Origin of the sequence: Roseimaritima multifibrata (assembly GCF_007741495.1) — a bacterium.
GTDB lineage: Bacteria > Planctomycetota > Planctomycetia > Pirellulales > Pirellulaceae > Roseimaritima > Roseimaritima multifibrata.
The window spans coordinates 4,210,015-4,267,685 of sequence record NZ_CP036262.1; the positions used below are offsets into that span (position 1 = coordinate 4,210,015).

Annotated in this window: 46 protein-coding genes (1 of these 46 running past the window's edge); 20 read left to right on the plus strand and 26 right to left on the minus strand. The window is 53.3% G+C overall.

Annotated features, from left to right (window positions below; translation table 11 throughout):
• Together FF011L_RS15115 and FF011L_RS15120 are read right to left on the minus strand one after the other, a co-directional pair.
• Positions 1-1,719: the 5' portion of a DUF1592 domain-containing protein gene (locus tag FF011L_RS15115; RefSeq protein ID WP_145352484.1), read on the minus strand. 837 nt of this gene lie to the left of the window's left edge; only the first 1,719 of its 2,556 coding nucleotides appear in the window; its start codon is at positions 1,717-1,719; the stop codon falls past the left edge of the window.
• A gap of 11 nt (positions 1,720-1,730) precedes the next feature.
• On the minus strand, positions 1,731-3,014 hold the full coding sequence (locus tag FF011L_RS15120; RefSeq protein WP_145352485.1) for a DUF1552 domain-containing protein: 1,284 nt from the start codon (positions 3,012-3,014) through the stop codon (positions 1,731-1,733).
• A gap of 314 nt (positions 3,015-3,328) precedes the next feature.
• On the opposite strand from FF011L_RS15120, the gene FF011L_RS15125 reads away from it, so the two are divergent.
• From FF011L_RS15125 to FF011L_RS15140, 4 genes are all read left to right on the plus strand, one after another.
• Positions 3,329-4,072, plus strand: coding sequence for a TMEM175 family protein (locus FF011L_RS15125; RefSeq protein ID WP_145352486.1), 744 nt, complete (start codon positions 3,329-3,331; stop codon positions 4,070-4,072).
• A gap of 62 nt (positions 4,073-4,134) precedes the next feature.
• Complete coding sequence (gene glgX / locus FF011L_RS15130; RefSeq protein WP_145352487.1) at positions 4,135-6,279, plus strand: glycogen debranching protein GlgX; 2,145 nt, start codon at positions 4,135-4,137, stop codon at positions 6,277-6,279.
• A gap of 66 nt (positions 6,280-6,345) precedes the next feature.
• Positions 6,346-8,499 carry an AGE family epimerase/isomerase gene (locus tag FF011L_RS15135; protein WP_145352488.1) on the plus strand — a complete coding sequence of 718 codons (2,154 nt, stop codon included), beginning with the start codon at positions 6,346-6,348 and terminating at the stop codon, positions 8,497-8,499.
• Between the two features lie 96 nt (positions 8,500-8,595).
• The gene (locus FF011L_RS15140; RefSeq protein WP_218932651.1) at positions 8,596-9,213 is read left to right on the plus strand and encodes a DJ-1/PfpI family protein; all 618 of its coding nucleotides are present in this window, start codon (positions 8,596-8,598) and stop codon (positions 9,211-9,213) included.
• Positions 9,214-9,681: 468 nt separating this feature from the next.
• Here the strand turns inward: FF011L_RS15140 and FF011L_RS15145 are convergent, their stop codons facing one another.
• From FF011L_RS15145 to FF011L_RS15160, 4 genes are read right to left on the minus strand one after another with little or no spacing between them, the layout of a single operon-like run.
• Positions 9,682-11,070 (minus strand): DUF1501 domain-containing protein, encoded by a 1,389-nt coding sequence (locus tag FF011L_RS15145; protein WP_145352489.1) that lies wholly within the window; start codon positions 11,068-11,070, stop codon positions 9,682-9,684.
• A gap of 25 nt (positions 11,071-11,095) precedes the next feature.
• Positions 11,096-13,975 (minus strand): PSD1 and planctomycete cytochrome C domain-containing protein, encoded by a 2,880-nt coding sequence (locus FF011L_RS15150; RefSeq protein ID WP_145352490.1) that lies wholly within the window; start codon positions 13,973-13,975, stop codon positions 11,096-11,098.
• Complete coding sequence (locus FF011L_RS15155) at positions 13,965-15,605, minus strand: FecR domain-containing protein (RefSeq protein WP_145352491.1); 1,641 nt, start codon at positions 15,603-15,605, stop codon at positions 13,965-13,967. Before FF011L_RS15155 ends, FF011L_RS15150 begins: the two co-directional genes overlap by 11 nt.
• Entirely contained in the window at positions 15,602-16,162 is a 561-nt protein-coding gene (locus tag FF011L_RS15160; RefSeq protein WP_145352492.1) for a sigma-70 family RNA polymerase sigma factor, read from the minus strand. The genes FF011L_RS15155 and FF011L_RS15160 overlap by 4 nt, the downstream gene beginning before the upstream one ends.
• Positions 16,163-16,962: 800 nt before the next feature.
• On the opposite strand from FF011L_RS15160, the gene FF011L_RS15165 reads away from it, so the two are divergent.
• The gene (locus tag FF011L_RS15165; protein ID WP_145352493.1) at positions 16,963-18,300 is read left to right on the plus strand and encodes an acetylxylan esterase; all 1,338 of its coding nucleotides are present in this window, start codon (positions 16,963-16,965) and stop codon (positions 18,298-18,300) included.
• A gap of 57 nt (positions 18,301-18,357) precedes the next feature.
• On the opposite strand, the gene FF011L_RS15170 is transcribed toward FF011L_RS15165, so the two are convergent.
• Both FF011L_RS15170 and FF011L_RS15175 read right to left on the minus strand, forming a co-directional pair.
• Entirely contained in the window at positions 18,358-19,632 is a 1,275-nt protein-coding gene (locus tag FF011L_RS15170; protein WP_145352494.1) for a metallophosphoesterase family protein, read from the minus strand.
• Positions 19,633-19,835: 203 nt separating this feature from the next.
• Complete coding sequence (locus FF011L_RS15175) at positions 19,836-22,793, minus strand: hypothetical protein (protein WP_145352495.1); 2,958 nt, start codon at positions 22,791-22,793, stop codon at positions 19,836-19,838.
• Between the two features lie 298 nt (positions 22,794-23,091).
• Here FF011L_RS15175 and FF011L_RS15180 point away from each other — a divergent pair, with 298 nt between their 5' ends.
• Positions 23,092-24,339 (plus strand): sialate O-acetylesterase, encoded by a 1,248-nt coding sequence (locus FF011L_RS15180; RefSeq protein WP_218932653.1) that lies wholly within the window; start codon positions 23,092-23,094, stop codon positions 24,337-24,339.
• Between the two features lie 28 nt (positions 24,340-24,367).
• Here FF011L_RS15180 and FF011L_RS15185 read toward each other — a convergent pair whose 3' ends face one another.
• Complete coding sequence (locus tag FF011L_RS15185; protein WP_145352496.1) at positions 24,368-25,306, minus strand: DUF6528 family protein; 939 nt, start codon at positions 25,304-25,306, stop codon at positions 24,368-24,370.
• Positions 25,307-25,616: 310 nt separating this feature from the next.
• On the opposite strand from FF011L_RS15185, the gene FF011L_RS15190 reads away from it, so the two are divergent.
• Entirely contained in the window at positions 25,617-26,348 is a 732-nt protein-coding gene (locus FF011L_RS15190; RefSeq protein WP_145352497.1) for a hypothetical protein, read from the plus strand.
• A 122-nt stretch (positions 26,349-26,470) separates the two neighbouring features.
• On the opposite strand, the gene FF011L_RS15195 is transcribed toward FF011L_RS15190, so the two are convergent.
• Together FF011L_RS15195 and FF011L_RS15200 are read right to left on the minus strand one after the other, a co-directional pair.
• Positions 26,471-27,631, minus strand: a complete 1,161-nt coding sequence (locus tag FF011L_RS15195; protein WP_145352498.1) for an AI-2E family transporter — start codon at positions 27,629-27,631, stop codon at positions 26,471-26,473.
• Positions 27,622-27,801, minus strand: a complete 180-nt coding sequence (locus tag FF011L_RS15200) for a hypothetical protein (protein ID WP_145352499.1) — start codon at positions 27,799-27,801, stop codon at positions 27,622-27,624. Before FF011L_RS15200 ends, FF011L_RS15195 begins: the two co-directional genes overlap by 10 nt.
• Positions 27,802-28,231: 430 nt before the next feature.
• Here FF011L_RS15200 and FF011L_RS15205 point away from each other — a divergent pair, with 430 nt between their 5' ends.
• On the plus strand, positions 28,232-28,480 hold the full coding sequence (locus FF011L_RS15205; protein ID WP_145352500.1) for a hypothetical protein: 249 nt from the start codon (positions 28,232-28,234) through the stop codon (positions 28,478-28,480).
• Here the strand turns inward: FF011L_RS15205 and FF011L_RS15210 are convergent.
• On the minus strand, positions 28,477-28,662 hold the full coding sequence (locus FF011L_RS15210) for a hypothetical protein (RefSeq protein ID WP_145352501.1): 186 nt from the start codon (positions 28,660-28,662) through the stop codon (positions 28,477-28,479). The genes FF011L_RS15205 and FF011L_RS15210 overlap by 4 nt on opposite strands.
• Here FF011L_RS15210 and FF011L_RS15215 point away from each other — a divergent pair.
• The 7 genes from FF011L_RS15215 to FF011L_RS15245 all read left to right on the plus strand — a co-directional run bounded on the left by FF011L_RS15215 (position 28,661) and on the right by FF011L_RS15245 (position 39,266).
• The gene (locus FF011L_RS15215) at positions 28,661-29,704 is read left to right on the plus strand and encodes an AI-2E family transporter (RefSeq protein WP_246109429.1); all 1,044 of its coding nucleotides are present in this window, start codon (positions 28,661-28,663) and stop codon (positions 29,702-29,704) included. The genes FF011L_RS15210 and FF011L_RS15215 overlap by 2 nt on opposite strands.
• A gap of 402 nt (positions 29,705-30,106) precedes the next feature.
• A complete protein-coding gene (locus tag FF011L_RS15220) occupies positions 30,107-30,286 on the plus strand; it encodes a hypothetical protein (protein WP_145352502.1) in 180 nt (59 codons plus the stop codon).
• A 101-nt stretch (positions 30,287-30,387) separates the two neighbouring features.
• A complete protein-coding gene (locus FF011L_RS15225) occupies positions 30,388-30,609 on the plus strand; it encodes a hypothetical protein (RefSeq protein WP_145352503.1) in 222 nt (73 codons plus the stop codon).
• A gap of 955 nt (positions 30,610-31,564) precedes the next feature.
• Positions 31,565-32,899, plus strand: coding sequence for an efflux RND transporter periplasmic adaptor subunit (locus FF011L_RS15230; protein ID WP_218932654.1), 1,335 nt, complete (start codon positions 31,565-31,567; stop codon positions 32,897-32,899).
• A gap of 74 nt (positions 32,900-32,973) precedes the next feature.
• Positions 32,974-36,360, plus strand: coding sequence for an efflux RND transporter permease subunit (locus FF011L_RS15235; RefSeq protein ID WP_145352505.1), 3,387 nt, complete (start codon positions 32,974-32,976; stop codon positions 36,358-36,360).
• A 79-nt stretch (positions 36,361-36,439) separates the two neighbouring features.
• Positions 36,440-37,009 (plus strand): ECF-type sigma factor, encoded by a 570-nt coding sequence (locus FF011L_RS15240; RefSeq protein ID WP_145352506.1) that lies wholly within the window; start codon positions 36,440-36,442, stop codon positions 37,007-37,009.
• Positions 37,010-37,025: 16 nt separating this feature from the next.
• Positions 37,026-39,266, plus strand: a complete 2,241-nt coding sequence (locus FF011L_RS15245; protein WP_145352507.1) for a serine/threonine protein kinase — start codon at positions 37,026-37,028, stop codon at positions 39,264-39,266.
• A 105-nt stretch (positions 39,267-39,371) separates the two neighbouring features.
• Here FF011L_RS15245 and FF011L_RS15250 read toward each other — a convergent pair whose 3' ends face one another.
• The gene (locus FF011L_RS15250) at positions 39,372-40,487 is read right to left on the minus strand and encodes a hypothetical protein (RefSeq protein WP_218932655.1); all 1,116 of its coding nucleotides are present in this window, start codon (positions 40,485-40,487) and stop codon (positions 39,372-39,374) included.
• 357 nt (positions 40,488-40,844) lie between these two features.
• Here FF011L_RS15250 and FF011L_RS15255 point away from each other — a divergent pair, with 357 nt between their 5' ends.
• The gene (locus FF011L_RS15255; protein WP_145352508.1) at positions 40,845-41,582 is read left to right on the plus strand and encodes a class I SAM-dependent methyltransferase; all 738 of its coding nucleotides are present in this window, start codon (positions 40,845-40,847) and stop codon (positions 41,580-41,582) included.
• A gap of 276 nt (positions 41,583-41,858) precedes the next feature.
• Complete coding sequence (locus tag FF011L_RS15260) at positions 41,859-42,893, plus strand: peptidyl-alpha-hydroxyglycine alpha-amidating lyase family protein (RefSeq protein ID WP_145352509.1); 1,035 nt, start codon at positions 41,859-41,861, stop codon at positions 42,891-42,893.
• Between the two features lie 1,091 nt (positions 42,894-43,984).
• Here FF011L_RS15260 and FF011L_RS15270 read toward each other — a convergent pair.
• The 4 genes from FF011L_RS15270 to FF011L_RS15285 all read right to left on the minus strand — a co-directional run bounded on the left by FF011L_RS15270 (position 43,985) and on the right by FF011L_RS15285 (position 46,172).
• A complete protein-coding gene (locus FF011L_RS15270) occupies positions 43,985-44,248 on the minus strand; it encodes an anti-sigma factor family protein (RefSeq protein ID WP_145352510.1) in 264 nt (87 codons plus the stop codon).
• Between the two features lie 15 nt (positions 44,249-44,263).
• The gene (locus FF011L_RS15275) at positions 44,264-44,833 is read right to left on the minus strand and encodes a sigma-70 family RNA polymerase sigma factor (protein WP_145352511.1); all 570 of its coding nucleotides are present in this window, start codon (positions 44,831-44,833) and stop codon (positions 44,264-44,266) included.
• A gap of 281 nt (positions 44,834-45,114) precedes the next feature.
• Positions 45,115-45,552: a thiol-disulfide oxidoreductase DCC family protein gene (locus FF011L_RS15280; protein ID WP_145352512.1), complete on the minus strand. Its 438-nt coding sequence runs from the start codon at positions 45,550-45,552 to the stop codon at positions 45,115-45,117.
• Positions 45,549-46,172, minus strand: coding sequence for an SOUL family heme-binding protein (locus FF011L_RS15285; protein ID WP_145352513.1), 624 nt, complete (start codon positions 46,170-46,172; stop codon positions 45,549-45,551). The genes FF011L_RS15280 and FF011L_RS15285 overlap by 4 nt, the downstream gene beginning before the upstream one ends.
• A gap of 388 nt (positions 46,173-46,560) precedes the next feature.
• Between FF011L_RS15285 and FF011L_RS15290 the strand changes: the two genes are divergently transcribed.
• Positions 46,561-47,064 (plus strand): GNAT family N-acetyltransferase, encoded by a 504-nt coding sequence (locus tag FF011L_RS15290; protein ID WP_246109430.1) that lies wholly within the window; start codon positions 46,561-46,563, stop codon positions 47,062-47,064.
• Positions 47,065-47,117: 53 nt separating this feature from the next.
• The gene (locus FF011L_RS15295) at positions 47,118-47,306 is read left to right on the plus strand and encodes a hypothetical protein (protein ID WP_145352514.1); all 189 of its coding nucleotides are present in this window, start codon (positions 47,118-47,120) and stop codon (positions 47,304-47,306) included.
• 13 nt (positions 47,307-47,319) lie between these two features.
• On the opposite strand, the gene FF011L_RS15300 is transcribed toward FF011L_RS15295, so the two are convergent.
• On the minus strand, positions 47,320-47,700 hold the full coding sequence (locus tag FF011L_RS15300) for a winged helix-turn-helix transcriptional regulator (protein ID WP_145352515.1): 381 nt from the start codon (positions 47,698-47,700) through the stop codon (positions 47,320-47,322).
• A 166-nt stretch (positions 47,701-47,866) separates the two neighbouring features.
• On the opposite strand from FF011L_RS15300, the gene FF011L_RS15305 reads away from it, so the two are divergent.
• On the plus strand, positions 47,867-48,883 hold the full coding sequence (locus FF011L_RS15305) for a zinc-binding alcohol dehydrogenase family protein (protein ID WP_145352516.1): 1,017 nt from the start codon (positions 47,867-47,869) through the stop codon (positions 48,881-48,883).
• A gap of 675 nt (positions 48,884-49,558) precedes the next feature.
• On the opposite strand, the gene FF011L_RS15310 is transcribed toward FF011L_RS15305, so the two are convergent.
• From FF011L_RS15310 to FF011L_RS15345, 8 genes are all read right to left on the minus strand, one after another.
• Complete coding sequence (locus FF011L_RS15310; protein WP_145352517.1) at positions 49,559-49,891, minus strand: zinc ribbon domain-containing protein YjdM; 333 nt, start codon at positions 49,889-49,891, stop codon at positions 49,559-49,561.
• Between the two features lie 206 nt (positions 49,892-50,097).
• Positions 50,098-50,889, minus strand: a complete 792-nt coding sequence (locus tag FF011L_RS15315; protein ID WP_145352518.1) for a tRNA-binding protein — start codon at positions 50,887-50,889, stop codon at positions 50,098-50,100.
• Between the two features lie 80 nt (positions 50,890-50,969).
• Positions 50,970-51,857 (minus strand): DMT family transporter, encoded by an 888-nt coding sequence (locus FF011L_RS15320; RefSeq protein WP_246109431.1) that lies wholly within the window; start codon positions 51,855-51,857, stop codon positions 50,970-50,972.
• Between the two features lie 587 nt (positions 51,858-52,444).
• Positions 52,445-53,485, minus strand: coding sequence for a hypothetical protein (locus FF011L_RS15325; protein WP_145352519.1), 1,041 nt, complete (start codon positions 53,483-53,485; stop codon positions 52,445-52,447).
• Between the two features lie 518 nt (positions 53,486-54,003).
• On the minus strand, positions 54,004-54,810 hold the full coding sequence (locus FF011L_RS15330; protein ID WP_218932656.1) for a haloacid dehalogenase type II: 807 nt from the start codon (positions 54,808-54,810) through the stop codon (positions 54,004-54,006).
• A gap of 65 nt (positions 54,811-54,875) precedes the next feature.
• Positions 54,876-55,625, minus strand: coding sequence for an SDR family oxidoreductase (locus FF011L_RS15335; protein WP_145352520.1), 750 nt, complete (start codon positions 55,623-55,625; stop codon positions 54,876-54,878).
• Between the two features lie 150 nt (positions 55,626-55,775).
• Positions 55,776-56,345 carry a carboxymuconolactone decarboxylase family protein gene (locus tag FF011L_RS15340; RefSeq protein WP_145352521.1) on the minus strand — a complete coding sequence of 190 codons (570 nt, stop codon included), beginning with the start codon at positions 56,343-56,345 and terminating at the stop codon, positions 55,776-55,778.
• Between the two features lie 221 nt (positions 56,346-56,566).
• Positions 56,567-57,148, minus strand: coding sequence for a TetR/AcrR family transcriptional regulator (locus FF011L_RS15345; RefSeq protein ID WP_145352522.1), 582 nt, complete (start codon positions 57,146-57,148; stop codon positions 56,567-56,569).
• Positions 57,149-57,671: the final 523 nt, after the last annotated feature.

Below are 57,671 nucleotides of genomic sequence, written 5' to 3' on the forward strand. Positions count from 1 at the left end.
AAGCTCACGCAAGTTCAGCCAACTATCGAGAAAACTATTAACAAACTCGTTCGACCGCTCGTCGCGGACCATCCGCAAAACCTGTTTTTTCAATTCAGCAGGGTCAGCCAAATCGCCCGTCGCAGCAACGGCATAAAGTTCGTCATCCGGCGGTGCGGACCAAAGTGCATACGAAAGCCGCGAGGCAAGATCATAGGGGTGAAGCTGAGTGTCATCCTCAGGCGTGATTTCACTCAGGTACAAGAATGCAGGGGAACAGAGGATCATCTTGATCGTATCGAGGGCCGCCTGCCGAGAGGTTGCCTCTTCGGAAAGCCGCTTCTTGTAAAGCACCTCAATCCGGCTTCGATCGGCATCATCCAAGGGGCGACGGTAGGCTTTCTGAGCGAAAGCGTACAGCTGGTCCAAAGCATGATCGCTTTGAAAACCATCCTTTCCAAAAACCGCGACCTCTTCCTTGCCTCGTTGAGGCTCTTGGATCGGACCGTCAATTTTGATTTCACCGATCTTGATGTGCGGCAGTTCTCCCTCACGAAGAATATGAGTCCGGCGGACACCGCTTGCCGCTTTCTTATCTTTAAATTCGTCTTTGTATTTCTTATTCACCTCAATCACCGAGGCCCGTGATTCGTAGGGACCATTGGGAAAGATGAATCGAGGTGTCTGCCCCTTGTCCAACCACACCCGAAAACTTAACCATTCTGGTTCATCGTCGGGAACGATTGCGGTCCCAAGAATCGGCTCGATCGCTTGCGGGTAATGGATATGTCCCTTGGTCGCATCGCCAGGCACAACGGCAAGTTGAAAGGGCTCCGAAAAGTCGATTCGGAAAATCTTGGAATCGTAGTGGGTATCGCGATGCATCGCCTGCGCGTGCACCTTGATGTCATACAGTCCCGATTCCGGTACGCCTTCCAAGAAGTCTTCGATGTGCCCGTAGCCCCCTTGCCGAGTATCCGTATTCGGTTGCTCGTACAGGGCGAGGTACTCGTACTTAAAGAAACTCCGGTGAGCCCCAGAGAGTTCTTCATACTGCAAGAAGTGGTCCGTGAAGTGCCAAGACTTCGGTTTCATGGCCGATTTACCAAGCCGCAGCTCCACCAACCGTGAAGCGGCTTGGAAATACTGATCAAGCAAGAATCCGGAAGTGACCAGGGCACCGCCGATATTGTCCATGTGTTCGCTGGTGTTCTCTTTCGGAAAATCGGCCGTCAGCCCAAGCGTGTCGACTCGGCGGCCGAACAGGGTGGCCAGCGTATTTTCGTATTCGCGATTCGACAGCCGGCGAATCACGGTCCGAGCCCCGGAACTTTGGATTTTGCTTCGCGCATCGGCGATACCTTCGCGGAGCGTTTCCAGTAACGCCAGTCGCTGCTCGTCGGTCGGTTGCTCCGCATCTTCGGGAGGCATTTGCCGGAGCGTCATTTGATTGACAATTTCCCTAGCGGAAATCAGCTGCGGCTCGGTGGAAAGCGGTAACGCAAACGTTTCGAATTCCCGTTCGCCATCGGCCGTCGCAGTGTCATGACACTGCAAACAATACTTACCAAGGAAATCCGCAACCGCAGCTTCCGGTTTTGCGGCGTTCTCTTTGGCAGCGGCAGTCGCATCACTTGGTTCTGGCTTATCTGCCCAGACCGAGCCTGAAACCGGCAAACAAACCGAAGCGACCAAAGCGATCCGAACGACCGTCGTTCGGAACGCGACACAAAGATCCATGAAATTCCTACTCACGAAAAGGTACCGGTACTGGTCCCGAACGCCTCTTTTTCGACTCCCATTCGCTGGGCAATGTCAAGGTAAAGGTTGCACAACGGAACCTTGCCCAGGCCACTGGAAGCGGCCTTCTTAAATGTCCCACCACCGTAGCCACCACCGGCTAATAGGATTGGCAGGTCCGTGTTGGTGTGAGAGTTAGCACTTCCCATCCCGCTACCAAACAGAACCGCAGTCGATTCCAGCAACGATTGCTCGCCATCCTGAATCTGAGCAAGTCTGGTAAGGAATTTCCCGTACTGTTCCAGTTGATACGTTTCCAGCGTAAGCAGGTGAGCGATAACCTTTTCGTCGTTCCCATGATGCGAAAGACCGTGATAGGCTTTATCGATCCCCAAATGCTGAGGCAAGAAACTGCCCCCAATTTCGAGGGTGGCAACTCGAGTCGAATCGGTTTGCAGGGCCAATGCGATCAGCTCGTACAACATCGGCAGATCCTCGACCGTATTCTGGTCGGCAGGTCGATCGAACGGAGCTTCGGGCTTGGGGTGATCCGCCCAGCGTTGGCGGAATTTCAGACGTTTTTCCACGTCACGAATCGAGCTGAAGTACTCGTCCAGTTTCCCCTTGTCTTCCTGATTGACTCGCTTCGAGAGTGTCCCCGCCTCTTCCAGCACGGAATCAAGGATCGAAGCCTGTAGCGCGTTCGCTTTCTTTTTCTCAACGCGTTGTTCTTTGGACTCGGTGACAAACAGTCGTTCAAAGAGTTCGGCGGGACCGGTGATCGGTGGGACACGAATTCCCGACTTCGTCCAAGAAAGCTGGCAGCCACCGTGGATTCCACCTTCGGATCCGACCGTCAGCGAAGGGAAACGCGTTTGCTCACCGATCTCGTCGGCAATGAACTGATCGATCGTCACATTCCCATCGGCACGGTTTTTCGACTCGTGATGCAGCAGACCGGACAGAAAGGTATGGACGGCAAAATGGCCACCTCGAAGTCCATGATCCAGGCCGCGATAGACCGTAATCTGATCGCGATTATCTGCCAGCGGTTTCAGCAAGGTCGTCTCTTCGAAGCCTTTTCCCTCGGTTTCAGGGAAAAAATGCTTTTGCTGGAATCCCAACAGGTTGCCGATTGCAACAAATCGACGAGCACCGACTCCGGCTCCACTTGTCTTGGCCACCGCCAATTCACCATTAGCGGCCGCAGCAGCCATCGAAGGGAGGGCAGGAAGCGCTAGGGCCCCGGTGAGGGACCGCAATACAAATCGGCGACGATCAAAGTTTTTGCTCATACCACCATTCTAGCCAAAAAGGTTGTCACAGAAAGCGAGTTCGGTCCCCAATATAAGGGGAAACGGCCTTTCGAAAGAGCCCAACCCTCTAGATCGACGCGAAAAAACGAAAGTCACTCCCCCCATCAGGCACAAGACTCTCAGCTTCAAACTCCTCGGAAAACGCACCGTCAGGGGCGGGTTGTAGTGAACATAAAGATTCTAGTTAGCCCGTACGCCGCCTCGTCCCGTTTTTTCCTAGTCGATTGACCGTTCACGGTTTTCGACGACCTAACAGTTAAGGTCCGAAAAGAACTAAGGAACGAGAAATTGCAATGCATAGTCATCTGATTCAGAAAGATCGCCTTGCCGCGTTAAGCGACGGAGTGATCGCCGTGATGATTACTTTGATGTTCCTCGGATTCGAGGGGACGTATCAAGAAATCCGTGATGCCAAATCGTCTGCGGAAATCTGGGCGTTGATCGGACAACAGATGCCTCAGTTCCTCTCCTACTGCCTTAGCTTCATCTTCATCGGTGGCTACTGGCTAAAACAACATCTGATTTTTCTTCACATCGGTCATGTCGACCGAGTGTTCATCGGATTGAATTTTTTGTTTTTGATGTGTATTTCCATGGTACCCATTGCAACCGATTGGCTGGTGGAATCAGCCAATCATGAATTCAATGCGATCTTCGTCTTCTATGCCCTCTGGTACACGGTCTGCAGCCTCGCGCTGGCGGCCTCTTGGGCGTGGGCAACGACAGGCCGCCGCTTAGCGACGCCTCATCTTCGAACCGAAACGGTCCGTTCCATCTATTTCCAAATCGCCGCAAGCATCGCAGCTTGTCTGTTTGGTGTCGCAGTCTCTTACGTCGACATCCGACTGGGCATGATCGCGTTGACCGTCACAGCACTGGCGATGCTTTGTCCTCTCCGATCAGACGGTCACTGGCTTCAAGCGGACAAAGAGCTGACCGAACACGTCGCACGCCCCCCCAAAGCGTCTCGGGAACCCTTCCATGCTCGCCCCGTGACGCCGTCATTGGAAATTCCTGAAGAAGCTTTTGCTACGTAAATAAATCGGCCGAGCCACCATCCCATCCCAATCCACTTTTATCACCCTAGCGGATACATCTCATGCAACTCCCCAGCACCACTCATTCGGCCGTTACACCCGCCTTCGCACTGGGACCATCCTCCACTCCGGATCCGGTTGCATTTAAAGTCGAAGCGGGCAGTCCCCATCCACTTGGCCCCACGATTGACGACCTGGGAGTCAACTTCTCAATCTACAGTGAGCACGCGACCTCGGTCGAACTGCTTCTCTTCCGAAATCATGACGACCGTCAACCCTGCCAAATCATCCAGCTTGATCCGGCCGTCAACAAAAGCTTTCACCTTTGGCATGCCTACGTTTGCGGACTGAAACCAGGTTTCTTTTATGCCTATCGAGTCGATGGCCCCCAAGAAGTTCACAATGGGCACCGTTTTCAACCTAGCAAGGTGCTGATCGATCCGTACGCACGCGGCATTTCAAAAGCGGTTTGGAATCGCGGAGACGCTTGTGGCGACAAAGACAATCTTGAAACCAGTCTTCGCTGTGCCATCGTGCACGACAACTATGACTGGGAAGATGACAAACCGTTGAATCAACCAACGGAAGAACTGGTGATCTATGAAATGCACGTAGGAGGCTTCACCAAAAGCGATTCCTCCGGAGTCGCCTATCCCGGCACCTTCCGGGGCGTGATCGAAAAGATCCCCTATTTACAAGAGCTAGGTATCAACGCCGTCGAACTACTTCCCGTCTTTGAATATGACGATGTCGAAGTCCTGCGGACAGTCGATGGGTCCCCCAAGACCAACTATTGGGGCTATAGCACGATGGCCTTTTTCGCACCGCATTCAAGCTACTGCGAAAGTCCCAGCACAGGGCAGCATGTCCACGAGTTCTGCGACATGGTCAAAGCCCTTCACAAAGCGGGCATCAGCGTGATCCTGGACGTGGTGTTCAATCACACCGACGAAGGCAACCACATGGGACCGACCTATTCCTTCAAAGGAATCGACAATTCAACCTATTACCATTTGGTCCCCGGTCAAGAACAGTACTACAACGATTTCTCCGGCTGCGGGAACACGCTTCGCTGCAACCATCCGGTTGGAGAAAAATTCATCGTGGACTGCCTGGAATACTGGGTTGAAACCATGCACGTCGATGGCTTTCGTTTCGACGAAGCCTCCGTCTTGACTCGCGGAGAAGGCGGAGTACCGCTTGAGAAACCACCGCTGATTTGGAATGTCGAACTGTCTGACAAACTTTCTCAAACGAAAATGATCGCCGAAGCATGGGACGCGGCCGGACTGTATCAAGTCGGCTATTTCCCAGGAGAGCGTTGGGCGGAATGGAACGGAAAATTCCGTGATGACGTTCGCGACTTTGTAAAAGGCGAACCCGGACAACTGGGCTCGATTGCCAAGCGGCTAGCTGGCAGTGCCGACCTCTATCAAAGCCGGTCCCATGAACCGGTCAACAGCGTGAACTTCATTAACTGTCACGATGGCTTCACGATGAACGATTTGGTCAGCTACAACGGAAAGCACAATGGCGCCAACGGAGAAGGCAATCGCGACGGAGTCAACGACAACGCCAGCTGGAACTGTGGGTGGGAAGGCGCCACCACGGACGCGGCGGTCGAACAACTACGTGAACGCCAGATTAAGAACTTTGCCACTATCCTAATGGTCTCGCAGGGCGTACCGATGTTCGTCGCCGGAGACGAACATCGACGTACCCAAAAAGGGAATAACAACGCCTACTGCCAGGACAACGAATTGAACTGGGTCGACTGGAACCTTCTGGATCAAGAACAATCGATGTTCCGGTTCTGGAAGCGGGTGATCGCATTCCGGAAACAACATCAATCGCTCCACCGCGCCCGCTATTTCACGGGTGACGTAAACCAGCGTGGGATCGCGGACATCGCATGGCATGGTCCCGAAATCAATCAACCGGGCTGGCACGATCCGTGTGGCCGGGCTCTCGCCCTAACGCTGGGAGGTTTTGATGCCGAAGACGACCTTCATATCATGCTGAACATGCACTGGGAAGAACTTGCCTTCGAACTGCCTTGCGTCGCCGGGCGGACTTGGCGCCAGGCCATCAATACCGCGTTGCCTTCGCCTGAGGACATCTGCGAATACGGCAAAGAAGTCTCGATTGCAAACGAAAAAACATTCCATGTTTCCGGCAGAAGCATCGCCGTACTGGTTTCCAAATAGCCGTTCATTCTTCCTTATCCCATCGAAAACAAGCATTTACAAAACTCCTATCCAGAGCAATTTCAAATGACCAAATCTACCTTCACTTTCTCGGACCTTATCGCCGGTTACGTTACCAACGTCGGCAGCGACTCCAACAGTTTTGGACTTCGCACCAGCGATGGTCGTGAATTTCTTGTCAAGCTGACTCCAACGGTTTTTGCCGAGTTCATTCGCAACCTTGGCGAAGGATACCGAGACGCCTCGGCAAGCCTGGAAAGTTTGTTGACAGAAGGTCAATTCCTGTTCATCTATGGCGTCTTCTACCCGGAAGGCGAGGGGACTCCACAAATCGAAGCTAAACACATTGTGTTTGCAGGCGAATCGACCGAAGACTACCGATTTGAAGAGCAGGACTGGTGGATCAATCAGGTTCGCCAATTGGCCGACTACTACTTGGATCACGAATTTGGCGACGGGCCAATCGATTACGAAGAATATCGCACCAACCTGGACATCAGTGGCGACAAATCAAGCTCGGGCCGCCAGGAAACCGACACGATTTCACGCCTAGTATACGGGTTCGCTTCGGCCTATTTGATGACCGGCGAAGACCGCTATCTAGAAGCCGCTGAAAAAGGGACGACTTACCTGCGTGAAAACCTTCGCTTCAAGGATCACGACAATGACGTCACCTACTGGTACCACGCCGTTGACGTCAAAGAAGATGGAAGCAAACACAAAATCTTGGCCTCTGAGTTTGGTGACGATTACCACGCGGTCCCATGTTACGAACAGATCTATGCCCTCGCAGGCCCCGTCCAGACCTATCGGATCACCGGTGAAAAGCAGATTCTGGACGATGCCGAAGCAACCATCCGCACCTTCGATAAGTACTTTAAGGACTCCTCGGAAAAAGGCGGGTACTACTCGCACATCGATCCCGTCAGCCTAAGTGCCCACGATGCGTCGCTGGGGAAAAATCAAGCGAAGAAGAATTGGAACTCCGTGGGCGACCACGCTCCGGCTTACTTGATCAACCTGTTCTTGGCCAGCGGCAAAAAGGAGTACGCCGACTTCCTTGAATACAACTTTGATTTGATCGCAGAACACTTCCAAGACTACGACAACAGCCCCTTCGTCCAAGAACGTTTCTTTGACGACTGGTCGAAAGACCAAACCTGGGGATGGCAACAAAATCGCGCGGTGGTCGGGCACAACTTGAAAATCGCCTGGAACCTAACTCGCATGAACAGCGAGCGATCCAAAGCCAGCTACGAAGGAATGGCAGAGAAGATCGCCAGCGTCATGCCAGCGGCAGGAAGTGATCAGCAGCGTGGTGGTTGGTACGACGTTATGGAGCGAGAACTACAAGACGGCGAAGAAAACCACCGGTTTGTCTGGCACGATCGCAAAGCATGGTGGCAACAAGAGCAGGCGATTCTTGCCTACCTGATCCTTGCGGGTGTGACCGGCAATCAAGAGCATCGTCGCTTGGCTCGGGAATCGGCTGCATTCTACAACGCCTTCTTCTTGGATCAAGATTCCGGCGGCGTCTACTTCAACGTCCTCGCCAACGGACAGCCGTACGCCCTGGGAACCGAGCGTGGCAAGGGCTCGCACTCCATGGCCGGTTACCACTCGTTCGAATTGGCTTACCTGGCTGCGGTTTACACCAATCTATTGGTCACCAAACAACCGATGGACTTTTTCTTCAAACCGACCGTTGAAGATCTTGTCAATCAAGAACTTCGCGTCGCTCCCGACATGTTGCCCGCAGGCAGCGTGAAACTGGCGCAAGTTTGGGTCGATGGTCAGCCTCACGATGACTTCGATGCCGAACAGATGATCGTCCGTTTGTCCGACTTCACCGGCAGCGTAAAGGTCCGAGTCAAACTGATGCCAGCAGACGCTTCGTTCGGAGCCGACCTGTTGGAAGTGACCGGCAAAGAGGCGACGATTTCACTGTATGGCGATTTGCAAGAATCCAACACGCAACTGCTGATCACCGCTTTGGAACAGGTCCACGCACAAGGCGTGACGATCGTCCGTCTGCAAGCTCGCGACCTGAACAGCATCAGCTCAAACGCAATCCGTGCGATCGGGATGGAACTGGAAAAATTTGGCTCGGAGTTCTCGCTCCGCCTTTGCGACGCAAATGAGAAGATCACTTCGGCGATGCAAGATAGTGGTCTGGCAGCCGAAATTCGCTTGGAAACCGAAGCATTGGCCACCTCGTAATCCGCTCACTGATCTTGGGGCCGAACGGTCGTTCGGCCCCAAGACGATGTGATTCACCCAACCCGACCGTGTCCCCCACCACGCTAAGAATCATCCATGATGCAACAACCCAAACCAAAGATCGGCGTGCTGATCGAAGAACACTTCGACCCTAGCGAATTCCGCCGATTCAACGAGTATTTTCCCACGCAAGGTTTCGAAGTCGAATACCTAAGTCACCTGTGGGGTAATGACTCGCTCACCTTCACCAGTAACCCAACCGATGGCGTTATTGAAGAAAGCGTGACGGTCCATACCGATGTCCAAGAAGTCTCTCCGCAGGATTACGTCGCCGTCATCTTGATTGGCGGCTATGCGATGGATCGCTTGCGGTACCAAGCAGAAATTGTCCCCGGTCAACCTAACCAGGCTCCTGCGGTTCAATTCCTGCGGAAGTGCGTGGCATCGAAAGATCTTAAAATCGGTACGATCTGCCACAGCCTATGGCTCTTCTGTGCAGACCAACGTCTGATTGCCGGACGCAAAGTAACCTGTGCCCACAACGTCGTTTGCGATGTCGCAAATGCGGGCGGATTGGTTCAGTACGATGGGAACCAAACCCAGGAAATGGTAATCGACGGTAATCTGATTACCGGAAAGCACCCTGGCATGGTCGACCGATTTATGGAAACGATCATTCAAGAGATCGAACAAATGGTCGCGGTCAGTAGCTAAAAGCCCGGCGATGCTGTTTCTTTCCGCGGGGCTCGTCCCAGTCGGTACAACAACTGGCAGCGACGCTGTTGGTGCGTCCCTGTTCATCTTTTCCACCGGCCCCCCAAATCGCCTAAACGATTCGGGGCTGGCGGAGAACTGCATTTCGATTGCATAGAAGAGCAGATGCCAGTTGTTAGTCCGCCAGGGCAAGGACGGAAACGAAACTCTTCCGGAAGCCTCCGTGCTAGGAGCGTCGACGCAATGAATCTCCACCCGCTGCGCAAGCGGATAATTGATTTAGTGATTGTCGCCTTTCGCTCGGGAGGTGAAATCGATTAGCGACGTATTGCCGGTCTGTCCACGCTCTGGCGGGCACTAGCTAGGTGACTGCCGTAGCTAACGTCGCCAGACGGTGGTGCCCACTCGAAAACCGCAACTTATAGACATCACGTCCCACAACGTTCACATCCCATCTCGGCCGATGCATCAAGCGATCAGTTCTGGGATCACCTCGCCGCCGAACTGGGACAACTGTTTAAATCGCCCCCCATGTAAATAAGTCAGCTTGTTGTCGTCCAATCCCAGCAATCGCAGCAGGGTAACGTGTAAGTCGCGAATCGGATGGACACACTCGACGGCCGTCGAACCAAGTTCGTCCGTCCCACCAACCACGCCCGGCTTTATGCCGCCGCCGGCGAACAACATCGTCATCGCTTGACTGTTGTGCCCACGACCGAGTGAGTAGACCCCGCCACGCTTATTGTTGTCAGGCGTCCTTCCGAATTCCCCCGTCCAGATCACCAACGTATCTTCCAACATCCCGCGTTGTTTGAGGTCGCGAATCAAAGCAGCGATCGGTTTGTCGACGCTTTTAATCCGCGATGCGTGTCCTCGCTCTAGATAGTCATGGCTATCCCAGCCGCCGCTAAAGATCTGTACGAAGCGAACGCCACTTTCCACCAGACGTCTGGCCATCAGGCATTGGCGGCCGAACACTTGGGTTTCTGCATCGTCCAGTCCGTACATCTCCTGCGTCGCCTGTGATTCTTTTGATAAATCGACCACGTCGGGTACTTCGGTTTGCATGCGAAAGGCAAGTTCATAGTTCTCCATGCGAGCGAGTAATTTCTGGTCCTTTTCGCCGACGTTCTGCAAATGTTGCTCGTTCAGCCACGCCAATTCTTCGAGGGCCCGTTTTTGATGCTGCCGTGACTTAAACGCCTGCGGGGCAAGATCCAGGATCGGCGATCCTTGAGGACGCAACCGTGTCCCTTGGAAGTAGGGAGGCAAAAATCCATTGCTCCAGTTGGTCGGACCACCTTGAGGCAGTGCCAATTCGGTCATGACGACATAACCAGGAAGGTTTTGGTTCTCCGTCCCCAGTCCATAATTCACCCACGATCCAACTGCGGGATCGCCGCCAAGACGGCTGCCGGTGTTCATATGAAAAAGCGCTTCCGGATGGTTCAGCGATTCGGCTTGGCAACCGCGATAATTGCAAAGTTCATCAGCGACATACGGATCGGCCAAGTGATCCCACTGGTCGCACATTTCGATCCCGTTGTTCCCAGCTTTGCGGAACGTAAAGGGACTTCCGACAAAGAATTTGAATCCTCCCTCCTGTCCAAAGGCGAGCTTCGATTCCTTTTTATGCAGACGCGTTAGCTCCGGCTTTGGATCAAACGTATCCATGTGCCCGGGGCCACCTTCCATGAACAGCATGATGACATTCTTCGCCTTCGCCGGAAGCATCGGCTCCTTCGGTGCGAGCGGCGAATCGGACGACGCCTCCGCCCGCAACATCGATGAAAACGCAACCGAACCGAGCGAAGCCCCTAAACCATAGAGGAAGTCTCTGCGACCGAAATTCGACATGATGACCTACTTTAGATAAAGGGAACTAATCGACGTAAATGAATTCGTTGGCATTGAAAAGCAGCAAACACATATCAGCTAACGCCCGTGTGTGTGCAGAGGCCTGATGCGGTTTGCGATCCGCTTGATAGTTTTCAAAGACCGGGAGAATTTCTTCGTATTCAAAAGTCGCTCCGCTGAACTCTTCGACCAGCGAACGTGTAATGGTTTTGGGGTACGTAGGAGGCACCGGGTTCACGCCTTCGTGATAGGCGGCCATTTCTCTCACGTAATCGCCAAGCCGCTGAATTTCCTCAGCCGACGCATCGCGTTGAAAAATCAACTGGAAGGCCTGTTCGATCTGTGCGGGTAGGTCCTTGAATTCGGATTCCAAACGATCCGCCATCGCGATCGAGCGGTCGGTTATCAAATCGCTATTCAGCAGCGTAAAAACCTGCGGCGTCACCGCAGCGGTCTCCCTCAGCTCACACGATTCGTTTGGATTCGGCTGATTGAACAGTTCGGTAAACGGATCGGATTGACCGCGCACATGGTAGGCGTAAATCGTTCGCCGGTTGCGTAGCTCGGGCGTCGGCGAAGGCTGATAAGCGGGCGCCAATGAGAATTGAATCATCCGCGGCTGCAATGCGACCTCCATATTGATTTCCGGCATTACCGGCAGCCCCCCGTCACAGTGAACCAGTTCGCCGGTGGTGGCCAGGATCGAATCACGCAGTTCTTCCGCCGTCAGCCGGCGTCGCGGATAACGGGACAACAATGAATTATTGGGATCGACAACAGCAAGCCGCTCGGGATCCACCGCCGCGTTCCCTCGACGATAGGCATCCGACATCATGATCAGGCGATGCATCCGCTTAATCGACCAGCCTCCCTCAACAAAATCAGAGGCCAGATAGTCCAGCAACGCCGGGTGCGATGGCTTGGCACCTTTCGCTCCGAAATTATTAGTATTGGCAGCGATTCCCTTCCCGAAATGCGATTGCCAGATGCGGTTGACCATACTTCGGGAAGTCAACGGATTCGCGGGGTCCGCAATCCATCTTGCCAATCCCAACCGTCGCCCATCAACGCTTGGCGTAAGCAGATAGGGATCATCGCTCTGAGAAGATACCGACAGTGAAAGGGCGCTTAGCACGCCTGGAAAAACTTGATCTCCGAGAGCCGTCAACGCGCCGCCAATCAGAATGTGATTCTCTGGTTCCGTCGCGGCATCTTTACCGCGTCCGATACGCAATTTACGAGCTCCATTCCAAGCCATCTTGAACTTGCCCGCGTTGTAGACTCCCTGAGCCATCGGTTGATAACGCTCAAGCCTCCGTGTCCAGATCCAGACATCTTGCTCACGGACTTTTAACTGGCCTTGTTCGGCCGTATCAAGCCCCACATGGCGAGCTGGTTTCATTTCATCTGGATCGCCTTTGCGTTCCGCTTCAGGCTTATATGGCAAGTCATGTTCTTTGTACCAAGCGCGTGCGGCGGTTTCTCGCTTATCCACAATCCGATCTTTTTCCGAAGTCGCGAAATCGAGCATCTTTTGGACGTGCATTTTTCCTTCCTGGAAGTGATTCAGATCTTCCTGCGGAAGGAAAGGCACTGCCCGTTCCGCCATTTGCGTTGTCGAAAATGCCGAATAAATCCGGTAGTAATCCCGAGTCGGAAGCGGATCAAATTTGTGGTCATGGCATTTGCAACATCGAAGCGTCTGGGCCAGAAAAGTTTGACCGGTGATATTCACCAGATCGTCCAGATAGATTTGTCGCGCCTCATCATTCTCGATCATGGCATTATCCCATGGACCAATCCTCAAGAATCCGGTCGCCACAATCCACTCCGCTTCTTGTTCGCTGTAGGACCCTTTCAGCTGAGCAGCCAAAACTTCTTTTTCAGATCCTCCGGTACGTCGACGAACCGATTCGTCCGCCAATTCGTCGCCGGCAATCTGTTCAACGATGAAATCGTTGTAAGGTTTGTCTGAATTGAAAGCCCGAATCACGTAGTCGCGATATCGCCACATGTTTGAACGTTCGTAGTCGTTGGACATTCCACCGGTGTCGGCGTAACGTGTCACGTCCATCCAGTGTCGAGCCGCCTGCTCCCCGTAGCGTGGACTATCCAGCAAACGATCGATTAGCGTTTCCCAAGCCTGATCAGGATTCTGAGCATACGCTCCAACAAATTGTTCCACTTGTTCAGGACTGGGTGGCAACCCCGTCAGATCGAAAATTGCACGGCGTATCAAAACCCTGGCATCAGCCTGCGGAGCCGCCTGAAGGTCAGCCTCTTCTAGTTTCGCCTGGACGAAATGATCAATCGCATCATCCCGAGAGATTTCAGGGGGCAAGACGTCGGACGTCGGTTTCACCGGTAGAAAGGCCCATAGGTCTTCTGGCTTATAGCGCCGGTTCGACCACTCGGGCGAAGTCCCGCCACTGGTTTTGAGGATCCAGCCATCATCGGTCACAAGTTGACCAGCTTCTTCATCGCGATACCTCTGCTGCTTGGTTTCATCCGGCCACGGCGCCCCCTGTCGGATCCATTCACGAAAAAATTCGATTTGTGAATCGCTCAATCGGTCGTTTTCCTTGGGCGGCATTTCGTAACCTTCCCAGGTGATGGCCGCGACCAGGGTCCCCTCTTCGGGTTTACCAGGCACAATGGAAGGTTCTTCAGATTCCCCACCATGCAACAGTGCGTCGCGATCGAGGACGCTGAAATCCCCTTTCACGTCCGCTTCGTCACCGCCGTGGCAGCCAAGACATTTATCCTTTAGCAGCGGCAGTACCTTTAGCGTGAACAACCGCTCCGCCGATTCGTCCGCGGAAACATTTAGGGCCCCCGCGGCAACGATCGCGACCGCAGCGATTGCAACTCCAATCGAATGGAGACCAATTGATTTATTGTTCATTAGGATTTCCGATACGATACAGTTGCAAAATTTCGTCAGCGGACAGGGCACCCGAATACAACGCGAATTCATCCATACTTCCATTCAAATTTCGAAGCACGAACTGAGGATCCGTGCGGTACATCGGCTCGCTCCAATTGCAGATCGAAGCGGCGCCAATTTGAATCGATTCCACAAGGTCTTTGTCTGCAATGGGAGCACTGCTGATCGGTTCACCGTTCAGGAAGTGCATGACCCGAGCGTTTTCGACGTCATAGGTCACCGCAAGCATGATCCACCGTCCGCTTAGCGAAGCGTTCCAAATCTTTGGTGAGTAGTAGACCGGTTGAACGGTCTCCGACGGATCGCGTCCAGCTTGGTCCGTTTCTGGAACTTTGACCGAAAAGAAAACTCTTCCGTCCTCCATCCACTGCCAGTGCGGTTCCCGTTCATCATGCCCATCTGTCAAGAACAGGGAATTGTACAAACGGTCCAAGCTATTGATTTTCACCCAGCAGAACATCGTGATCCCCCGGTGTTCTCCTGGCACATTTAACCGCACTCGGCTTCCAATGCGGCTGAAATCAAGCGCCCCTTCACTCCGCCCCCAGCGGTCTGTCGCCTGGGATGCGGCGACAATCGTTCCGTCCGATGCGAGCAAGGGCGAACCATCGGCAAAGTTTTTAAGCTGGCGTGCGCCCGTTCGTCCCGAGTGAAACGGATAGTATGCGACCGTTCGTTTATCGGATTGAATTTGGTTTCGAGACTGCGTCCAAACGGAAAGCCGTAGATGCTGTTTCTTCTGCAGTTGATTTTGGAATTCTGTTGGGCTGACCGTATCGGGCATGGATGTCAACGTTTCCACAGCGTTACCAGAGGTCATCAAGCGCCGGGATACCCCCGCCTGAATCTGAAGCGTTTCGCTGCCATGCGGATGGAGCTGGACTTCCCCATCGACCACATGCACATCGGCCCCTTGGTCATCCACGTCAACACTGAATTCGGTCCCCAGGTCAACCACGTCCCCCGATGATGTTTTAATCCGAAATCCCTCGGCCGGTTCGGGAACACTCGCATGCGCGATTCCCCGCAGCATTGTGACCTGCATCGGAGAATCGATCGAAAAGGAACTGTCCCCCTGAAGCACGATTTGGACGCCACTAAACAATTCGATTTGGACGCGTCCTGATAGTAGATGCAGTTCACCGGAAGGAAGTAAGTCACCATCGTTGATGGGTTTTCCGCCCCAGACGGCGTCATCCTGCCCGCTCAGAATCGCAAAACCACTCGCGGTGCGTTCGGGCGATGCAGCTAGAGGGACATTCGATTCGCCAGAACCTGGATCCGATGGATTTGCATAAAACAAAACCAGCAGTACCGCAGCGATCGCGGCCAACGTTCCAGCGATCATCATCATCCGCCGACTCCGACGGCGAGGATGTTTGCCGACGACCGGACGATCGCGGCCTCCTTCTTCGGCCGCCTGTCGTTCCAACAGCATCGTCAACTGCAAACGCCGATAATAGGTTTGCCGAACCTTGGGATCGACGGTCATTTCCGCCTCAATCCGTAGCAGGTCGGCATCGCTAATCGTGCCATCCAGCAACGAATCGATCAGCAGCAGACGTTCCTCTTGTTTCATTCCGCTCATTCGACGCTCTCCCCGGTGCTTAGCCGTCGCTCGATACACTGCGACAAACCGGTTCGCAGCCGACTGAGAGAGACTTTAATTCCCCCCACCGACCGTCCGATACGGGAGGCCAGATCGGCGATGGTTTCCTCACCGTTGTACCGAGAAAGCAATAAATCACGACTTTCCGGTTTCAATTGTTTGAGGCATTCCTGCAACGCGGCATGCCGATCGTAAAGATCGTCTTCCAATTCGCCAACTTCACAGGCGATTTGATGTTCCAAGTCATCCGAAAATCGCAATCGTGCATCTCTGGCTTGCTGTTTTCGATAGTTCAATACTTCAAAGCGAGCGACCGCTGCGGCCCAGGCCCGGAAATTTGTCCCCGGCTGAAAATCATCCCGTTTCTGCCAGAGCTTAGCATTGGTTTGCTGCACGACCTCTTCCATCCCGCGGTCGCCAAGCATGAGTGCTCGAACCGTTAGCGTGATCGCATTTTGGCCGCTGGTGAGCAACGCAACAAAATCAGCTTCATGGATGGAGCGGGTTTCGCCGTCGGTTGGATTTTTCGGTTCCATACCCACTTAATTCCCAAATGCGATGAAGGGTTAACAAGAAAATGGATGCAGCCGCAAATTCTTGCCCTCAGAAAAAGACCGGTACTCTCCTAAACACTATAAAGAAAGGAACTTACGAAAATCGGAGAGTTCTTTAGAAAAGCCTGTTTCACTGGCATCGTCTGCAGGAGCTACTATCTTCACAGCCCCATTCCGGAGGCTTCACTCCCTGCAGTGATTGTGCCGACCGGACAGACGGCGAAATTTATCTTTGCGGCTTGAAGAGCGTCTCCACCCGCGCGGGTAGCATTGGAAAATCCCGTAGGTCCGCCTCTCCGAGGCGGACAACTTTCACCGTCTCGAAGAGGCGGCGAAATCTATAAATGAAGGGTTTGCAGCAGTTGACGAGTCGACCTGGAGGCGAGTGAACACGTAGCCCGGAGGGGGGCAGATACTTGCCGTCGTCGCAAGTCGTCGGAGTAGAGATCGCGAACAGGAAAGCCCAGCGGGCGACAGACCCAGCCTTGTCTGCCGTCCGCTGGGCTAAAAGCACTGCACTCAGACTCGGACGGGCAGGGCTGAAATCGTCACCTATAAGTTTTACGTCCCACAGAGACGGCAGCTACGCTCGCCAGAGCGTGGACGGGCCGGCAATACGTCACCATGCGATTTCACATCCTCGCCATCCCCGCAACCAGTCTGATGGCGTTGTATAATGGGCTCTCGCACCCGTTCCCCCTGTTTTTTAGCCCCACCTCCTGTTCCGAAACCGTTGCGATCGGTTTTGGTTCTTTGCCCCAGGCACATTTAAGAGATTCCGCATGCGATTACTTCCCACCTGTTCCTTTGGTTCCATCCTTTTTCTGCTCTCCCTGCCAGCCGTTTTTCCTCAATCACAGACGGCGGCGGCCGCTGACGTTGCGGTCAAAATCGTGACCGATCGTGAAAACGCGATCTACGATGTTGGGGAGAAAGCAACGTTTCAAATCTCCGTTGAAGGGGACGACGTTGACGGTACTCTCGATTACCGCGTCGACGACTATCTTGTCGGAGGAACCGACGCGGGGATGCCCGAGGGGAAAGCCGAACTTAGCGATGGTAAAGCAGAGGTGACGATCAGTGGTCAAAAACCAGGATTCCTGCGATGCCAAGTGACTTTCACCCCCGCCGACGGAAAACCGATCAAGGCGGTCGCCGGCGCAGCCTTCTCGCCGACTGAAATCGAACTGAGCATGCCAGTTCCTGATGATTTTGATTCGTTCTGGGATGAACAAAAACGACTTCTTGCGGAAGTACCGCTTGCCGCCGAATTGACTCCCGTAGAGTTCCGAGACAAAACGATTGAGTGTTTTGATGCCCAGATCCAATGCCTCGGTGGTGCCCCGGTTTCCGGTTACTTTGGCAAACCGAAAGATGCAGAAGCCAAAAGCTGTCCAGCGATTCTATGGGTCCATGGTGCGGGCGTTCGCAGTTCCAGCCTTTCCAATGCAGTGAAAGGGGCGACCGCAGGAATGTTGTCGATGGACATCAACGCACACGGACTTCCGAACGGAAAACCTGCTAGTTTTTATGCTGAACAAAGTGGCGGCCCGTTGAAAAATTATCGCCACGCAGGACGGGACAACCGCGAAACGATCTATTTCCGCGGGATGTACCTGCGACTGGTCCGAGCGATCGATTTCTTAACCGCTCAACCAGAATGGGATGGCAAACATGTTGTTGTCGTCGGGCATAGCCAAGGTGGTGGCCAATCCCTGGCCGCAGGTGGTTTGGACAACCGCGTTACGATGATCGCCCCTGGAGTTCCTGCGATCTGCGATCATTCGGGTGTCGTTGCTGGCCGCGTCAACGGTTGGCCCAAACTGGTTCCCAACGGTGAAGATGGTAAACCCGAACCAAAAATCCTCACTGCGGCAAGGTATGTCGATGCAGCAAACTTTGCCTCACGTTGCAATGCGGAAGCGATCATGAGTGTCGGCTTTGTCGACTCCGTTTGCCCGCCCTCTAGCTGCTATGCGGCCTACAACGTGTTGAAGGGGAAGAAGAAAGTGATCAATGAACCTCTGATGGCTCACGCCGCACCGGCTCACATCCAGACAGCATTCTTCAACCAGATCCTAGAACACGTTCAACGACAACCAGCGGAAACCGCTCGTTAGAAAAAGGACTTTCTCGGGACAGCGTCGCAGTGGCGTTGTCCCGTTTTCTTGGATCCATTACGACCAATCGTGACGATGCAAAACGTTCTGATTCAGGTCCATGATTCGGATGCTCATCGTCTCTGTCGGTTTGCGTTTCGCATCAATCACGGTCACCGTTGCTTGCTCCGGCTTAGGCCCACCTCCAACGAATTGCAAAATCGGCATTTCAGGAGTCGCATTGTCAAGCCGTGCTTTGTGCATGTGGCCTGACAGAATCGCTTGAAATTGGGATTCACGTAACTGCGGCAACCAAGCTTGTGCCCCAAATCCACTGAATCCCGCGTACCCTTCAAGCGTCGTACCATCGTTCTGCCCCGGCAGGCCTCGCAAGGGAATGTGGCAGATGGCAATTTTAAACGCGGCGTTCGTCAGACGCGGATCGTCAGCGACTTGCCGGAGCCATTTCGCCTGCCGTCCACGATACGGTTCGTACGCTGCGGTCCCCGCAAAGACCGGATGAGCGTCCGGTTTGTCTTCCCCCGTGTCCAGAGTCACGACGGCGATGTTGCCCACTCGCAAGACTTGGTTGTACGGCAATTCGATCGATTCTGGGCACCCAGCGACGCTCTTGATCGCTTCCCTCGCTCGTTGTCCTCGAACGTCATGATTCCCGTTCGAGAAAAGAAGCGGCCGCGAACTAGCCCATGAGGCTCCCAAATCCTTCGCCGGATTTAACAGGATTTGTGCTGGTGCATCCTTGTCATCAAAGTCATTGCAGGTATCACCATTCCAGATCAGCACATCAGGGTTTAGCTCCGCGATTCGCTGATGCAGCAGCCGGATCGTTTCTAGATTCTCATGGGTGTCGTTGATACTGACAATACGAACGGAGTCTTGGTCGACGGTTGGCAACTTCAACGCATAGACTTCGGTTGCAAATTCGTCACCGCGTTGCAGGGAATAGGCATTCTTGTAAGCCAGAGACTGTGCAACAACGCGATAGTAGATCGGCTGCCCCTTCGGAAACGGTTGATCATGGTGGACCCGAACATGCAACGCCGTGTCATCAGCAGCGATCAAGCCATGATGACTGGCTGTCGCGGTAAAGGTCAAATCATCGCGTGAAAAACCATACTCCACCCACGCGGTCGCAAGACCACTGACCGCGATACTGACACCGAAACTGTCCTCCCGAGGATTCTGAACAACGGGTGGACTGACGATCAACGCACCATTCCCCTCTCTTGATTTCTCAACCTCAGCAGTAAGACCGTCCTGTACGAAACCCACTGTGGAGATACCGACTGCACTGAGTGGAATGGTTCCAAGGAATCGACGTCTGCTGCACATAGGGTCTGCCTTGAGAAATCAGGGGAAAGGTGGGGAAGGGGACGCATCCGAAGAGCCATATTGCCTACCGCACAGCAAGCTAGCCAGCCGTTTGTCCAGTGTAAACAAAGTAACGATGCTCGCCAGAGCGTGGACAATGCAGCTATCCCATCCTCTGGTGACGGTGACTACGAGGACTTGTGGACAATACTGTTCCCTTTTCTTTACTCAATCACGAACCACGACATTCCTTCGGCTGGAACGTTGACTGGAATTTCTACCATGTAATTTCGATTCAGATTGTATTCGACGGTCTTCTCTTCGTTGCTGGTCACCATCGCGGTATCGGTCAGACCTGTGTAGTACAAATTCACTTTCAGCATCTTAGTGACCGGTTTCTTTAATGGGTTAAAGACGACAAGCATTCCTTTCTGCGGCAATTGCGGGTTCACATGCAGAACCCAATCCAGGTCCCGCCCATCGGCTCGACGTCCGTGAATCAGATCGGATTCCAGGATATCACGATAGCGTTTGAACCACTCAACCGCTCCCTTAACCATGTCACGCGTCGCTTCGGTGTCGTACAACCTTGGTCCACGGTAATGAGCCTGAACTCCCATCCCAAAATTGGAATACATCATTCGCTGATAGTGGTCGAGGTGTTGATGTAACGGTTCGATGGTCGCGGCAGCTCCTCCGCCATGGTACTGAGACAACGGCACGAACATCCATCCCATGCTAGGTGTCTTTGTCCAAGTCCCATCGTAAATATTTTGCCGACTATGGATGACTTGGTGCGCTCGCGGCAGCGACCAGTTCACCTCGCGGTATCCCATCCCACATTTATTGGCTCCGCTAAGGTAGTAATAATCGGGGACATTCATATAGACGCCCTCGCCTCGCAGATTGCGATAGAGCCCGGACATCAGTCGCCACTGCGTCCACCGCGAGTCTTGAATTCCGATCTGCAAAGGAGGTCGAGGCGTCACATCGATGTCACCTGGGTAGGACCCGTCGTTTTCAAACTGCGAGAACCCTGTAACCGCATAAAAATCCTGGATCGTTTGAATCCACTCCAGTCCCCATGGAGAAGTCACCGCCGGGCACTGCCCATGAGTCGGACGCATTCCTTCGGGGCTGACGATCATATTCGGAGACGCAACGCCACGTGACGAGAAGAGGGAGTAGCATCCCAGTTCAATCTTTTTCGCCGCTGCATATTGGGCAACCGCTTTCCATTGTGCGAGAAATTTTGGATCACGGTTTTCCATATTGAAACCACTCCCAAAGGAAAGAATGATCCCTTCGAAACCGACTTCCGCAGCCTGATCGATCGCGGCATGAACGCGTGCAGAATCGTTCGCCAACAGATGATGGGTAAGAGGGTTCTCGGTAACCCATGGAGCAATCGTTCGATACATCCGTCGCAGCGCCAATCCACGCCGTTCGCGATTTGCATCGTCATAGACCAATTCAAAGACGCGAAAGCCTTCAAAAGATTTCCCGGCCGGAACGCGCTGAGCCGGGCCGTAGGTCGGTTCACAAACCAGCAAGCAAGGAGTCTGCCGCAAGTAATTGACCTGAGTCGTATAGAGTGGATCGGTCCGCCAATGAACGGCATGCCGGTTTGCGTTTTCGTGATTGAAACCACCGAAGGCAAAATCGGTCTCTACATGCAAATAATCGGGGTGAGGTATAGCGGCCCCCTCGCGTGTCTCGACCCAATTCGATTGCTCAACAAGTGCCAGCTCTTCACCTGTGAAGCGATCAACCGTGAGAATTTTTTCACTTTGATTGTGAACCGTTAGCCACTTGCTCATGACAGGAATGCCGTCGTACAGTTCGTAATGCACACTGATTCGAACCGGTTGTTCCTGTTGCTGATCGTTTAGTTTGCCGCGGCGTTCGATTTTCCAGCGTGCCACTTCATCTTGATCCGCCGCCCCAAGAACTCTGACCGACTGAATACGGCAACGTGTTAGAGGCTCCGCATCCCCGGAATTGTCGGTCGCATTCCCCGAACGATCCATCTTGCCGACGCGCAGCGCGCGCGGTTTTCCTGGCGAATTTTCAAGTTCCACTTCAAACAGACGAACAAACTTAGGAGCTCGTTCACTTGCGACCGCTCCTTCACAGATCAACTTCAACCCGTCGATCTGCATTCGCAATTGGTACGCATGCTCCGTATTCAATCCTCCATCTTTCCCGGCGAAGGAGGGCACCGACGCCAAGCGTTCGCGTCCATCGATTCTCAATTCGAATTGGCCATGTTCGCCTCGATCACCAGGGCGGAGATTCAGTTTAACAATCGAATTCTCGAAAACCCACGCCATCCCCGGTCCCCAGCTCGTCCCCACATCCGTGCCGGGATCAATCAAACAACCAACCACCTCAGTCGACTCAGGCAACGCGCGTTCCGCAAAACAATATCCGTTTTGTAGTCCATAGATTTCCCCAGCCTTCCCTTCGTTCTCAAAGCTGGTGCGGGCATGCGCCTTAGACGAAACGACTTTCCAGTCGGCAGGAAGGCTTGCAAAATCCTCTTCCCAAAGGACGTCCCGACCGACTTCACTTCCCATCACCAAGTCCTCTCCCTGCTTGGGTAGGGCATAGTCCATCCGTAGCGAAACGCCTTGAGGCGGCCAAACGGAACCGGGAGCCGCACGCCTTCCCCGCCCCCAAGCAAATCGCTCCTCTGGAAGACCGATTTCAAAATCAATCAACTGAAAAGCGTTCGGATCGGTGCTCATCGCATCAAGCCATTCAGGCGTCAGAAATGCATGGTTTGGCTGCCCAACCAATCCACCGACGTCGTACGCAACTCCATCGATCGTCACACGTGCCTCAGGACGGACCGAGCGAAGCATCGATTGCCCCGTCATCAAGTTATCAAATGCAACGCACGCTCCATTGGGTTCGATACGCCAGACCCGCCGAATCAAGCCGTTGTCCAAGATCAAATCGCGGCCGTCCGTACTGCGAAATGCCGAAGCCTTTAGAGAAGGCGTTTGAACCAGATAATCGTCGGGCAAAATACGCTCAACGAGCACGGGCAACTCCGCGTACCCGTCAAACTCCTCCGCAACTGATTCGAAGGCACTTCCCGCAAGCACGCATAGCATGATCGCAAGTACGTACCGAAGCGGGCATGGTGGAGTCCTTCGCAACTTATCTTCAACCATCACTGGGATTGCTCGACTTGCCAGAGTCCAAACGATTAAACACCAAAAACCTCAGGAAGAGTATGATCGCAATTTACCTCCCCGTTAAGGGATTGTCGCCAATCGCTAGGGACGCGAAATAGATTGGTGACCTATTTACGGGTCTCCAAGCAAGTTCGAGGGAGCGGAGAATAAAGGCAGCAGAATTTTCCCACCAACCAACCGACCTGCTTTCCTCTAAAATCAAATATCCTGTCCCGCTCCCCCCTATGATCATCCAATACGTGAAGTCTCCTCCATTGGTCGATTGGCTAAGAACATGCAAATTCAAAAACATATTGTGACTCTTGAATGGTTCACCGCCCTCGTTGCGTTGCTTTTACCTATGACGGTTTGCGAAGCGAATGAGCCGCTTACCCCTGCAAAAAGGCCGCTAAAGGTATTCATCCTAACGGGGCAATCGAACATGCAAGGGCATGCTCAGGTTCGCACCATCGATGCGATACAGCTAAACCCGCAAGCAGCTCCTCTGCTAAAGCTGATGAAAAATGAGGACGGCACGCTTCGGACATGCGAGCGAACCTGGATCTCGTCGATTGGCTCCGCTCAAGAAGAACAAACCGGACGCCTAACCGCTGGTTTCGGTGCTGCCGCAAACGGGCCCAAAATCGGTCCCGAGTTCACGTTTGGACTCGAGATGGAAGCGACGCACGAAGACCCCATCCTGATCATCAAAACCGCCTGGGGCGGAAAGAGCCTAAACACAGATTTCCGTCCTCCCAGTGCCGGCCCATACGAATTCAATGCCCAACAACTGGAAAATTTCAAGAAACAAAACAAGGACATCGACAAAATCCTGGCGGATAAAACCGACGCGACAGGTCGGTACTACCACCTGATGATCGATCACGTGAAATCCGTACTGGCAGATATCTCTCGTGTCTATCCAGAATACGATAAAGCGCAAGGTTACGAGCTGGCAGGGATTGTCTGGTTCCAGGGCTGGAATGACATGGTCGACGGTGGCAGTTACCCCAACCGGAATCAGTCGGGTGGATACGACCAATACAGCACACTTCTGACTCACTTCATCCGCGATGTACGGAAAGATCTGGACTCACCCAATCTGCCATTTGTGATCGGTGTTATGGGCGTCGGCGGGCCGACGAATCTGTACGGCCCGGATCAACAACGCTATCTGACGGTTCATCAGGGTTTCCGTGACGCGATGGCGGCTCCCGCTTCCATGCCAGAATTCAAAGGGAACGTCGCCGTTGTGCTCACCGAAAACTACTGGGATACCGAATTTGTTACCCTGCGAAATCAAGAGCGATCCTTCAAGCCTCAGGTCGATAAAATCAAGGCCGAGATGAAAGAAGGCAGTCTAAGTCGCGATCAAGGAATGGCCGCGATCGACAAAATCTACAATGCCAATTTTGACCAGAGGCAAATGCGGATCCTAAAAGAGAGCGTCTCAAACCAAGACTATCACTATCTGGGATCCGCAGGAATCATCGGCCAGATTGGGCAAGGTTTTTCCCAAGCAATGAATACGATGATTGAGTGATCGCCGCCCAATGTTGTTGCTACCCAGCTCACGGACGGGCTGCTTCTTCGTCCCAGCGAACCTTGTAGATTCGCTGTTCGGGCAGGGTCACCGGCGGTGCCTCGATGAATCGAATGGTATGGCTCCACCACTCTTGCGGTGACGCTTGATGGAACACAATCCGTTTCGACCCCGAATGCACGTCAACCGATTTGATTTTCACCGGATCGCCGAACCCTTCGGCGACACGAAACGTTCCAGCATTCTGATCAAAGTGTAAAACCTGGGTATTGGTGGTCACAAAAAGCTGTCTGCCATCGTGGGCAGGCGACAGGTCATGGCCGCCTGTTGTTGGAAGCGGGTGCCGAGCGACGACGCTCCATCCATCCGACGAAGCGTTTGACTTGATTTCCAATATCTCATCGGTTCCCATCGCCCATAAACGCTCGCGAACGCCATCCCAAACCGTGCCATGAGCTCCCTTTAGCGGAATTCGATGAAACGCGGATGCGGGTTTCTCTGAATCCTCTTGCGAGAAAAACTGAACTTCGTCACCCGACGTGCTTGATGCCACGGCGATCTGTTTACCAGGCAGCAGACACGCACTATGCGCATTACGAACCTGAGCGAAAAAGAGGCAGCGTTTGCTCTCGCGTTCAATCAACGCCACGCCTTGCGACGAAGACGTTATCAACAACCAGCCACCTTCATACGGCTTACAATCATCCGTCGTCTGGAACCTCGATCGATATTCCTTAGGGATCTCGGGGGAATCACTAGCTTCCCACGTCCATAAGGTTTCCGTGGGGGAGTCAGGATCGATCACGACCACCTTCTCGGCTCCGCAGAAGATTAATCGTTCCGTTTCGACTTCATCCGCTGACACAGGACCAATCATCAAGATCAGAGTCCCGATCAGAGCACCAACCCGAGCAGTCGCCAGCCTGGAAAAAGCATAGGGTTCCGTAACGCAAACAGGATAAGGCATCGCAGATATTAGCCGTGGAAGGTCGGAAGAAGAATGTGACGCCCCCAGTTTAGTCGTTTTAAATACCAATAGAAACTATCACCAATCAAGCAATTCGCGTATCACTTCCTGTCTCACTAAGATGCGGGTGACACACGCATTGAATTCCAGCGACGGCAGCGGTGTTTATCGTTTGGGATCGTACCGTGGAAGCCGCGTCAATTCTCTTTCGATGCGGCACCAGTTTTGCGTCTGGTTCCGATCGGTTCCGTACACCGCCGGGTGAATTCCCACGACAGCATCCATTGAACCGATTTACTCAAGTAAAAAAATGAGCGTCCCAATCGCCCCACTTCACGAGACGTTGGACCGGCCTAACACGTTGGTTCTCTCCTATGTCGGCATTCGCCGTGCAATCGGTGTTAGTGGCCTGCTGTTACCGATCCTCCTTGGACCGGCTGGATGGTTGTTTGGAATCGACATTCAAGACAACATGAGCAGCTACTACCACACTCCTCTCCGGGATATCTTTGTGGGGACGCTTTGTGCGATTGGCATCTTTTTGTTCTGCTACCGCGGTTACGACTGGGTAGAGAACTGGACTGCAAACCTGGGATGTGCGTCCGCTTTAGGCGTCGCACTCTTTCCGCTGGACTTTAATAGCGATCCATTGATGCAGAAGTCGTTGACCGGTTACCTCCACACGGTCAGTGGCGGCATTTTTTTCCTTACCCTGGCGTTCTACTCGTTCCACCATTTTCCTCGCGATTCAAAGCGGGAACAGGAAACCCATCTGTTTGAACGCTCGCTTATCTATCGCTCCAGTGGCCTAGTCATCCTAACATCCATGCTGGCAATGGGCGTCTATCTGTTTTTGCTTCCCACGGGATGGAAACAATCACTCAACGACTACAATTTTCTATTCTGGATGGAATGGATTGCGATCTGGTCCTTTGCTGCGGCATGGCTGGCAAAAGGACGAACTATTTTTGCCGACATCGCCGTGGACGTTTTGGCCTATTCCAGTGCATTAGTCCTCAAGCGTGATGACAGCGAATCATAGTTATTTACTCGCTTGCGTTCGCTACCGGTTTTCGGGCCGGAGGGGTCGCGCCCTTCCGCTGAGAATTTGAGGGCTAGGATCTCGGCTGCCTACAATCTTACTCGCACCCTATTTGTTGCAAGTCACTGAGTGACAGACGCGCCAACCGATCGGGTACTGGTTGATTCCTGTGAAGATTCGGTTTGATTAGGACGGCTTCCCAAAATGGCAGCAAGAGGTGCAAGTCCGTCGTATTGTTCGCAGGCCATTCTCGCGGCGATAAGGATGGGGACTGAGAGAAAGACTCCCATCATTCCCCACATCCAGCCCCATACGACGACCGACAAGAAAACCAACACGGGACTCATCTCTAATGTCCGCCCCAAAATGGCGGGAGTGATGAACTGTCCTTCGATCGTCGTTAGCGTGATGTAGGTACCTGCCACAATGAACGCGTAATACGCCGCTTCAAAATCGACCAATGCAACAAGGAAAATCACGCACGCGCCAAAAAGCGCACCAACGATGGGGATAAAATTGAGCGTCGTCGCCATCACTCCCCAAAGCACGGGAGTCGGCATCCCCAGTCCCCACATCGATATGCCGACCGCGAACCCGAGTCCAATATTGATCGTGCTGACCTGAGCAAGGTAGCTGCCCAGCCCCTCTTGGACGTGTTCAACGACTCCGATCAACTGTTTCCGCGCCGTCAACGTTGGGAGTGCACGCATAATATTGCGAAGTAAATCATCCCCTGTCGCTAAGAGGAAACAGAGCAAGACGCCGGATACGACCAGGAAGGAAACGAGATTTCCCGTTCCGTTCAGGATCGTCAAATTAGTGCTCCATGCAGCCGGCTTCACCTCAACCGGCACCGGCTCTTCCTCCGCGGCCACCTCCACAGCATCCCCTGTAGTCATATCGTCTGTCGCTCGATTGAAGTACTCAACCTTCTCCAGCACAAACGAAAGGCGGTCCTTTGCGGTCGCAACATGGGCGGGCGCGTTTTGGACAATTTCCTGAGCCGGATCGATGACAAGGTAGGTCCCCAACGCCAATACACCACCCAGCAGTACCATCACCCCCGCGGCACTAAACCCGGCGGGAATCCCCCACCTACCCGCTTGCCGGACGATTGGGCGAAGCGTTAAGTAGGCGAATACCGCAGTGATCACCGGGATAAACAAAGACCGAGCAAAATACAATGCGTACAAAACCAACATGACGGCGCAGACATTGACAGCAACGGAACGTACCGACATCTGGGCGTTTGAATCTTCGTTGGAATCGATTTCTACGTCCATAAAACGGCTCGTAAGAATAGGGTTTGTCCCTGCATGTCGATCAGCACAAGAACGTCGGTACGTCCATCAATCACCTCGTCACAGCGGCACTTTTCATGCCAAGCCTGTTCATGCCTGGACCCAATCCATTGATCCACGGCCGGATTCAGGTTTGCGGATGGTTTACACATTGACAGCAGATCGATTCGGCTCACGGCGATCCAGTCACGCTCTTTTGGAGGCCTCGCGCGCCGGCGATGCGGTTTCCTGCCAGATGTTTGATTGCCATTGCTCGCGAAATGACCACATTGGCTAAGGAATGAGCTAAAATCGTTATAAACGTCACGGTTCTGAACCGTTTGCGGTCACCGGCACAGGGTTTGCGTACTATTGGCCCCAACCAAATAAATCGCTGGCGATTGCGAACTACAGTGAACCGTCCGGGGACGACTTGTCCGCAAGATGTTCAATCCTTCTGTTCAAAAAACGCCTGTTCGCTGGCTACCACCATCATTTGAGAAAATGCGATAGTGATCGACGGCCAGCTTACTTGGTGCACCACGATTTCCAGCCATCTTCCTAACCGACCACCTACCTAGACTGACTCAAAGGAACAGCAACATGTCTGAACCAATTACTCCAGATCAAAATGATCACATGGCGTCCGTTAAAGACGCCGCTCGCCGGACCGCAACCCGCGCCGCACAGTCCGCTGTAGAAACCTCGCAAGACTATGCCGAACATTATGTTGCCGAACCAGCAAAAGACCTCTTCTCTCTTGCCAAGGAATACGCAAAAGAGAAGCCCGATGTCGCGGCAATGTGGGCGTTCGGTCTGGGTATCATCGTCGGCTGGAAACTGAAGCCCTAACCCTTGCGGTCTTCGGTCGCTGCAGCAATGCTGCAGCCTCCGCTGAAACGACTGGCCGCCGCCACTATCGATTTCCGATCGCTGGAGGATCCTCCCCAAATATCCCACAAGAAAACCTGTTGCGATGATAGCGCGATTGCAGGCGAAGGGGTGCCAACCTTAAAGCCACATAGATTAACCATGCCTGAACCGTCCCATCGTCGCGAGCGTCTGATCTCCGACACGATGACCATCATCGCTTTGATTGTCGTGACCCTTGCAGCGATTGGCATTCTGTTCGTTGCCAGGCACTTCTTGATGCTGGTGTTTGGTGCGGTCTTAATCGGCGTTGTTGTCAATCGGGTCGCTGGAATAGTGAATCGGTGGCTGCCATGGGACTGGAAACGAATCTATCGCGTTGGATTTGTCTTGCTGGCGGCGGTCCTATTTTTTATCGGAGGAAGTTTCGGGTTCGCGAGTTCCATCGGCGATCAAATTGTCAAATTCTCTGAAAGGGTCGACACTTCGGCAACGCGAGTCATCGAAGCCGCCGAGGACCAACCAATCGTCAAACGGTTTCGTGAAGAAGTCAGTTTAGGAAAGATGTTGCCGTCGTCTGGCAAGTCGCTCGGGTTGGCGAAGACGCTTTTTGCTTCCACCTTCGGAGCGCTCACCGATGTCTTGATTCTTGTGATCCTAGGGGCGTACTTTTCGGTCTCTCCCAAGACCTACCAGACCGGAGCGCTACGTGTGCTGCCGGTCGCATGGCGTGAACCAGCCAAAACATTATTCTCCGATTCAGCCGCAACACTTTGGCGATGGATGCTTGGTCGCCTATTAGCGACGACGATCGTCGGAGTTTGTTTTGGAATCGGCTTGGCTCTACTGGGTGTTCCGTTGCCGTTGGAACTTGGGGTCTTCGCCGGGCTGGTGACGTTTGTTCCAAACTTAGGAGGCATCGCGGCGGTCCTTCCAGCCCTGCTGCTCGCTTCGGGCGAAGGGTCGTCCTCGGTAATTGGCGTGCTGGTCCTCTACCTAGTGATTCAGTTCGGCGAAAGTTACCTGATCACTCCACTGGTCCAGCAAAAGCAAGTCGAACTGCCACCCGCGATGGTGATTCTGGCTCAAGTTGTCGCCGGCTTGCTATTTGGAGTCTGGGGAATCATGTTCGCCACCCCACTGGTTGCATTGGCCTTGCTATGGGTCCGTCGTGTCTATGTCGAAAATTACTTGGAATCCGCGTAGGTTCTTTATTTCGCTTCGGTCCCCGCGACGGCATCGCCCGTTCTCATTTTGACACAGGCCATTGCCCCCATTCGCACGGGCACTCGCTGACTGGGGACAAAGGAACAGCAAGGATTCACAAAAGCTCAGTGAGCTTCGCCTGCACGTGACGCCAAAACCTTCGCAGCCTACCAATCCTCACACGGCCTGGCCGCTAGGCGAGATACTTGACGATTCGCCAGGCAATTTCGATTTCGGCACACCGATTGCTTTATCATCAACTGCCTAAGACTGAGGTCCTGCACTACAATTACGTGCTATCGACAGCTACCGCCTCAAGATGGCCCGCTGATCGCACGAGGGTACTTCGGCGATTAAATCGGGTCCCATGAACTCCCCCCATTAAACATTGGTTTAACAAGCATGTTTCAAAGCAAGAAAAAATTCCGCGTAATCCCATTGCTATTCGCTCTTTCGATCGGTTTTGTGGCTTTCGGCTGCGAACAAAAAGAGAAGATTGTCGACATCGAAACCCCAGGGGCGAACGTGCAAATCGATCGCTCCAACGATACAGGCGAAGTGGATGTCAAAGTAACCCATTGATGCTTTGACGAATTCGTCGATTGTTTTTGCCTAACACCTCGCAATAAGAAGCAAGCGAACGGCGTATTCACCGTTCGACCACCTAACCTGGATTCAAGAACATGCGTGCCATCATCGTTGTAGCCATTGTCGTTTTAGTGTTGGCCCTAGTTGGCTGGATTCAGTTCAGCTCGCCAGACGGCAATCCAACGATCCAGATCGACACCGAAAAGGTAAAAGAGGATACATCAACGCTAGTGGAAAAAGCCAAAGGGGCGGCCGAAGAGGTCGACCGCCGGGTCGACGTCGATGTTGATACCAGCCCCAAGCCCGCATCCGAATAGGCAATAGGCAATAGGCAATAGGCAATAGGCAATAGGCAATTTTGCCCGTGTGAATTGTGCGTGGCGCATTCATACTTGGCTGTCCAGCGCGGCGGCACTTAGACAGTCTACGGACGGTCTGCTCGCATCCGTTGGCGACAAAGACGATGTGTTGGCCCCCACTATCTCTCTCAAAAAACCGGGGGGCTAACAATGTCCCGGCGACGTCACTGCCATAGCTAACGTCGCCAGACGGTGGTTGCTGATGCATTGTTACCACGACGGCACCACTCACGTCGCTGACCTGCAAACCCGCGAAAGCAGATTCAAGAGAGCGTTCATTCGCGGGGGACGCGAAATCGATAGGCGACTTATTGCCGGTCTGTCCACGCTCTGGCGAGCGTAGCGACGAGAGTCATCGCGTTGACGCTCCAAGCCCGCCGGCTGCACAAAGAGTTCCGTTTTCGGGTTTGCCGTGGGGGCTCAAAACTGGCAGCTACCAACTTGCTCGATCGAAAACGGGCGGAGAAGAACGAAGTGAAGGGGCAAGCTTTAGGTGGCTTGCCAGTTGTATTACCAACTGGGACAAGCCCGACGGAAACTTACAGGGCTCACAATCCCAACCCGCCGCGTCAGCGAGGGACAGCAATCACCTGGACGCGTTCCCTCGCTGACGCAGCGGGTTTGGATCTTCTCATGCCTTACCGCACAGCAGCAACCTGCTTGGAATTCGTCAGGTTTAATATTCGCGTCGCCGTTGAAAGAACGCTCCGTTAACGCTGCTTTCGCGGAAAACGTGAAATCTATTGGCAACGTATTGATGGAATTTCCACGCTCTGGCGAGCGTCGCTACGTGCCAGCAGGTGAAAAGATGTCCACCTTCTCTGTTTTCCTTAATTACAATCAACTAATTTGGCCCCGCCCTGGTGTCGATTTCGCATTGCCCTGTAAATCCTCCCTCTCCTTTGTAGATCCCATGCTGCATAAAGTCCCCCCTCCAAACCAAACTCGACAAAAATTCATTGTGACCATGCTATCGGTTTCAATGACCATGTTCCTGCTTGGTGGAGCCCTCGGGTATTGGGCGATCAGCAAATTTCGTCCGGCCGCGGCGGCCAGCGCTGCGGGTGGGGGTCCGGGCGACGGAACCAAGAAAAAGCCGGGCGGCCGCCAAGCTCAACTGGTCCGTGTTGGCACCATTGAGCGGAAAAAGATCGTCCCGGTCAAAACGCTTGTTGGCGACCTAATTGCGGTTCGTCGAGCGACTGTCGCGACCGAAATCGCTGGAAAAGTCATTGAACTGCCTGTCGATGAGGGGTCCCACGTGGTTGCTGGCGAGACGTTGCTCGCACGGATGGATGATACTTGGCTCAAGCTAGAGGAAGCCAAGATCAACGCATTGATTACCGAAAAAGAGGCGACGCTCGCCTTCGAGAAAACCGACTTGGTTCGCTTTGAGGATCTATTCAAGCGAAATGCATTGTCGGCAAGTGAAGTCGAACAGAAACGTTCACTTTTCGCAGAACTGGAAGCTTCTCTAGCGAACCTGAAAGTTGCGTTGAACGAGGCAACTACCCGCAACGAGCGGCTAGACATCTTCGCACCGTTTGATGGAAGCGTTGTTGCCAAGAATGCCGAAATTGGTGAATACCTGCCCGTCGGAAGTCCCGTCGTTGAAATCGTTTCGTCGGGACGAATCGATGCACGCATCATGGTCCCCGAAGCCTCTTTGCCACTCATCGCGGTCGGCGACACCCTTGACATGGTGATCGATAGCCTTGGTCTTGAACTGCAAGGGACCGTCTTTTCCATCAATGCACAAGGATCCGTCGGCAGCCGGACTTTTCCGGTTCGAATCGAATTAGAAGACCAAAAGGGAAAGCTGCGTCCGGGAATGGGAGTCAGCGCGTTCGTCCCGGTCACGCAAGAGTCGACTGAACTACTCGTGCCGCGAGACGCTGTCTTAATGGCCCCCGACGAATCGATCATCTGGGTTCTGGTCGAAGCCGACTCGCCCGCTTCGGAAACCAAACCTGCGGAAACACCAAAAAGCGAAACAGGTAAACCAAACGGAGCTCCTCAGTTGGTCGCGCAACCGATCCCGGTCCGCGTCCTGTCTCATACTCGAGACGCTTACGCGATCGCCTGCATGCGGAGCGTCGATGAGGAACACGTCCAACCGGGCGTCCAGGTCGTCACCGAAGGACTGGAACGGCTAACTCCAGGAACCCTTGTCCGTATCGACGCAGATCGATCGCTGCTGCAACCGGTGCCTGGAACCTACCGTACCGGACAACAAATCGCAGACTAAACCAGGACTCCCGTTCACTGCAGATCCGCTCAAATTGTGCTGAGTTCAATCGATCGACTCCTAAGAAAAACATCATGGACATTATCAAATTTTCGATTGAAAATCCCGTCAAGACGTCGGTCGGCGTGATCCTGGTATTGCTGTTTGGCGTGATTGCACTTGCCAGAATCCCCGTTCAACTTGTTCCCGACGTCGATCGTCCGGTCGTTACGGTGCGAACCAACTGGAGTGGCCGTAGCCCAGAAGAGATCGAAAAATCGATCATCATCGAACAGGAGCAAAAACTTAAATCGGTCCAAGGTTTGTGGAAGATGACGTCGCTGGCCAGTTTGGGCAGTGCACGAATTACGCTCGAATTCAATGTTGGTGCATCGCCGGAACGCATTCTGCAAGAGGTCTCCAACAAAATCGATGAAGTCCCCGAGTACCCCGAAGACGTCGACCGCCCAATCATCGACGTGGCCGACACCGCCGGCGATAACGCAATCGCCTATCTGTTGCTCCAGGCCGATGACCCCGATTTTGAAGTAGCCACGTTCTACGATTACGCCGACCGCTTCCTCAAGCCAAGCCTTGAACGGATCGAAGGGGTTGCCGAAATCGATATCAAAGGAGGCCGCCAGCATCAGATCCAAGTCCGATTCGATCCGAAGGCTTTGGCCCGCCGGGGAATCACGATCGCGGAAATGAATTCGGCACTCCGCCTGGACAACGTAAATGCTTCGGCAGGCGACATGGCGAACAACCGCCAAGACGTACGCTTTCGCGTTGTCGGTCAATACGATTCGTTAGAGCCACTTCGCGACACGATCATCAAATATGACGAAGAAGGGAGCCCTATCCGAGTCGCGGATGTGGCAAAGGTCGAACTGGCTTTGGAAAAAACGGTCCACTTCGACCAATGCAAAGGCAAAACATCGATGACGATTTTTGTCAAAAGAAAGACCGGTAGCAACGTCCTGGACATCATCGACCGAGTCAACGTGGTCGTCGACCAAATGAACGCGGAAGGAGGCGTCCTACGGAGTTTTAAGAATGACCGCCATGGGCTTCGCTTGCGAATGGCGTTTGACGACTCCTACTACATCTATAGTGCCGTGGGCCTGGTGCGTAACAACCTATGGCTGGGCGGCGGGCTAGCCGTGTTAGTGCTGTTGCTGTTTCTACGAAGCGTACGATCAACACTCATTATCGCAGTGGCCATCCCGATCTCCGTCGTCGGCACATTTGTTGTCATGTGGTTTGCGGACCGTAACCTCAACGTGATCTCTCTGGCAGGGTTAAGTTTTGCCGTTGGCATGGTAGTCGACAACGCGATCGTCGTCCTTGAAAACATTGACCGACATCTAAAGATGGGGTCCCCGCCAGCCCGTGCCGCCTACGAGGGAACTCGCGAGGTTTGGGGTGCCATTCTTGCATCGACGTTAACCACCATTGCCGTTTTTGCTCCGGTACTAACGATCCAGGACGAAGCAGGGCAATTATTCTACGACCTGATTCTGGCTGTTTGTGCTGCCGTCGCATTGTCGTTTGTGGTCTCCATCACCGTGATCCCCACCGCCGCTTCGTTGTTGCTGCGTTCCTCGGCGGAGAACATTCCCTCTCCCAGCGGCGTGGTTTCCGAAGAACCGAAATCACGTTTCAGATTATCAAACCTATTTGGGTTATCGGGAATATTTGGTTGGCTGAACGACGCCTGGGCCAACCTGATTTACTTGCTTACCTTCCGCAGCGTATCTAGCGCGTGGCTGCGGATCATGCTGATCGGCCTCACCATGTTCGTGTCGATCGGGCTCAGTTTGCTGCTGATGCCGCCGGCAAGCTACTTACCGAACGGCAACAAAAACTTCACGTTCTGCCGGATGTCGACACCCGCTGGCTACTCGGTGATGGAAAACTACTATGTCGGACAACGCATCGAACAAGAACTAAAACCATTCTGGAGCGCAAAAAACTCAGCAGAAGCATCTCAGCATGGTCCGGTCGTCGATCAACGCACCGGAGAAGAATACACAGAAATCCCTGCGTTAAAGGAGTACTTCTTCGTCGTTGCCCGTGGCAGCGTTTTCATGGTCGGGATCAGCCAGGACCCCGACAATGTGAAACCTTTGGCGGCGGTTTTCAACAAATCGTTTGGGGTCATCCCCGCCAGTAAAGGCGTAACGTCCCAAGCCTCGATTTTCGGTCGCGGTGCCGGCAGTTCCAATGCGGTCGATATCGAAATCAGCGGGAATGATCTAGTACGTTTGAAAATCGCGTGCACCTATCTAGAAAAAGAACTACAAAACGCGTTTTCAAAATTCTCCGTTCGATCGTCGCCCGACAACTTCAATGAATCCGGGCCCGAACGACGGTTGCAAATCAAACAAGAAGTCGCCAAACGCCTGAACATCAGCGTTAGCGAATTGGCGAACTCCGCTCGAGCCATGATCGACGGGACGTTTGTTGGTGATTTCGATTTCGAAGGGGATAACATTGACCTGATCCTGTTGCGGGATCCAGCAGCGGAAATCTCTCCTGACGAAATCGAAGAACTACCGATCGCGGTGCGTGAAGCAAACGGCAAAGTCGTTATGGTTCCGCTTGGACAGATCGCCGATTTTGTCCCGTCGGAAGCCTCGCAAGAAATCCGCCGTGTCGAACAGCAACGCGCGATCGCATTGACTGTCACTCCACCGAATGACATCGCACTGGAGCAGGCTCAACAAACGATCATGGACGTCGTCGCACAGGCTCGCACCGAAGGCTATTTGGGAAGCGACATTTTTGTTTCCCTATCCGGCAACGCTGACCGTTTGTCAGAAGTCCGATCGTCTTTGATGGGTAATTGGGACGGCTGGAACTGGGCGTCCGTCGGCAGCGTCGCACTCAGCCGTTTTTTCCTGGCCCTTGTCATCACCTACCTTTTGATGACCGCTCTGTTTGAGAACTTTCTCTACCCGCTGGTCATCATGTTCACCGTCCCGCTGGCAACCGTTGGAGGTTTCATCGGATTGTGGTTTGTACGTCAAAGTGATCCGAGCCAACAGTTAGACGTTCTGACAATGTTAGGGTTCGTCATTCTGGTTGGCGTGGTGGTCAACAACGCGATTTTGATTGTCCACCAAGCACTCAACAATATGCGTGGGGAACATGGTGCGGCAGAAGCCAATTCGGATCCCATGCCGCCCCGTGAAGCCATCCGCGAATCGGTAAGAACCCGCATGCGGCCAATCTTCATGACCACCTGTACCAGCGTCTTCGGGATGCTGCCACTTGTTCTGACCCCCGGTAGCGGAAGTGAACTCTATCGTGGACTAGGTTCTATCGTCGTTGGCGGCCTGATCTTTTCCACCGTTTTCACATTGTTGGTCATCCCCCTACTGTTCAGCCTGGTCCTGGACGCGGTCGCCTGGTTCAGTCGTCCTAAGCTTGGTTCACCAATCGCTCCCGCACCGTCGACAAGCATCGCCGAGTCATGATTTACGTCCATTGCGAACAGCGGGTATGCTTGATTAAATCCAAGCAGGCGAAGCCACCCCCAATTCCTGGAGCGACCAATTGACCGAAGTCACGCAAATCCTCAACCAGATTGAGCAGGGGGACGTCGCAGCAGCCAGCGAATTGTTACCTCTCGTCTATGCGGAATTGCGCAGATTGGCGACTCACCGAATGCGACGGGAATCGGCCGAGCAGACTTTGCAGCCGACCGCACTGGTGCACGAAGCCTACATGCGGCTGATCGGTAACGGAGACAACGATACGATTGAATGGCAAAGCCGCGGACACTTTTTTGGCGCGGCAGCCGAAGCGATGCGGCGAATCCTTGTCGAAAGCGCTCGGCGACGGAAAAGCTTGAAACGAGGAGGCGAATTTGCCAAATATCAAGTCAGCGAAGAGGACGCGATCATCCATGCGGGAGATCCCGACGAGCTTCTAGATTTGGATGCCGCGTTGACGAAACTAGCTGCCGAAGAACCCGAACTGGCAAAGCTGGTTGAACTGCGTTATTTCACCGGATTGAGCGTTGGTGAAACCGCCGAAGCCCTCGGCGTATCGCCACGGACCGTCAAACGCAATTGGGCGTTCGCGCGAGCATGGTTGGGACGTCAAATGCTATTGGATTCATAGGACCGGAATCAAAACTATGTCGATCGGACACGAACGAGACATTTTTGCCGACGCAATCGAAATCGTCTCGCCAGAAGAACGCGCTAAATTCGTGAAACAAGCATGCGGCGACAACGAACCGTTGCTGGCAAGCGTGAGCGATCTTCTTCGACAGCACGACCGCTGCGACAGTCCGGTCGATAAACCGATCCTCGCGGACCTGTCCCCAACCATCACCCGTTTCCAGCCCAACATGCCGCTGTCGCGTCACAAGATTGGCGCGATGGTTGGTCCCTACAAACTGATGGAGCAAATCGGGGAAGGGGGGTTTGGATTGGTTTTCGTAGCGGAGCAACAGAAACCGGTTCGCCGCCGAGTCGCATTGAAGATTATCAAACCGGGCATGGAAACCCACGAAGTCATCGCTCGTTTCGAAGCGGAACGACAAGCGATCGCGATGATGGATCACGAAAACATCGCCCGTATTTTTGATGCCGGAGTCACCAACGATGGGCAACCCTATTTCGTAATGGAATTGGTCCGTGGTGTCCCCCTGATCGAATTCTGCGACAACCGTCGCCTGGAGACTCAGGATCGCCTGAAACTCTTCCGGTCAATCTGCTTGGCCGTGCAGCATGCGCATCAAAAGGGCATCATCCATCGTGACCTGAAACCTTCCAATGTTTTGGTTACCTTGCAGGACGGTAAACCGATCGCCAAAGTCATCGATTTTGGAATCGTCAAAGCGATCGGCGACCAGAACCTGACCGATAAAACGCTCTACACGCGACTGGCGTCGATGATCGGAACCCCGGCTTACATGAGCCCCGAACAGGCGGAGATGAGTAACGTCGATGTCGATACCCGCAGCGACATCTATTCGCTTGGAGTCATGTTGTATGAGCTGTTAACCGGGTCGACGCCATTCACTCGCGAGCGACTGAACAGTGTTGGTTTCGATGAACTTCGGCGTATTATTCGCGAAGAAGAACCGCCCTGTCCAAGTGCTCGGTTTAGTACTCTAGCTGGCAAGGTGGCGACCACCATTTCTTCCAATCGACAGCTGGAACCGAGTAAGCTGTCGACGCTGATGAAGGGGGACCTGGATTGGATCGTGATGCGGGCGCTTGATAAGGACCGAGCTCGCCGTTATCCAAGCGCGATCGCAATGGCTGAAGACATCCAGCGATTTTTGATGGAGCAACCCGTCGAAGCACGCCCTCCTTCGGCCGCCTATCGTTTCTCGAAATTCGCAAAACGACACAAGGCCATTCTATTTACCATCGGCGCAATCGCCGCGGCCCTGCTAGTCGGAACCGGAGTGAGTATCTGGCAAGCCAAGGTTGCGATTTCCGCTTTGCAAAAAGCCAAAATTGCCGAGAACCAAGCGACGCAGTCACACGACGAATTGGAATTGTTTACCGATCGACTGAAACGAGCAAATCAACTGATGATCTCTGGCCGTGCCTACGCCGAAAGCGGGGATTGGGCGAATGCTCACAAAGCGTGTATGACTGCCACCGAAACGCAACCTCGCTATTTCCACGTCTGGATGGAGCGTGGTTCGCTATACGCCAAGCTAGGGTTGTGGGAAGCGGCCGCAGCCGATTACGCCAAGGCTCTTGAACTTGGAGCTCCCGTTCACGGAGCGGAATTCATGGGCGTCCCCCAACTGTTCCTGATGGCTAACAATCCAGCAGCGCAAGCCCAACTATCCAACGCTTTGGCACATTCAGGTGGTGGCGGTTCATGGGGAACGATCTTGAGAGGTCGCATGATTGGCGAACTTTCACAACAAGACGCGAGCGATTTGGCTGAATTAGCTGAAAGCTTACTGGACGATAGCCCTCAGGAACCAGGCATCCCCAAACGCCCACGGTCCCATATACCACTCGGGGTCAAACTCTACTTGGCCGGCTGGGCACATCTGGAAGCAGGCGATTTCCAAACAGCCATTGCCCGCCTGGAACAGGGACTTGCCGACGAACCCAACTGGGGTGGCCACGGAATTGAAAAACCGGTTCTGGCAATGGCGTATCACAAACTGGGCGATACCGAAAAATCGAAAATCGCTTTGGACGAATCAAAGGCAAACCTTGACAGTTGGCTGGAACAGTCGGTCAGCAAACGCCAAGGTGTCCCACCAATGCCATGGTTTGACTGGATCGAATTTCTAATCAACCACCAACGGGCAACGGAAATGATCACGGGAAAGCCCCCCGAATCCGACCCGCGTTTTGAAGAACAAAAACGACTGGCTCAGGCAGCGATCCAGTAACGAACTAGACAGCCGCACAAAGCTTCTTATGCAGTATTAGAAACGAGAACATTTCTTGACATGGAAACAGGGCAAACTCTTTTCACACCCCGCAACAGGACGCGGTTAACTTGAACGCAAATCATTCGTTCCAAGATTCAACGTCACTGGCACCAAGGCTCGGGGTTCGCCTCCTTCTGGAGTTGGCATGACCTCCGGAGAAGCGGTCGCAATCGGATGAGCGATTGATTTCGATTCGGTCTGCAGAGCCGTTGAAGTGCTGTCACCACTGACAGCACGGTGCAGTGCGGGCAAAGCAAACGCCAGCCCAGCACTGACAACCAAGCCCGCGACCGCTTTCCCAGCGTCCCGAGCAATAATCCCTGACGTCTGTTTTATCGGTCGCACTTTTAGTAACACTCCGATCGCCGTTTCCCGACCAGCCAGCAAACCTAGGAAAACCCATGTTGTGCTCATCGGCATGTTGCTGTGCTCCTTGAACACAATCAAAATGATCGCATAGATAAAATCGATCACGGTTGCTGATCGGATATCCGAGGTGTTTGTTTTACTGTTGACAATCGCTTGAATAGGCCCGCCGCGGCGAGCAAAGATGATCGCGTGCAGGGCCAACATCACCACCGCTGCAAACACGAAGTACAGCACGCTTAGCTTACGCGGCAGATAGACAAAAATATTTGCCAGATCATGGACAAGCCACTGGCTCCACAAAAAGCCGGTTGAAATCCACTGCAAAGCAACCCAATACGGTTTAGGAGGGGATAAAGCGGTGGCGATCATCCTCTTTTCAAAGGTCTTCGTGATCACCAAATAGACTAAGATCCCCACGATAAAGGCAACCAAATAACCGATCATCGACTTGGTCAACATCGATCCCAGATTTCCTGGTGCAAAGACCGCTAACACCAAAAAAGTTGTGCTGACGGGAATACCAAATCGTGTCAAGAAAAGAATGACCAAAGGCGGAATCAGGTGCAGCCAGGTAATCCCACCAACCGGCACAGGGAATTTTGAAAGCCGTCCAAATGCGACGTCCCCATCGTGCGTCAACCAGCCGTAGATAAACACCATCATCAAGACGGTGGAAGCGAAAGCCCATAACACCCACCAGGGACGCTTTGCGTTGGAACTAAGAAAAGTTCCCAGGGTTTGAATCGCATCGTTCGCGACAATCGAATATGCGGCGAACAAGAAGCCTAGCAGTGCGATATAAGTTGCCATGCGACCATTTCGGTGAAGCAAAGGGAGAAAAGAGAGAAAAGGTCGGCCCCCAATTCAACTGTCCGACATTTCACGGGCGTCGTATCAGCCCCCCAGCCCCAAAATGTGAAGATTTGATGAACGGCCGGTTCAGCTTCCGTGAATTTCGCCGCCGATCGATTTCATAAATTTCCTCGAATCGACTCTTACACGCTGCAGATCTGAAGGCTGCAAGACAGACAAACCAATCGCCTATATTCAGGGTGGCTTTCCCGAAAGAACGGATTGCAAATACCGAAGACCTCTCGGCCAAGACAGCAGAAAATCCCGCTCTTAGTCGCGGACATCGCCAAACGCCCTTACACGTAGGAAATCAGGATGGACAACCCTCAAACGGATGACCTTTCACTCAAATCAACAACGAAAGAAATCCGCGAACGTTTCGACAATGATGTTGAACGGTTCTCGCAATTAGAAACCGGTCAATCGGCAACGATTGACGCTCCCTTGGCGATGGAGCTGATTACCCATGCTGCCGTTGCGTCGACGCCCAAGATCGCTCGAGTCCTGGACATCGGCTGTGGAGCAGGAAATAACACGCTGAAACTGAGGCAAGCATATGGTCAAGACTTTGCTTGTGACTTAAACGATCTGAGCCAACCGATGATCGACCGAGCAAAGTCGCGGTTACAAGAAATTTGCACAGGCAACATCCTTACGTGGCACGGTGACTTTCGTGAATGCGAGCTACCGGAAGCGTCCTACGACGTGATTCTTGCCGCCGCCGTGTTGCATCATCTACGCGATGACGACGACTGGCAGACGGCGTTCGCGAAAATTCACAGTCTGTTGCGTCCGGGAGGAAGTTTCTGGGTGACCGACTTAATCTCCCACGAGACCGCCGGAGTCCAACAGTTAATGTGGCATCGATATGGAGAATACCTGCGGGACTTGAACGGGGAGGACTACCGGGACGCGGTGTTCCAATATATCGCCAAGGAAGATTCGCCTCGTCCGGTAACGTACCAACTAGATCTGCTACGCAATGTCGGCTTCCGCCATGTGGAACTGCTCCACAAGAACTCTTGTTTCGCCGCTTTTGGCGCCATCAAATAGTACGCAACCTTCACACGACACGGACTGCTTCTCAATCCTCGGAACTTTTAGCGAGAATGGCAAGACATGCCTACAAAGGATCTAGAGGACCATGTCATTCCCCACGATACACGTTCACTACCATCCTATTTTCTGTGGCGCAAGCCGAATATCTTGCCTCCCCCCATTGCCACAACGGGATTCGTTAGACTATTGCGACTAGCGGTACGGCCGAAGGCCCCCCTTTAACCGGCCGTCTTTCGATCTTGCCCCCTTTCTAACAGCGAGTCGTACACCATGAAATGTCTTCGTGCCATCCTTTTGTTCATCCTGCTAAGCAGTCTTTCTCCCATGGCGCGAGCGAACGAGAACGCGGCCGAACCCGACCCGGGCAAAAGTCCCGATTATCCGCGCGTGAACATGACCCCCTGGTATGAAGTCGATCCGAACTGGCCCAACAAGCCGGAAACGTTCCAGTGGGAAGCCGTGCCCGGAGTCGCGGTCGACGCAGAGGATAATGTTTATGTGTTCACGCGTTCGACGCCGCCGATCCAGGTCTACACCCCCGGCGGCGAAGTGGTCCGTTCATGGGGTGAGGACACGATCGCAACGGCGCATCATCTGAAAATCGATGATGACGGAAATATTTGGGTGGCTGATATCGGTTTGCACGTGGTTCGCAAGTTCAGCCCCGAGGGCAAGGTACTGCAAACCATCGGGACTCCCGGCGTCCCCGGCAATGACGAAACGCACTTCGATAAACCGACCGACATGGCGATCGCCGCCAATGGAGACATTTTCATCACCGACGGCTACGGCAACAATCGCGTCGTCCATTGCGACAAGGACGGCAACTTCGTGAAGGCGTGGGGCAGTCTGGGGACCGGTCCGCTGCAGTTCTCACTTCCGCACGCCATCGCCATCGATTCAGCCGGGCAGCTCTATATCGCCGACCGCAACAACGCTCGAGTCATGATTTACAACCAAGGCGGCAAACTGGTCGACAGCTGGGACAACATCATCATTCCATGGGGTTTTTGGGTCACGCCGGAAGATCAGATCTGGGTTTGCGGTGCATCACCGATGCCCTGGTTACAAGACCCCGACTATCCCAACGCGCCGCTCAGTTGTCCTCCCAAGGACCAGGTACTAATGAAGTTCAATACGAAGGGAAAATTGCTCCAGCTGTGGACAATCCCCAAAGGAGCCGACAACAAGGAGCAGCCAGGGGACGTGAACTGGCTGCACGCCCTCGCCCTCGATTCCAAGGGCAATATTTACGTGGGAGACATCATCGGCAAACGTGCCCAGAAGTTCCTCCGCCGTGACTAGCCGAAAAACGGTCAAACGGCAGCGATCTCAACCTGAAGAAAAGGGGTCAGGAGCCGTTTAGGGTCACACCGCAAAAAAACGTCCTTAGTGCAGTGCTTTCAGCCCGGAGGGCGGCAGATACTTGCCGTTGGTGTAAGCCAACGGAAACCTAGTGTGCGTGCGCAATAAAGCCCAGCGGGCGACAGACACGTGGTTCTCTCGTTCTGTCGCCCGCTGGGCTTTTCTTTTCGCGATCCCCACTCCGGCGGCTCACGCCCAATGCCACTTACTTTAAGTCTATTCGGGGGGTGGAGGTTGTTCGGTTTTTGTTTTTTTCTTCTTGCGCAATGACTTTTGGAACTTGGTGGTTTTGGGGCGGCGCGGGTGGGCGATCCGTGGGTAGTTGCGTGGCTCCTTGCGAACTGGAAGCTTGCGTTTGGAGGCGCTGATTAACGCGCTCGTGAATGCTAGTTGCCACTCCTCAAATGTATCGCAGGACTTGCGCAGCAAGTGATCTTGGAAGCTCAGCCATACGCCGCTGAAGCTCAGCCGTCGGGGCGTAACCTTGGCAAGTTTCGCCGGCGAAGAAAAGGGGTCAGGAGCCGTTTAGGTTTACACCGCGAAAAAACGTCCTTAGTGCAGTGCTTTCAGCCCGGAGGGCGGCAGATCCTTGCCGTTGGTGTAAGCCAACGGAAACCTAGTGTGCGTGCGCAATAAAGCCCAGCGGGCGACAGACAAGAGCCGTTCTCTCGTTCTGTCGCCCGCTGGGCTTTTCTTTTCGCGGTCCCCACTCCGGCGGCTCACGCCGCCGGCAAGTATCTGCCGCCCTCCGGGCTACGTGTTCACTCGGCCCAAAGTAGACTCCTCAACTGCTGCGAACCCTTCATTTATAGATTGCACGTTCCCCGCGAAAAAACGTCCTTTTGGAGCTATGCTTGCAGAGCGAAAGGGGACACTGAACCTGCGAAGTCGATTAAACCGACAGCTAGCGATGGAATGTTGTGCCCGGCGGCAGCGGAGAAGGCACCCTTGTTATCCGCCCCTTCACATCCGTCGCCTAATAACAAACGAAACGCTGGCAGCGTCGACAAGAGGACGCGTTTGCGGTTCCCCTAGAGGTCACGAGATTCGAGCGACTTTTTGATCCGTTGTTTGGCTTCGACGGTCAGTCCCGATTCGGGATGCGTCTTACGCGGTTCATCTACGATTTCGCTTGCGGAATGAATCGATTCACGCATGGTACGCTGATCACGAGCAAAGGCGGCACACAACCGGCACATGTGCAAATGCATCCAAACGACGATCCGCTTGCGACGCGGCAGAGGCGCGTCGAGCGACTGAGATACCAGCTTGGAAATTTCTTTGCATGAAAACATGGAGATCAGCACTCGTTATTCTTTTTCCTGCAGCCACCGCAACTTGATGCAACGAGCCAGCCGAATACGGGCACGGTGCAGAAGGACCCACAGGTTAGACGGAGTAATGTTCAACTCCTTACAGATTTCTGTGGAATTTAATTCTTCCATTTCCCGCAGTGCAAAAACGCCCGATTGCTTCTCTGGCAGGGCGGCCAAGCATTTTTGAAAAATCGGCCAAAATTCGGCTCGGTCGATCGAATCAAGCGGCTGCAGAAGCGTCTCACGCATGCTCTTCTTCCACCGCCCCCTCTCATCGAAGTACAGGTTTAGCGAATCGGAGGGGTCGACCGACTCAGACGATGTCATACGTCTCTGATCGCGAATGAAATCGATAATTTTCCGTTTAAGGATCCCCATCAGCCAACCTTGATGAGTCCCCCTACCTGCGAACTGACTTTGATGCTCAAGCCCGGCAACAAAGGTCTGCTGCACGACCTCTTCCGCAGCGGTTGCATCACGCAATCGAGAGACGGCGTAGCGATAAAGCGCATCGCCGTATTCCTCAACCCAATCCTCGGGCTCAGATGTCGAAGCACTGGTCATATCAGTGGAATATCCCCAAAACTCGCTTTTTCAATGAGCCGTGCAGTTTAGAACGATCCGCTTCCGCTGGGTAGGTTATGACGTGAGTCTTTCCCACGACAGAAAGTGCAGACTGGAACCGTCTGAAGAAGAATCCAGGTTATTCGCGAACAGGAACAGGTTCACACCGTCCGAGAAAAAGAGGGGATAGTCGCGTTACTTTCAAGGACAGCCTGTGATTCGAAGTCGTCCGGCTTGGCCAATGTCTCCTTTCGCTGCGCGAAAGAACGTTCCATCATACGTTACTTTCGCGGAGTCAAAGGCGACACTGATTCAGCGATAGCGGAGGGCGTTTGGCACGAATCGGAATCGCAGCGGCCAGTCAACTTTAGACGGTGCTTTGCAAAATGATGGTAGCCGAATTCAAGACCATGAGAGATTACGGGTAACCGAGTCAACCAAGCGATCGGGCCCAAACCAACGGCGGCGTATAGCCGCCGAAAAACTTCGACGCCAACAATCCACTCGCCACTTGGCAGACGGCCTTGGATCTCGTCCATGAATTCCGTCATCGTCTTATTAAAATCATCCGGATTGAAATCCTGCGCTGCGATATCGGTAAACCGAATCCGATGCTTTCGGTCCATCCACCGCAATAACTTGATTTCACGTAAACAGAGCGGGCAAGCGCCGTCATAAAAGACTTCGACATGCCACTCGTTGTTGTCACCCTGGCTCATTGTCCCGGCGCCTCGACGGATTCAGGCTGCTGCACACGAATCAGCACTTCGTTCCGACGCAGCGGCCCCGGAGTGAATGGGGCGTCGTATCCTGCGGTCTCGGCCTTCGCTTCACCAGCGAGCGACTTGGACTCCATCCACGTTCGCAGCTTTGCTTCATTTTCCTTTGCCAACTCTTTTGACATTCGTCCAGGGAAGCGGATCACTGCGAAACGGCCTCCCTCACGTTTCCGAATCGCGACCGATGAAGATTTTGGTTCCGGGGTTCCTGAATCAACAACATTCTTTGGAACAACAAACCCCATCTTCCCTTCCGATTCGGCTTGGCCCGCTTCCATAAAGACCGGAGTCGTCATCGCGATTTTCTGCTCCCCCTCATTCGCTCCGCTGATGTAACCGAACAGCCGCATAAAACTGCCATCACGACCTCGAGCATCTGGATCGGTATTTGTTGAGGCCAGCATCAAATCGGGATATTCACGAATCTCAATGTTGCCATCCTTTTCCACAACCTTGTACTCGGCCGATTCGTAGCCGTCTTCCGCTATCCCAGAAGAGGCAAGACCTACCAGGACGCCCAAACCAAGCAATTTGACCATGAAGGGGATTCGAATACTCATTGGACCGTTACTCCGGATCTCAAAATTTCAGGTATGGATGTTCAACCACGAATTCGTTGTGACTTTAGAAAGCCGACTAGTGCAACTTCGAGACCAAACCAAACGCAGTCTTTCTTATCGCCACCTAAATCAGCCGATCGATTAAGGTGCCAGCGGTACTAAAGTCGCTTGTTTTGCGGGAAATAAACCCGTTCTAAGCAGGAAGTACCGCAAAGAGACAACAGATACATCGCGGCATTTTGCGGGTCAGCGCAGCGGAAAAAATTGGCCTGCATCCATCCAGACGAACTTATTTGTATCATACGTCCGATCACGGCCCTCTCTTGAAGCTTCGCCGCCTGAGCTAGACAAGCCAAGATGGCTGTCGCTTCGATTTGTCTCCGCTTCCATGTTTACTCTTGCCATGACCACTCCGCAGACCGCTGTCCGCCCGTTCCTGCCGTCCGATGCAACCGCATGCTTAGAGCTGTTTCGCGACACGGTCCATCGAGTCAATTCCCGAGACTATTCCTCCGCTCAAATTCACGCGTGGGCCCCGCTGGACGTGAAGGTTCCGGGCTGGATGGAACGTTTTGAGAACCGGATTGCCTACGTTGCCGTCGCAGGATCTTCCCTCGCAGGCTTCGCCGACATGACGGTTGAAGGACACCTCGATCGACTCTTCGTATCGGCAGACCACCAAAGGCAAGGTATTGCAGGTCGCCTATTGACGCACCTGCTGAACGACGACCGGCGCACCTCTGATTCCGGTATCACCACCGAAGCGAGTATTACCGCTAAGCCATTCTTCGAATCTATCGGTTTCACGGTGGTCAAGAAACAGACCGTGTTATGCCGAGGCGTGGAACTGACAAATTTTAAGATGCTACTGGGACGAGGCACCGCTGATTGAACCCACTTCGTCGAACGACCAAACGAACCGTGGGGGTCAATAAACCAGATACAATGCTCTCATTCCATTTGAAGTCGGTTCCCCTGATAACCGACCGCCAAAGCAACTCCAATGCATTACTGCCCGAGCGAGAAAGAGAAGCGATGTTCCTAGAACGCTGGGACTTCTTTTCAGCATCACGCTCCATTCTGGCCGAGCCGCGGATCCTCCTGACGCGGGCTAGTGGGAACCGAATCGATTAGCGAACGCGTGGCCTTAAACGTTTTCCGTTTCGTTGCGGGCACGTTCCTCCAGCAATTTAACGGCGTGGCCTTCCCCCCACTTCTTTAACTCTTTCAAAATGCCACGAAGCGATTCCCCTTCGGCGTTAAGTTCGTATTCGACTCGCGGTGGCACTTCGGCATAAACAATCCGGTTTACCAAACCGCTTGCTTCAAGATCGCGAAGTTGTTTTGTTAGCATTCGCTGAGTCACACAGCCAACGCATCGCTTTAACTCGCTGAATCGAAGTCGACCGTCAAGCAGATGAAAGAGAATAATCCCTTTCCACTTCCCTCCAATCAACTCCAGCGTCGCCTCCACCGGGCAAGCCGGAGGATCGTAACTAAGATGCCGCGATTTGCCATTAGTATCCATTCTGTACCTACATGCCCGAAATGTGCGTTCTTGCATTTACAACCACTACTCCTATTATCAACTCAGCTCAAACAAACAGCAACCCAAATGAATGTTTTGGAGCGATCGAATTCAAGGTCGCTTCTTCACCCGCTCGCAGGTGTCCCCTTCGAATAAGGCCAGAGTCATGAAAGCCGTTGCACTCACCCACTATTTGCCGATTACCGATCCAAACTCGTTGATGGATGTCGAACTGGATAAACCGGTTCCTACCGGACGTGACTTACTGATTGCCACCAAAGCGATCGCCGTCAATCCGGTCGACTACAAAGTTCGAGCCCCCAAAGAGACCGTCGAACCGACGCCCAAAGTGCTCGGCTGGGATGCCGCAGGAATCGTCGAAGCGGTCGGCCCGGACGTAACGTTGTTCCAGCCGGGCGACGAGGTCTACTACGCGGGAGACATCACCCGCCAAGGTGCGAATTCAGAATTTCATTTGATCGACGAACGTATCGTCGGGAGCAAACCGAAATCGCTGGACTTCGCTCACGCAGCTGCGTTCCCGTTGACGTCGATCACGGCCTACGAAGCGTTTTTTGAGCGTCTTAACATCGACGTCGATGGTGCGAACAAAGGCGAATCGATATTGATCATCGGAGGTGCAGGAGGGGTGGGATCGATCGCGATTCAACTTGCAAAGATCGCAGGCCTCAACGTGATCACCACTGCATCGCGTCCAGAGTCTTCCGCGTGGGTCAAGAAATTGGGCGCCGATCATGTGATCAATCACCGAGAACCATTACGGCCGCAAATTGAATCGATCGGATTGAAGTACGTCGACTACATCGCACTGTTCAACGACACCGACGGGCACTGGAATGCGGCAGTCGATTTGATTCGGCCGCAAGGTCACATCGTAACCATCGTGGAAAACAGCAAGCCACTCGAGCAAAACGAAATGAAGATGAAGGCTGCGACCTTCTCGTGGGAATTCATGTTCACGCGTTCCATGTTTCAGACCCCCGACATGATCGAACAGCATCATCTGCTGAACCGGATTGCGCATTGGATCGATGATGGTCGAATCCAGGGGACCGCAGGGGACGTCATGTCACCGATCAACGCAAAGAACCTGCGTGCCGCTCATGCGACATTAGAAGAGGGCCGAGCCATCGGCAAGATCGTGCTCAAGGGCTGGGAATAAGCAGACCGGTGTTGGGTGCCACCACTTAACCAGCTGTCGATTTAGTCCGGAGGCGAAGAATGATTGCTGTGTGTCGTCTTTCGAGAGGAACGTAAAGTTCATAGGTGACGTATTGCCGGGCTGTATACGCTCTGGAGAGGCGTAGGCAGGAGGCTAAGCATCGCCATCCGAGTCGGTATTGGCACGTAGCAGAGTCTCTCCGAGACTCGTGCTGACTGAGCTCTCCGCCTCGGAGAGGCGGAGCTACGAGGCGACGCATCGCCATCCGAGTAGGTGCATTGGCACGTAGCAGAGTCTCTCCGAGACTCGTGCTGGACAAGTTCTCCGCCTCGGAGAGGCGGAGCTACGAGGCGATGCATCACCATCCGGGTCGGTGCAATAGCACGTAGCAGAGTCTCTCCGAGACTCGTGCTGGACAAGTTCTCCGCCTCGGAGAGGCAGAGCTACGAGGCGATGCATCACCATCCGAGTCGGTAATAGCGCGTAGCAGAGTCTCTCCGAGACTCGTGCTGACCGAGCTCTCCGCCTCGGAGAGGCGGAGCTACGAGGCGATGCATCGCCATCCGAGTAGGTGCATTGGCACGTAGCAGAGTCTCTCCGAGACTCGTGCTGACTGAGCTCTCCGCCTCGGAGAGGCGGAGCTACGAGGCCAACCGTCTGAACAGTTCAACCAGGTCAAGCTTTCTTGACGAACTCGGATTTTAGCGACATGGCTCCGATACCATCGATCTTGCAATCGATGTCATGATCGCCGTCCACGATTCGGATGTTCTTGACCTTCGTTCCCCCTTTGACGACGCCGCCTCGGAACTTTAGGTCTTTGATGACGACGACCGTGTCGCCCGATTCTAGAAGGTTGCCGTTGGCGTCTCGCGTGGCATCGTCGTCGGCGTTATCCGCTGATTCAGCAGGCGACCACTCATGGGCACAGGTTGGACAGACAAGCAACGGTCCGTCTTCGTAGGTAAATTCGCCGTCGCACTGGGGGCAGTTCGGTAGTTCGCTCATTGTTTGGTCGCTAAGGAATTGTGGGGCTCTTTAACAATTCACAATTGTTGCAGATGTTGGCGACATGAACAGATGAGACAAAAAGTCGCTTTTGTCGAAAGCGTTTCTCATAAAAAACCGGCGTTGCCGCGGCTCCCGAATGCAGACCGGCAAAAAAGTTCAGTCTGCGATCTACCAAATAGATAACGTCCAAGTTAAATCGCTGCCTAAACCAATTTGGCTCCGTTGGGAATCGGTTCGTCGGGTCCCGCCAAAATGACCGAACCATCTTCGCGGTAAAAACCCAAGATAAGGAATTGCGACATGAAGGTTGCGATTTGCTTGGGTGGAAAATTGATGACGCCAATGATCTGGCGTCCCACCAGTTCGTCTTTGGTGTAGTTCAGCGTAATCTGAGCGCTCGTTCGCTTAGTCCCCAGCTCTTCCCCAAAATCGACGGTCACCTTGTAGGCTGGCTTACGCGCTTCGGGAAAATCGTCGACCGCGATGATCGTGCCCGCCCGCATGTCAACGCGTTCAAACGCCTGCCATGTGGTGATTCCGCTTTGCAAACCCGATTCGGCAAGGAGCAACGCGATCACTTCCTCGACACGTCGTTCACGCGTCGCCGGCAATTTTGCTGACGCCACAGGAAGCGATTGAGCTCGACGCTTTCCCGCGGTCCAGGTTTGCCATACCTCCATCGCGGCTTCGTTTGCCTCCAAGGCAAACTGCAATTCAGGCGGCACAACGACAGTCTCGGAATCGGTGACTGCAAAAGAAACGCTCGCAGTGTCGCCGGGTGAAATGCCACACAACTTTTGCAGTTTCTTAGACACCATGAAGCACCACCTGCCCTTATCTGGCATCAAACCGCATTCAAACCGGACGCCATTGATTTCACCATCGATACGCAAACGCTTCGATGTCCCAAAATCCAATTGCGAAACAATGTGCGCCGGTAGGTACACGAGCGTCGCGGAGATCTCGACTTCAAAGTTAAACGGGTAGTCACTCATGGTGCATCGAAACCGGGGGCAATTATCGAAAAAGAAGCGTCAGACTTATCAAGGCTAGCGTACTGGCGAAAAAGCCTATGTCATACAGGTCGAGGCCGTTTCGAAAGAATGAACAGGCCAGAAACGGCGATCAGCCCACATCCTATTAGCATGGGAGCGGTGAGCGGTTCGTCAAACAGTAACATCCCAAATCCAATTCCGAAGATCAACCGCGAATAACGGAAGGGAGTGACCGCAGAGACCTGCCCGATCCGCATCGCTTTCATCAACCCAGCGTACGCGACAACGCCGAAAGTCACCGCCCCCAACAGTCCAAGGGCGACTTGCATGGTCGGCCAAACATACGGTTTCGCATCCCAGATCGAATACAGCCCCCCCGCCACAACAATCGCAACAAATCCATAAAACCCTAGCACCGACGTACTCAGACTTAATGGGGCGGCACGGCTGGCAAGATCGCGACCGGCAAAGCCCAGCATTCCCAAAACGGCCAACACAGACAGCATCGAAAAACTATCCGTCCCCGGACGGACAATAATCAACACCCCCGCCAGCCCAACAAACACGGCCACCCATCTTCGCCAGCCGACTTTTTCACCGAAAACGATTGCCGCCCCGGCAATCACGACGATGGGCGTTGCCTGCAGAATGACCGTCGCGGCGGACAATGGCGTCAGTGCAATCGCGAGCACATAAAACAGGCGGGCGAAGACCTCGAAGACAGCGCGAAGCCGCATCGTGGGAGAAAAAACGTCCGAGGTGAACAGCGGTTGTTGATTCCTGATCGCCAGAAAGGCAAACAGACTGGCCCCACCTAGTCCAAACAAAATCAGAACCTGCCCAATCGGAAGCGACTTTGAAGCCGCTTTGACAAAAACGTCTTCAACCGCGAACGCGGCCATTGCCGCAACCATCCAAAAACTACCAACCAAATTCGCTCGACGACTGGTTTCGATCCCGCGAGACACAGCGGCTCCTACAATAATTTTCAAGTATCAAAATAAAGTGCCTGATCTGGCGCACTATTCATATCGCAGAAATAGCGAAGTGCAACTCCCTTCAAATCACAAAGACGACTTGCGCGACAACGATCAGGTTTTACCAAATCGTGTGAGCCGAAACCTCGAAAACAAATCGGCTAGCACCCGGCAAGAGAGGCAGGATACATTTTTCCGCACTGAAAGAACCAAGCTGCCATTGATTCGAAACCACGAAGAAATACCTCGGCAATTGCTCTAGAGAGAGCAGCACCTGTACCTATAAGTGGCCGGACGTCACCATCTTGGTGAATTGCCTAGCTATCGGGAGGTTCCAGGCTAACTTGCCATTACGGCTCCCCTCCAAACCAGATATCGCGGTTCGAGCCTAGCCGAGGCATTAACGAAAGCGACTGCGGGTAAATACAGGCAAAGCGTTAGGCGGGGTCACCGAGACTCCCCACACCCGAAACCACTGTTTGGGACGATCACTAGCTACACTGTGCACGGACTAGAACAGTCGCCAAACCAACACCAATTTTCGAATACTTCTCTCAGCCCACTAGCCGACAATTTGGTTATTGATTGAATGTATTAATCCGCTTAAGCGTAAGAGGATCAACATTTGGATGTTGAACGATTACCGGTTTTTCCCGTCGAATGCCCCGCCCATCAATGATGCAGTGAGACCCACGGGGGACGTCAAGCAATTCAATCGAGTAATCGGCCTCTCGGAAATCCTGGTTCACACTGTGCCACTCAAATGCTAGATCGAAGCTGAACGTGGAAGTACTCACATCGGGGATTCCTACCGTTAGATCCGTGTGGGTAGACAACGGAACCCAGGTTCCGTTCAACGGTTTCCACGACGTTGATACCGTGATCGTCGGAACTCTCCAGCTTTCCTCCTTGTCAGGTGAATCACCTTTTCGCAGCGATTGAGTTTCCAACCTTACCACCGTGTAGCCATTGCCTGTGTCGATCCAACATCGAGTTCGGCGGTTGGACGCCTTAAGTTGGTCAAGAGGGTCCCCATGAATGACTGTCAGAACGACAAGGCCATCCTGGTCAAGTCGTTCTAGCTCAATTTTCTCTTCTTTATGGGAGCGACGAATCATCTTCTCGTAGGCCGCGAGATTCATGGAGTTCATAAGATCGACATAAATGCTTAATCCAACAGCTCGCAAATCCAATGCACGCATGGGAGTGTTAACGTCTGACACACTGATTGTTGAAGCTTCAACACTCTTCACGTAGCCCTCTGACGCAGCCAAAATGGTGATCCTATGCAGCGGATTGACGGTAGGCTTATCAGACAGGTTATGCAATTCTTCCTCGTGAAACAGATGATTCTGAGAGTAATCAAAACGAAATCTCTCCACGATGTCTCTCGTGTTCCGCGTCATTTCCTGGTTTGCAAAATTAGCTACCTGCTTCAGTCCTCGCACACTGACATCTCCCGCGTAAAGTTTTTTGCGTTCAAGAAAAACGCGCTCGATCACCTCGTCAATGTCAAGATCATCACTTTTCGCCACGCTGGCATGAATGGTTAACATCGCTGTCACAACGACCATTGCAAACACAAAATGCGAGTATTTTCGATTCAAAAAATTTGCCATAATCGGTTCCCAATCCTTCGCAATCGCGCTAAGTTTGTGGAGCAAGACACAGCAGAGCAGAGCAAATGGTTTTCGGTAATTTTTTCACGCTACCCGGCGGTGATAAAATTCGCCAGCAAACGTTTCTAAGGCCTACGACGCCTCATAGCAAGCGTCTTCAGCCACATAGATCTTTCCCAAAAATTGCGAGCACGGTCCCGTGGCACCACTTTCAGGATCGAACAAAACGAAGAAATTTCAAGAAAACACACAAACACTTGCATCCGAAACCAGACCTCCTTGGCTTGACACAAATCCAGACTCCAAATTGAACTGCGCAGGGCCATATCCATTTGCCTTGCTTTAGGTCGATTATCCCCCTGCGGCCCGACGCAGAACCTTCGACGACACGACGTTCCTATCGAGAAGAGGCGAAGTGAACGGAAAACGAACCGATTAGTTCCGTATTAACAGATCGACACTGAAATCGAAGAGCGGGACAACGATTTAGGCGGATTGGTACGCAACCCCCATCCGCATCATTTGACTTCCTGTAGAATCGCCACTAACTCTGCAAGGTCTTTCACGACATAGTCAGGCCGATCGACGTTCGGGTAAAGTGCTTTGCCTGGTCGAGCGACGAAGGCTGTTTGCAGCCCGACGCTTTTGGCTCCCGCCAAATCCCATGCATGAGCAGCAACCATCAGGACATCCTGCGGATCGACATTCAGATCTTTCAAGACACTGTGGTAGGGGGCTGGGTGAGGTTTAAATTTGCGAACGGCATCGACGCTGTATCGCTTTTCAAAAAATTCGGTAAGCCCCGCATTCTTGAACTGCGTTTCCACACCAATCGCCGACGAATTGGTCAAACTGACGATTTTAAACCCAGCCTTGTCCAGTGCCTTCAGTCCCGCAACCACATCTGCGTGTGGCGGCAGCGAACGAAGCGGCGTCACAATCGCCTTTTTAGCTTCTTCGTAACTAAGCTCCACGCCTTGTGTTTCCGCAACCATCATCAATGCGGCGGTTCCAATTTCACCAAAGCTGTGGTAGTTATCGCTCAACGTTTCGACCAACGAATAATGCAACATCGTGGAAAACCAGAGTGGCAAAAGGTCTTCGCGGCCGCCTAACGCTTGCCCAACCGATGTCTTCAACGGAGCCATGTCAAGCAACGTTTCGTTGACATCAAAGATGATAACGGTTGGTCTTCTCATAACCTTCTCCGGATGATGTACAGCGGACTCCTCATGCAGACCTGACGGCTCTTGGGCGAACGTCTTGTATCCACTCCCACTCAGTACCATTCCAGCAAGCACAATTGCGACAATATTTTTTGACATACTAAGACTTCTTTCTTGAATGACAGCGGTAACATTTTTTTTACAACAGACCAAATGCGTCGAAACTACCCAAGACTTTCCTGCATGTCTGCTTCGACCACGTTCTCTGCGAAACTTTGGTAAGCAGCCCCTACCTGCTGAGCCATCGGATCGGTCCAAACATGAAATCGATCGTTGGCGATGGCATCAAAAATTGCCGTGGCAACCAATTCAGGCGATGCTGCGATATCTCCGAATCCTGCGGCCGATCCCATGTCGGTCTGAATGGGCCCCGGGTGTACGCTGACGACAAGGGTCCCTTGGTCGCCCAGTGAACTTCGCAGCCCCTGCGTGATGGCATAGCTTGCAGCCTTGGACGCGCAATAGGTCGCGAAATCAGGGAAGGTTTTAACCGACGCGACACTGTTCAGCTGAGCAAAGGCACCGCCACCGTTGGCTTTTAGTACGGGGCCGAACGCTTGGGCGACACGCATCAGACCATAAACGTTCGCGTTCATTTCAAACTGCAAAGCATCGATCGCGTCATCGCTCATGGCCGAAGCCGTTTTCATTACCCCGGCGTTATTGATAACAACATCCACGTCGGCTGCAGTGGTTGCCGCTGCGGCGATCGATGAAGGGTCGTCCAAATCAACACGGACCGGCACCACTCGGTCACCATGTTCGGCGACGAGGGAGTTGGCGGAATCAAGCTTTCGGACAGCCGCGTAGACCTTGGTCGCGCCACGCTGCAGCGCTTCTTCAAGAGTCACTTTTCCGATCCCACGATTTGCTCCGGTCACCAATACGACCTTGTCTTTAACGTCAAATGCCATTTTCTCTCTCACTGAATAGGAAACATCGAATCTGTAAACTGGAAATTTGGGCGGATGCCACCGTCGATTTGGATCGCCTCATTTTACGGCCAGCGATCCCGATAAGCTTCTGCGTTTTTTGAAAAGCGTCGTCTATCTGAGCCGGGTGCCTCAGGACTCCACAAGCGTGTCCGCACTCCAGGCGTTCTTCGCAAACCCCTTATCGAGTGGCGTTTCAGCAATATGGTTTGTGAAGTTCGAGAGGACTTTGTAGGCGGTTCCTAGAATCACATCGCAAACCGTTTGCTTGGTGTAGCCTGCGGCCAGCAGTGCATCGATGTCAGCATCCTCCAACCATCCTCGCTTCTGATTTACTTTTTCAGCAAACAGACGCAGCGCCTCCAGCTTCGGGTCAGCGATCTCGGTGCCATCACGTAACGCGGTAATGACATCCTGTGGGACTTTCGCAGCCTGCATAATCGATGTGTGAGCGGCCATGCAGTACTCGCACCCGTTCAGCCGATTGTTGGTCATCGCAATGATTTGCTGCTCGGTGGCGCTAAGGTTTGTCTTCTCAGCGAAGATCGCTGAAACGGCCTCGTACGCCTCCAGAAGCGCTGGCGATTCCGCCATGACCGCCAGCAAATTTGGAACATAGCCGTACGCATTCTGGCTCGCTTCCAGCACCGACTTGCTAGCGTCCGGTCCGTTCTCGATCGTGTGAAGGGTGAATTCAGGCATGGTTTACTCTCCTTGTTTTGACCGATCGGTCAAAACTGAGCGTTAAAAAAAGGCGAGAGCACGGAAGCTTGTCCCGTTAGCTTCCTGATCGGTCCGCGACCAGTTTAGCGCCTTCAAAAGCAAACAAGAGTACAAGCAAGTTCTGTACCGCTTGTTGAAAGCTCTCTGTTCCAAGCTCTCTGTTCAATGGATGGCTGCCGAGCGATTCAAACCGCCACGGTTTAGGAAATCAGCCGTTTTGCTTGTTCGGCAATCTGCCGCAATGCTGTTTTACCGTACAGCCCACGGCCCAGGACTCGAATACCGATGAGTAACGAGAGCAAAGTTCGTGCCGTCGACCGGGCCGAGAGGGTGCTGGGAATATCACCACGCTGCTGCCCACGTTTGATCTGTTTTTCAAAGAACCTTGTTAGCTCCTGAAACGCATCCGCAACCACTTTCTGCACGTCTTCATCGGCGAGCGAATAATCGAGGGAGGTATTGACCAACAAGCATCCCTTCTTATCCAGATCGCTTAGGCTGTCATCGACAATCCCATCAAAAAGCGAAGCAATCGCCTCGCGGGGATCATCGATTGCGTCCACTTGGTCAAGCAGAATCTTGCGGTGTTCTTGGTCGTACTTCATCAGCGACCGCAAGAAGAGGTCCTCTTTTCCGTTAAACGCGTTGTAAAGACTCCCCCGTTTGATCCCGGTCGCAGCCGTGATATCGGAGATCGACGTCGCGTTATATCCCTTCTGCCAGAAAACCCGCATCGCCTGTTCGACCACATCCGATTCTTCAAACGATTTTTCCCAGGGCATCGATCCATTCCCATTGAACGCGGTTGACAGCTGCTCGAATAATACAAGTCTTGACCAATCAGTCAACACTTCGGTTCGGCCAGCGGCGGGAAGTCTCCGATCCCTCGCTGACGGGGCTGTCGATTTCGTCGAAAGCAACGAGAGATTGTTGGTTGTAGTCTTTCGCTCGGGACGTGCGATAAATAAGTTGCGAGTGTGGCAGGGAGAAAAAGCCCCATGCCAGCTTGCCTAGCAGGAAGCCAAGATTTGAAATTTGCTTAATAGAGTTCCGTTTCCGGGCTTGCCCCGGCGGGCTCACAACTGGCAGCTACTCTCTTGTACGATCGAAATGTGGTTCTCCGCCAGCCCCGAATCGCCTAGGCGATTCGGGGCTGGCGGAGAAGGAGCGAGGGGGGGGAGGCATTCAGGTAGCTGCCAGTTGTTGTACCGACCGGGACGCGCCCGGCGGAAACAAACGAGAGCAGCCTGAGCGGAAATCGTCAACTTATTTATCGCACGTCCCGCGCGAAAGTAGCTCCCAAAG

What these genes read in the sequence shown, in the direction of transcription:
- FF011L_RS15135 (WP_145352488.1), top strand. Translation starts at nt 6,346, where the DNA reads ATGACCAAATCTACCTTCACTTTCTCGGACCTTATCGCCGGTTACGTT.
- FF011L_RS15325 (WP_145352519.1), bottom strand. Translation starts at nt 53,485, where the DNA reads ATGGCAAATTTTTTGAATCGAAAATACTCGCATTTTGTGTTTGCAATG.
- FF011L_RS15310 (WP_145352517.1), bottom strand. Translation starts at nt 49,891, where the DNA reads ATGAGCGAACTACCGAACTGCCCCCAGTGCGACGGCGAATTTACCTAC.
- FF011L_RS15170 (WP_145352494.1), bottom strand. Translation starts at nt 19,632, where the DNA reads ATGTGCAGCAGACGTCGATTCCTTGGAACCATTCCACTCAGTGCAGTC.
- FF011L_RS15145 (WP_145352489.1), bottom strand. Translation starts at nt 11,070, where the DNA reads ATGTCGAATTTCGGTCGCAGAGACTTCCTCTATGGTTTAGGGGCTTCG.
- FF011L_RS15260 (WP_145352509.1), top strand. Translation starts at nt 41,859, where the DNA reads ATGAAATGTCTTCGTGCCATCCTTTTGTTCATCCTGCTAAGCAGTCTT.
- FF011L_RS15150 (WP_145352490.1), bottom strand. Translation starts at nt 13,975, where the DNA reads ATGAACAATAAATCAATTGGTCTCCATTCGATTGGAGTTGCAATCGCT.
- FF011L_RS15215 (WP_246109429.1), top strand. Translation starts at nt 28,661, where the DNA reads ATGCCTGAACCGTCCCATCGTCGCGAGCGTCTGATCTCCGACACGATG.
- FF011L_RS15340 (WP_145352521.1), bottom strand. Translation starts at nt 56,345, where the DNA reads ATGCCTGAATTCACCCTTCACACGATCGAGAACGGACCGGACGCTAGC.
- FF011L_RS15290 (WP_246109430.1), top strand. Translation starts at nt 46,561, where the DNA reads ATGTTTACTCTTGCCATGACCACTCCGCAGACCGCTGTCCGCCCGTTC.
- FF011L_RS15140 (WP_218932651.1), top strand. Translation starts at nt 8,596, where the DNA reads ATGATGCAACAACCCAAACCAAAGATCGGCGTGCTGATCGAAGAACAC.
- FF011L_RS15210 (WP_145352501.1), bottom strand. Translation starts at nt 28,662, where the DNA reads ATGGTTAATCTATGTGGCTTTAAGGTTGGCACCCCTTCGCCTGCAATC.
- FF011L_RS15275 (WP_145352511.1), bottom strand. Translation starts at nt 44,833, where the DNA reads ATGACCAGTGCTTCGACATCTGAGCCCGAGGATTGGGTTGAGGAATAC.
- FF011L_RS15230 (WP_218932654.1), top strand. Translation starts at nt 31,565, where the DNA reads ATGCTGCATAAAGTCCCCCCTCCAAACCAAACTCGACAAAAATTCATT.
- FF011L_RS15125 (WP_145352486.1), top strand. Translation starts at nt 3,329, where the DNA reads ATGCATAGTCATCTGATTCAGAAAGATCGCCTTGCCGCGTTAAGCGAC.
- glgX (WP_145352487.1), top strand. Translation starts at nt 4,135, where the DNA reads ATGCAACTCCCCAGCACCACTCATTCGGCCGTTACACCCGCCTTCGCA.
- FF011L_RS15235 (WP_145352505.1), top strand. Translation starts at nt 32,974, where the DNA reads ATGGACATTATCAAATTTTCGATTGAAAATCCCGTCAAGACGTCGGTC.
- FF011L_RS15195 (WP_145352498.1), bottom strand. Translation starts at nt 27,631, where the DNA reads ATGGACGTAGAAATCGATTCCAACGAAGATTCAAACGCCCAGATGTCG.
- FF011L_RS15200 (WP_145352499.1), bottom strand. Translation starts at nt 27,801, where the DNA reads ATGTGTAAACCATCCGCAAACCTGAATCCGGCCGTGGATCAATGGATT.
- FF011L_RS15175 (WP_145352495.1), bottom strand. Translation starts at nt 22,793, where the DNA reads ATGGTTGAAGATAAGTTGCGAAGGACTCCACCATGCCCGCTTCGGTAC.
- FF011L_RS15315 (WP_145352518.1), bottom strand. Translation starts at nt 50,889, where the DNA reads ATGAGTGACTACCCGTTTAACTTTGAAGTCGAGATCTCCGCGACGCTC.
- FF011L_RS15245 (WP_145352507.1), top strand. Translation starts at nt 37,026, where the DNA reads ATGTCGATCGGACACGAACGAGACATTTTTGCCGACGCAATCGAAATC.
- FF011L_RS15185 (WP_145352496.1), bottom strand. Translation starts at nt 25,306, where the DNA reads ATGCCTTATCCTGTTTGCGTTACGGAACCCTATGCTTTTTCCAGGCTG.
- FF011L_RS15295 (WP_145352514.1), top strand. Translation starts at nt 47,118, where the DNA reads ATGCTCTCATTCCATTTGAAGTCGGTTCCCCTGATAACCGACCGCCAA.
- FF011L_RS15120 (WP_145352485.1), bottom strand. Translation starts at nt 3,014, where the DNA reads ATGAGCAAAAACTTTGATCGTCGCCGATTTGTATTGCGGTCCCTCACC.
- FF011L_RS15335 (WP_145352520.1), bottom strand. Translation starts at nt 55,625, where the DNA reads ATGGCATTTGACGTTAAAGACAAGGTCGTATTGGTGACCGGAGCAAAT.
- FF011L_RS15180 (WP_218932653.1), top strand. Translation starts at nt 23,092, where the DNA reads ATGCAAATTCAAAAACATATTGTGACTCTTGAATGGTTCACCGCCCTC.
- FF011L_RS15220 (WP_145352502.1), top strand. Translation starts at nt 30,107, where the DNA reads ATGTTTCAAAGCAAGAAAAAATTCCGCGTAATCCCATTGCTATTCGCT.
- FF011L_RS15285 (WP_145352513.1), bottom strand. Translation starts at nt 46,172, where the DNA reads ATGAGTATTCGAATCCCCTTCATGGTCAAATTGCTTGGTTTGGGCGTC.
- FF011L_RS15270 (WP_145352510.1), bottom strand. Translation starts at nt 44,248, where the DNA reads ATGTTTTCATGCAAAGAAATTTCCAAGCTGGTATCTCAGTCGCTCGAC.
- FF011L_RS15345 (WP_145352522.1), bottom strand. Translation starts at nt 57,148, where the DNA reads ATGCCCTGGGAAAAATCGTTTGAAGAATCGGATGTGGTCGAACAGGCG.
- FF011L_RS15225 (WP_145352503.1), top strand. Translation starts at nt 30,388, where the DNA reads ATGCGTGCCATCATCGTTGTAGCCATTGTCGTTTTAGTGTTGGCCCTA.
- FF011L_RS15250 (WP_218932655.1), bottom strand. Translation starts at nt 40,487, where the DNA reads ATGGCAACTTATATCGCACTGCTAGGCTTCTTGTTCGCCGCATATTCG.
- FF011L_RS15160 (WP_145352492.1), bottom strand. Translation starts at nt 16,162, where the DNA reads ATGGAACCGAAAAATCCAACCGACGGCGAAACCCGCTCCATCCATGAA.
- FF011L_RS15330 (WP_218932656.1), bottom strand. Translation starts at nt 54,810, where the DNA reads ATGTCAAAAAATATTGTCGCAATTGTGCTTGCTGGAATGGTACTGAGT.
- FF011L_RS15165 (WP_145352493.1), top strand. Translation starts at nt 16,963, where the DNA reads ATGCGATTACTTCCCACCTGTTCCTTTGGTTCCATCCTTTTTCTGCTC.
- FF011L_RS15205 (WP_145352500.1), top strand. Translation starts at nt 28,232, where the DNA reads ATGTCTGAACCAATTACTCCAGATCAAAATGATCACATGGCGTCCGTT.
- FF011L_RS15300 (WP_145352515.1), bottom strand. Translation starts at nt 47,700, where the DNA reads ATGGATACTAATGGCAAATCGCGGCATCTTAGTTACGATCCTCCGGCT.
- FF011L_RS15190 (WP_145352497.1), top strand. Translation starts at nt 25,617, where the DNA reads ATGAGCGTCCCAATCGCCCCACTTCACGAGACGTTGGACCGGCCTAAC.
- FF011L_RS15305 (WP_145352516.1), top strand. Translation starts at nt 47,867, where the DNA reads ATGAAAGCCGTTGCACTCACCCACTATTTGCCGATTACCGATCCAAAC.
- FF011L_RS15255 (WP_145352508.1), top strand. Translation starts at nt 40,845, where the DNA reads ATGGACAACCCTCAAACGGATGACCTTTCACTCAAATCAACAACGAAA.
- FF011L_RS15280 (WP_145352512.1), bottom strand. Translation starts at nt 45,552, where the DNA reads ATGAGCCAGGGTGACAACAACGAGTGGCATGTCGAAGTCTTTTATGAC.
- FF011L_RS15155 (WP_145352491.1), bottom strand. Translation starts at nt 15,605, where the DNA reads ATGAGCGGAATGAAACAAGAGGAACGTCTGCTGCTGATCGATTCGTTG.